The organism is Microbacterium sp. B35-30 (assembly GCF_010634855.1).
Taxonomy (GTDB): Bacteria; Actinomycetota; Actinomycetes; order Actinomycetales; family Microbacteriaceae; genus Microbacterium.
Window position 1 is genome coordinate 1 of record NZ_MWLQ01000036.1, and the last position, 44,149, is coordinate 44,149.

The 44,149-nt window shown below is 69.5% G+C and carries 42 protein-coding genes and 1 pseudogene; 8 read left to right on the top strand and 35 right to left on the bottom strand.

Annotated features, from left to right (window positions below; translation table 11 throughout):
- Positions 1–165: 165 nt before the first annotated feature.
- On the top strand, positions 166–585 hold the full coding sequence (locus tag B2K11_RS17420; RefSeq protein WP_163620198.1) for a rhodanese-like domain-containing protein: 420 nt from the start codon (positions 166–168) through the stop codon (positions 583–585).
- 9 nt (positions 586–594) lie between these two features.
- Here B2K11_RS17420 and B2K11_RS17425 read toward each other — a convergent pair whose 3' ends face one another.
- The 6 genes from B2K11_RS17425 to B2K11_RS17450 form a co-directional block, all read right to left on the bottom strand.
- A complete protein-coding gene (locus B2K11_RS17425) occupies positions 595–1,425 on the bottom strand; it encodes a protein phosphatase 2C domain-containing protein (RefSeq protein WP_163620200.1) in 831 nt (276 codons plus the stop codon).
- Positions 1,426–1,480: 55 nt separating this feature from the next.
- Positions 1,481–1,945: a cytochrome c oxidase subunit 4 gene (locus B2K11_RS17430; RefSeq protein WP_163620202.1), complete on the bottom strand. Its 465-nt coding sequence runs from the start codon at positions 1,943–1,945 to the stop codon at positions 1,481–1,483.
- A gap of 1 nt (position 1,946) precedes the next feature.
- Positions 1,947–3,710: a cytochrome c oxidase subunit I gene (gene ctaD / locus B2K11_RS17435; RefSeq protein WP_163620204.1), complete on the bottom strand. Its 1,764-nt coding sequence runs from the start codon at positions 3,708–3,710 to the stop codon at positions 1,947–1,949.
- A gap of 2 nt (positions 3,711–3,712) precedes the next feature.
- Positions 3,713–4,615 carry a cytochrome c oxidase subunit II gene (coxB, locus tag B2K11_RS17440; RefSeq protein ID WP_163620206.1) on the bottom strand — a complete coding sequence of 301 codons (903 nt, stop codon included), beginning with the start codon at positions 4,613–4,615 and terminating at the stop codon, positions 3,713–3,715.
- A 168-nt stretch (positions 4,616–4,783) separates the two neighbouring features.
- Positions 4,784–5,149, bottom strand: a complete 366-nt coding sequence (erpA, locus tag B2K11_RS17445) for an iron-sulfur cluster insertion protein ErpA (protein ID WP_163620208.1) — start codon at positions 5,147–5,149, stop codon at positions 4,784–4,786.
- Positions 5,150–5,277: 128 nt separating this feature from the next.
- Positions 5,278–6,678 (bottom strand): dipeptidase, encoded by a 1,401-nt coding sequence (locus B2K11_RS17450; protein WP_163620210.1) that lies wholly within the window; start codon positions 6,676–6,678, stop codon positions 5,278–5,280.
- A gap of 47 nt (positions 6,679–6,725) precedes the next feature.
- On the opposite strand from B2K11_RS17450, the gene B2K11_RS17455 reads away from it, so the two are divergent.
- Positions 6,726–7,322, top strand: a complete 597-nt coding sequence (locus B2K11_RS17455) for a DUF3043 domain-containing protein (RefSeq protein WP_163620211.1) — start codon at positions 6,726–6,728, stop codon at positions 7,320–7,322.
- Between the two features lie 45 nt (positions 7,323–7,367).
- Here the strand turns inward: B2K11_RS17455 and B2K11_RS17460 are convergent, their stop codons facing one another.
- From B2K11_RS17460 to B2K11_RS17500, 9 genes are all read right to left on the bottom strand, one after another.
- Positions 7,368–8,393, bottom strand: a complete 1,026-nt coding sequence (locus B2K11_RS17460) for a quinone-dependent dihydroorotate dehydrogenase (RefSeq protein ID WP_163620213.1) — start codon at positions 8,391–8,393, stop codon at positions 7,368–7,370.
- An 18-nt stretch (positions 8,394–8,411) separates the two neighbouring features.
- A complete protein-coding gene (nrdR, locus tag B2K11_RS17465) occupies positions 8,412–8,903 on the bottom strand; it encodes a transcriptional regulator NrdR (RefSeq protein ID WP_163620216.1) in 492 nt (163 codons plus the stop codon).
- Between the two features lie 31 nt (positions 8,904–8,934).
- Positions 8,935–10,236 (bottom strand): histidinol dehydrogenase, encoded by a 1,302-nt coding sequence (gene hisD / locus B2K11_RS17470; RefSeq protein WP_163620218.1) that lies wholly within the window; start codon positions 10,234–10,236, stop codon positions 8,935–8,937.
- A gap of 30 nt (positions 10,237–10,266) precedes the next feature.
- Positions 10,267–11,412: a hypothetical protein gene (locus tag B2K11_RS17475; protein WP_239526209.1), complete on the bottom strand. Its 1,146-nt coding sequence runs from the start codon at positions 11,410–11,412 to the stop codon at positions 10,267–10,269.
- Positions 11,413–11,531: 119 nt separating this feature from the next.
- Positions 11,532–15,050, bottom strand: coding sequence for a DNA polymerase III subunit alpha (dnaE, locus tag B2K11_RS17480; protein ID WP_163620220.1), 3,519 nt, complete (start codon positions 15,048–15,050; stop codon positions 11,532–11,534).
- 182 nt (positions 15,051–15,232) lie between these two features.
- Entirely contained in the window at positions 15,233–16,315 is a 1,083-nt protein-coding gene (locus tag B2K11_RS17485; protein WP_163620222.1) for a hypothetical protein, read from the bottom strand.
- Positions 16,290–16,895, bottom strand: a complete 606-nt coding sequence (locus B2K11_RS17490) for an RNA polymerase sigma factor (protein WP_163620224.1) — start codon at positions 16,893–16,895, stop codon at positions 16,290–16,292. Before B2K11_RS17490 ends, B2K11_RS17485 begins: the two co-directional genes overlap by 26 nt.
- A gap of 72 nt (positions 16,896–16,967) precedes the next feature.
- Positions 16,968–17,417 carry a hypothetical protein gene (locus B2K11_RS17495; protein WP_163620226.1) on the bottom strand — a complete coding sequence of 150 codons (450 nt, stop codon included), beginning with the start codon at positions 17,415–17,417 and terminating at the stop codon, positions 16,968–16,970.
- A gap of 9 nt (positions 17,418–17,426) precedes the next feature.
- Entirely contained in the window at positions 17,427–17,996 is a 570-nt protein-coding gene (locus B2K11_RS17500; RefSeq protein WP_163620228.1) for a GNAT family N-acetyltransferase, read from the bottom strand.
- Positions 17,997–18,090: 94 nt separating this feature from the next.
- On the opposite strand from B2K11_RS17500, the gene B2K11_RS17505 reads away from it, so the two are divergent.
- Complete coding sequence (locus B2K11_RS17505; protein ID WP_163620230.1) at positions 18,091–18,567, top strand: NUDIX domain-containing protein; 477 nt, start codon at positions 18,091–18,093, stop codon at positions 18,565–18,567.
- 41 nt (positions 18,568–18,608) lie between these two features.
- Here the strand turns inward: B2K11_RS17505 and B2K11_RS17510 are convergent, their stop codons facing one another.
- From B2K11_RS17510 to murC, 9 genes and pseudogenes are all read right to left on the bottom strand, one after another.
- Positions 18,609–19,529: an RluA family pseudouridine synthase gene (locus B2K11_RS17510; RefSeq protein WP_163620232.1), complete on the bottom strand. Its 921-nt coding sequence runs from the start codon at positions 19,527–19,529 to the stop codon at positions 18,609–18,611.
- A gap of 256 nt (positions 19,530–19,785) precedes the next feature.
- A pseudogene (gene lspA, locus B2K11_RS17515) lies at positions 19,786–20,316 on the bottom strand (signal peptidase II); the annotation flags it as partial.
- 3 nt (positions 20,317–20,319) lie between these two features.
- Complete coding sequence (locus tag B2K11_RS17520) at positions 20,320–20,892, bottom strand: DivIVA domain-containing protein (RefSeq protein WP_163620234.1); 573 nt, start codon at positions 20,890–20,892, stop codon at positions 20,320–20,322.
- Between the two features lie 138 nt (positions 20,893–21,030).
- Positions 21,031–21,330 carry a YggT family protein gene (locus B2K11_RS17525; RefSeq protein ID WP_163620236.1) on the bottom strand — a complete coding sequence of 100 codons (300 nt, stop codon included), beginning with the start codon at positions 21,328–21,330 and terminating at the stop codon, positions 21,031–21,033.
- A gap of 9 nt (positions 21,331–21,339) precedes the next feature.
- Positions 21,340–21,804: a cell division protein SepF gene (gene sepF / locus B2K11_RS17530; RefSeq protein WP_163620265.1), complete on the bottom strand. Its 465-nt coding sequence runs from the start codon at positions 21,802–21,804 to the stop codon at positions 21,340–21,342.
- A gap of 32 nt (positions 21,805–21,836) precedes the next feature.
- Positions 21,837–22,523 (bottom strand): YggS family pyridoxal phosphate-dependent enzyme, encoded by a 687-nt coding sequence (locus B2K11_RS17535; RefSeq protein ID WP_239526210.1) that lies wholly within the window; start codon positions 22,521–22,523, stop codon positions 21,837–21,839.
- 19 nt (positions 22,524–22,542) lie between these two features.
- Positions 22,543–23,694, bottom strand: a complete 1,152-nt coding sequence (ftsZ, locus tag B2K11_RS17540) for a cell division protein FtsZ (protein WP_163620240.1) — start codon at positions 23,692–23,694, stop codon at positions 22,543–22,545.
- A 169-nt stretch (positions 23,695–23,863) separates the two neighbouring features.
- The gene (locus B2K11_RS17545; RefSeq protein ID WP_163620242.1) at positions 23,864–25,006 is read right to left on the bottom strand and encodes an FtsQ-type POTRA domain-containing protein; all 1,143 of its coding nucleotides are present in this window, start codon (positions 25,004–25,006) and stop codon (positions 23,864–23,866) included.
- Positions 25,007–25,012: 6 nt separating this feature from the next.
- Positions 25,013–26,503 (bottom strand): UDP-N-acetylmuramate--L-alanine ligase, encoded by a 1,491-nt coding sequence (gene murC, locus B2K11_RS17550; RefSeq protein ID WP_239526211.1) that lies wholly within the window; start codon positions 26,501–26,503, stop codon positions 25,013–25,015.
- Between the two features lie 107 nt (positions 26,504–26,610).
- Between murC and B2K11_RS17555 the strand changes: the two genes are divergently transcribed.
- A complete protein-coding gene (locus tag B2K11_RS17555) occupies positions 26,611–27,525 on the top strand; it encodes a hypothetical protein (RefSeq protein WP_163620243.1) in 915 nt (304 codons plus the stop codon).
- Entirely contained in the window at positions 27,522–27,896 is a 375-nt protein-coding gene (locus B2K11_RS17560; RefSeq protein WP_163620245.1) for a GntR family transcriptional regulator, read from the top strand. Before B2K11_RS17555 ends, B2K11_RS17560 begins: the two co-directional genes overlap by 4 nt.
- On the opposite strand, the gene B2K11_RS17565 is transcribed toward B2K11_RS17560, so the two are convergent.
- The 10 genes from B2K11_RS17565 to B2K11_RS17610 all read right to left on the bottom strand — a co-directional run bounded on the left by B2K11_RS17565 (position 27,882) and on the right by B2K11_RS17610 (position 39,010).
- Complete coding sequence (locus B2K11_RS17565; RefSeq protein WP_163620246.1) at positions 27,882–28,979, bottom strand: UDP-N-acetylglucosamine--N-acetylmuramyl-(pentapeptide) pyrophosphoryl-undecaprenol N-acetylglucosamine transferase; 1,098 nt, start codon at positions 28,977–28,979, stop codon at positions 27,882–27,884. The genes B2K11_RS17560 and B2K11_RS17565 overlap by 15 nt on opposite strands.
- Positions 28,980–29,120: 141 nt before the next feature.
- Positions 29,121–30,398: a putative lipid II flippase FtsW gene (gene ftsW / locus B2K11_RS17570; RefSeq protein ID WP_163620249.1), complete on the bottom strand. Its 1,278-nt coding sequence runs from the start codon at positions 30,396–30,398 to the stop codon at positions 29,121–29,123.
- Positions 30,349–31,902 (bottom strand): UDP-N-acetylmuramoyl-L-alanine--D-glutamate ligase, encoded by a 1,554-nt coding sequence (gene murD / locus B2K11_RS17575; protein ID WP_163620267.1) that lies wholly within the window; start codon positions 31,900–31,902, stop codon positions 30,349–30,351. Before murD ends, ftsW begins: the two co-directional genes overlap by 50 nt.
- A complete protein-coding gene (mraY, locus tag B2K11_RS17580; RefSeq protein WP_163620252.1) occupies positions 31,899–33,011 on the bottom strand; it encodes a phospho-N-acetylmuramoyl-pentapeptide-transferase in 1,113 nt (370 codons plus the stop codon). Before mraY ends, murD begins: the two co-directional genes overlap by 4 nt.
- Entirely contained in the window at positions 33,008–34,423 is a 1,416-nt protein-coding gene (gene murF / locus B2K11_RS17585) for a UDP-N-acetylmuramoyl-tripeptide--D-alanyl-D-alanine ligase (protein ID WP_163620254.1), read from the bottom strand. The genes mraY and murF overlap by 4 nt, the downstream gene beginning before the upstream one ends.
- 41 nt (positions 34,424–34,464) lie before the next feature.
- Positions 34,465–36,252 (bottom strand): penicillin-binding protein 2, encoded by a 1,788-nt coding sequence (locus B2K11_RS17590; RefSeq protein WP_163620256.1) that lies wholly within the window; start codon positions 36,250–36,252, stop codon positions 34,465–34,467.
- 48 nt (positions 36,253–36,300) lie between these two features.
- On the bottom strand, positions 36,301–36,927 hold the full coding sequence (locus tag B2K11_RS17595) for a hypothetical protein (protein ID WP_239526212.1): 627 nt from the start codon (positions 36,925–36,927) through the stop codon (positions 36,301–36,303).
- Positions 36,924–37,892, bottom strand: coding sequence for a 16S rRNA (cytosine(1402)-N(4))-methyltransferase RsmH (gene rsmH, locus B2K11_RS17600; RefSeq protein ID WP_163620257.1), 969 nt, complete (start codon positions 37,890–37,892; stop codon positions 36,924–36,926). The genes B2K11_RS17595 and rsmH overlap by 4 nt, the downstream gene beginning before the upstream one ends.
- A gap of 122 nt (positions 37,893–38,014) precedes the next feature.
- Entirely contained in the window at positions 38,015–38,446 is a 432-nt protein-coding gene (gene mraZ / locus B2K11_RS17605; RefSeq protein WP_163620259.1) for a division/cell wall cluster transcriptional repressor MraZ, read from the bottom strand.
- A 198-nt stretch (positions 38,447–38,644) separates the two neighbouring features.
- Positions 38,645–39,010, bottom strand: coding sequence for a DUF3040 domain-containing protein (locus B2K11_RS17610; protein ID WP_163620261.1), 366 nt, complete (start codon positions 39,008–39,010; stop codon positions 38,645–38,647).
- Positions 39,011–39,073: 63 nt separating this feature from the next.
- Between B2K11_RS17610 and B2K11_RS17615 the strand changes: the two genes are divergently transcribed.
- The gene (locus B2K11_RS17615; protein ID WP_239526213.1) at positions 39,074–40,168 is read left to right on the top strand and encodes a polyprenyl synthetase family protein; all 1,095 of its coding nucleotides are present in this window, start codon (positions 39,074–39,076) and stop codon (positions 40,166–40,168) included.
- A gap of 76 nt (positions 40,169–40,244) precedes the next feature.
- Here B2K11_RS17615 and B2K11_RS17620 read toward each other — a convergent pair whose 3' ends face one another.
- A complete protein-coding gene (locus tag B2K11_RS17620; RefSeq protein WP_239526216.1) occupies positions 40,245–40,595 on the bottom strand; it encodes an Rv2175c family DNA-binding protein in 351 nt (116 codons plus the stop codon).
- A 200-nt stretch (positions 40,596–40,795) separates the two neighbouring features.
- On the opposite strand from B2K11_RS17620, the gene B2K11_RS17625 reads away from it, so the two are divergent.
- Both B2K11_RS17625 and pknB read left to right on the top strand, forming a co-directional pair.
- Positions 40,796–42,058: a LysM peptidoglycan-binding domain-containing protein gene (locus B2K11_RS17625; RefSeq protein WP_163620262.1), complete on the top strand. Its 1,263-nt coding sequence runs from the start codon at positions 40,796–40,798 to the stop codon at positions 42,056–42,058.
- A gap of 83 nt (positions 42,059–42,141) precedes the next feature.
- Positions 42,142–44,094 (top strand): Stk1 family PASTA domain-containing Ser/Thr kinase, encoded by a 1,953-nt coding sequence (pknB, locus tag B2K11_RS17630; RefSeq protein WP_163620263.1) that lies wholly within the window; start codon positions 42,142–42,144, stop codon positions 44,092–44,094.
- Positions 44,095–44,149 lie beyond the last annotated feature (55 nt).

The window sequence follows — 44,149 nt, forward strand, 5'->3', positions numbered from 1 at the left end:
CGTGCCGAGGCATCCGTCATTCTCGTGGCGCCCCGCGGGAACGACGCCGATGCGCTGCCGACGACGCCCCGAACCGCAGGGCACTCCCCTGGATCGGCAGGAATCGAACGCGACCTGACCGCGCCCGCAGGGCCGCTGTTTTCTTCGCTGTCGTAGCGTGGAGGCATGACCGATGCACTCTCGTACTTCTCCGCCAAGCTCGCCGTCGAGACCGACGCCTCCGACGTGTACGCCGCACAGAAGGACGGAGAGGCATTCGTGCTGGTGGACGTGCGCGGCGACGAGGCGTGGGAGCAGGGGCGCATCAAGGGCGCCATCCACATGCCGTACCGCAAGATCGCGGAGCGTGCACCGCGCGAGATCGATCCTTCGACCCGCGTCGTGGTCTATTGCTGGAGCCCCGGCTGCAACGCCGGCGCGAAGGGCGCCGTCGAGTTCGCGAAGCTCGGCTACGCCGTCAAAGAGATGATCGGCGGATACGAATACTGGGTGCGCGAGGGCCAGCCTACCGAGAACGACGAGGGTGAACTCCCCCGCGTGTTCGACGCCCAGGTGATGGTCGTCCGCGCGAAGGTCGCGGGCTGATCGGCCCGGTCAGGCCGACTCGAGCCCTTCCATGAAGCGCGTCGCTGCCGCGCCGTAGAACGACGTCGGCGCGAGCTCTGCCCGGCGGGCCGCCAGGCCGCGTGTGCGCCGTAACTCAGGATCGACGACGTCGCACACAACCGCGGTGACATTGTCGCGACTGCCGGCATCGAGGGCGAGGGCGACGCACGCCTCGGCAGCTGCCGCCGCATCCGGGATGTTCATCAGAAGTGCGCGGATCTCGGCATCCGGAACATAGTCGGTGAGCCCGTCGCTGCACAGCAGCCATCGATCCCCCGCCGGCGCATCGAAGGCGATCACCGTGGCGGTGTCACGCTCAGCGCCGCTGAGGGACGCGGTGATGAGGTTGCGACGAGGGTGCGAGGCGGCCTCCGCGATCGACACGAGGCCTTGGTCCACCAGAGCCTGGACGAGCGAGTCGTCGCGGCTCACCTGCACCAGCTGCCCGCCGCGCAGCCGGTACGCGCGGGAGTCGCCGGTGTGAGCGAGCAGGACGCCGCCGTCGCGCGCCACGAAGATGCCGGTGAAGGTCGTGGCCATGCCGCGGAGCGAGGGATCGCGCTCGACGTGGGCGCGCAGATCCCAGTTCGCCGAGCGCACGCTGTCCGCGAGCTGCACGGGCTCGAGCCCGTCCAGCCGACCGGCCGCCAGGCGGTGGATGAAGGTCGCCGAGGCCAGGTCGCCGGCAGGTCCGCCGCCGACCCCATCCGCGACGGCGGCTCCCCAGGACGACGTGAACGCGGCATCCTGGTTGGTCGCGCGGTGCAGACCGATGTCAGAGCACGCGGCCGCACGCAGACGCGCCCGGGTCCCCGTCATGGACGGGCACCCGGGCAGTGTGCGTGGTGAGCCACGCGAAGCGTCAGATCGCCGATCAGCGGGCGAAGTAGCCGCGGTAGTACTCGTACACCCAGCCGACGATGGCGACCACGAAGACGCCGATGCCGATGGGCATGAGCCAGGCGCCGACCGCGAGGCCGATCATGCCGAGCGCCGCCGAGAAGGCGAGCACGATGGGCCACCACGACCAAGGGCTGAACTCACCGAGCTCCGGGTCACCGTCGTCGATGTCGGCCGTCAGGCGGTCCTCGGGGAGCTCGCCGCCCTGGGCATTGTGCACGCGGCCGATGTAGAAGGCGATGAGCGCAGCCATCATGGCGGTGAAGAGCAGCGCGACACTGCCGACCCACTCGATCGAGAGGGTGATCGTCTCCCACATCTGCTGGCCGCCCGTGGCGTTGGTGTCCCAATGCGAGAGCAGGTTCCACGCGGTGTAGATCACCGCCACGACCAGGAAGAACGCGGACAGCAACCACCAGAGTCCGGTGTTCGTGCGCACCTTACTTCACCTCTCCCTCGGCGAGGTCTGCAACCGGGGCTTCGGGGGCGTCCTTCGCCGGTCCGACGCCGACGGGGATGCCCGCCTCGGGGTGGTTCAGGTCGAACGCGGGCCGCTCGCTGCGGATGCGCGGGATCGACGTGAAGTTGTGCCGCGGCGGCGGGCACGAGGTCGCCCATTCGAGCGACGCGCCGTAGCCCCACGGGTCGTTGACCGTCACCCTGGGCGCCTTGCGCGACGTGATCCACACGTTGAAGAGGAAGGGGATCATCGAGGCGCCGAGGAGGATCGCGCCGATCGTCGACACCTGGTTCTGCCAGGTCCAGCCGTCCGCCTCGGAGTAGTCGGCGTAACGGCGGACCATGCCGTCCACGCCCAGCCAGTGCTGGATGAGGAAGGTCATGTGGAAGCCGATGAACAGCATCCAGAAGTGCACGTAGCCGAGGCGCTCGTTGAGCATCCGGCCGGTCCACTTCGGCCACCAGAAGTAGAAGCCGGCGAACATCGCGAAGACGACCGTGCCGAAGACCACGTAGTGGAAGTGCGCCACGACGAAGTACGAGTCCGACAGGGCGAAGTCGAGCGGCGGCGACGCGAGGATCACGCCGGTGAGACCGCCGAAGACGAACGACACCAGGAAGCCGAGAGCGAAGACCATCGGCGTCTCGAACGTCACCGACCCTCGCCAGAGTGTTCCGATCCAGTTGAAGATCTTCACGCCCGTGGGCACGGCGATGAGCATCGTCATCAGGGCGAAGAAGGGCAGCAGCACGGCCCCCGTGACGTACATGTGGTGAGCCCACACCGCGACCGACAGCGCCGCGATGGCGATCGTCGCGTAGACGAGGGTCTTGTAGCCGAAGATCGGCTTTCGGCTGAAGACCGGGAAGATCTCCGAGACGATGCCGAAGAACGGCAGCGCGATGATGTACACCTCGGGGTGACCGAAGAACCAGAACAGGTGCTGCCACAGCAGCACGCCGCCATTGGCGGGGTCGTAGATGTGGGCGCCGAGGACGCGGTCCGCGGCAGCGGCGAGGATCGCGGCGGCCAGCACCGGGAAGGCCATCAGGACCAGGATGCTGGTGATCAGCGTGTTCCACGAGAAGATCGGCATGCGCCACATGGTCATGCCGGGCGCGCGCATCGTGATGATCGTGGTGATGAAGTTCACCGCGCCGAGGATGGTGCCGAAACCGCTCATGCCGAGGCCGAGCATCCAGAGGTTTCCGCCCGCACCCGGAGAGAAGCTGGCGTTCGCGAGCGGCTGATAGGCGAACCATCCGAACGACGCCGCGCCCTGCGGGGTGAGGAATCCGGCGACGGCGATCGTCGATCCGAACAGGAACAGCCAGAAGGCGAACGCGTTCAGACGCGGGAACGCGACATCCGGCGCACCGATCTGCAGCGGCAGGATCGCGTTCGCGAAGCCCGCGAACAGCGGCGTCGCGAACATCAGCAGCATGATCGTGCCGTGCATCGTGAAGAGCTGGTTGTACTGCTCCTTCGTCGGGATGATCTGCATGCCGGGCTCGAAGAGCTCTGCACGGATGATCAGCGCCATCACTCCGCCGAGGAGGAAGAAGATGACGGACGAGATGAGGTACAGGTAGCCGATCGTCTTGTGGTCGGTGGACGTGATCCACTTGACGATGATGTTGCCCTTCTGCTCGACGCGCGAAGCGCTGAGCAGGGCGGCCTGACGCGGCGGCAGGGTGGTCGGGCGACCCTGCGTCGTCTCCTGGAGCGGAAGCGTCGTCGCCATGATCAGTGGTCTCCCTCTTCGTCTGACGCCTCGCCGGTCGCACCCGTTCCCGGGGCGTTCTGCAGGCGGTCGTACGCGTCATTGATGTCACCGGTCTGACCGGCGTCGCGGAGCGACTCGAGGTAGTCCTCGTACTCGTCTTCGCTCACGACCTCCACGTTGAACAGCATCGCGGAGTGGTACTCGCCGCAGAGCTCGGCGCACTTGCCGGCATAGGTGCCCTCGCGGGTCGGCGTGAAGGACCAGAAATTGTCCTTGCCGATGTACATGTCCTTCTTGTAAAGGAAGTCGATGATCCAGAACGAGTGGATGACGTCGCGCGACTGCAGCTTGATCTTGACCGTCTGGTCGACCGGCAGGTACAGCGTCGGCAGTTCCGCTTCGTCGCGGTCGCCGTTGGGAGCGCTCTGCGCCTGGACGCCCATGGTCCAGACGGTGTCGTCGTCGGACTCGCCGTCGTACTGGAAGTCCCAGGCCCACTGCTTGCCGATCGCCGTGATCGACACGTCGGGCTCGTCGTACTGCGTCTCGAGGATCGTCTGATCGCGCGCGGTGAAGGCGAAGAAGCCGATCACCAGGATGAGGGGCACGATCGTGTAGAAGATCTCGATCGGCATGTTGTAGCGCAGCTGGACGGGAAGGCCCATCTGACCCTTGCGACGGCGGTACGCGATCGCGGCCCACCCCATGAGGCCCCATGTGACGACGCCGACGGCGAGGAGGACGATCCAGGAGTTGACCCAGAGACCCGCGACCATGTCGGTGCGGTTCGTGGCCGGCTGGCCGTCTTCGGTGAACCCGGGGAGGAAGCCGTGCAGCTCGGTCGGGGTGCATCCGGCGAGGACTGCTGCCGTTGCGATCCCGAGCGGGAGAACGGCCCAGCGGATACGGCGTTTCGAAGGCACTGTGCACCTTTCCGATCACGAACAGGACTCTTGCCAGTCTAGGGCAAGCGCCCAGGGGATTCAGGCCATCCGCCCAGGTTGAATCGCGTCCCGCAGATCGAAAAAGGCGGGCCCGGCCGCTATTCGAAGCGTGCCGGACCCGCCGGAAAAGTGTCGGAGCGCCGACCGTCAGTGGAAGCTGTCGCCGCAGGCGCAGGAACCGGCCGCGTTGGGGTTGTCGATCGTGAAGCCCTGCTCCGAGATGGTGTCCTTGAAGTCGATCGTGGCGCCGTCGAGGTAGGGGACGCTCATGTCGTCGATGATGACCTCGACGCCGTCGAAGTCGACCGTCTTGTCACCGTCGAGGTAGCGCTCGTCGAAGTAGAGCTGGTAGATCAGGCCGCTGCATCCACCGGGCTGCACGGCGACGCGCAGGCGCAAGTCGTCGCGCCCCTCCTGGTTCAGCAGGTTCTTGACCTTGACGGCGGCGGCGTCGGTCAGCAGCACACCGTGTTCGTTCGCGGTCTGCTCGGTCGTCAGTGCGGTGTCGGTCATGGCACTCCTCCGGAAGGGCCGCCCGGATCGATCATCCACTGCAGGCGGCGGGATGACGTCGATTCTACGCGTGCCCGCCGAGAGGAGGCTCCGAGATCGGCGTGTCCACGCCGATCCCGGAGACTCGCCTACGCCTGCGGGGTGCGCGCGTCGAGCTTCTCGAGCAGCAGCGCCTCGGCCAGCACGGCGTTGCGGAACGTCTCGAGGTGCAGCGATTCATTCGGGCTGTGCGCCTTCGAATGCGGGTCCTCGACGCCCGTGACGAGGATCTGTGCGCCGGGGAACTCCCGGACCAGGTCCGCGATGAACGGGATCGATCCGCCCACACCGATGTCGACGGACTCGACGCCGTAGCCCTCGTGCAGCGCCTCCCGCGCGGCCGCGACAGCCCAGCCCGAGGTGTCGACCAGGAATGCGTCGCCGAAGTCCTGGTCGCTGAACGAGAGCTGCGCGCCGAACGGCGCGTGCTGCCGCAGGTGGGCTTCGATCGCCGCGTACGCGTCGCGTGCACGCTGACCGGGGGCGATGCGGGCGCTGATCACGACCGAGATCTCGGGGCTGAGCGTGTTCGAGGCGTTGACGACACTCGGCGCGTCGATGCCGGTCACCGTGATCGACGGCTTGTTCCAGATGCGGCTGAGGATCGTGCCGCGGCCGATCGGCGAGACGCCGGGGGGCAGCCCCGCCTCGTCGCGCAGTGTCTCCTCGCTGTACGGCGGGGTGTCGGCATCCCGTTCCGAGAGTCCGGCCACGGCGACCGCGCCGTCGTCGTCCCAGAGCGTCGAGAGCAGCTTGACGGTGGCCATCATGGCGTCAGGGACCGCACCGCCGAACATTCCGGAGTGCGACGCGTGCTCGAGCGTGCGCACGCTCAGGGTGAAGCGGGTGTTGCCGCGCAGCGACACCGTGAGCGCAGGAGTCTTCGCGTCCCAGTTTCCCGAGTCGGCGACGACGATCACATCGGCGCGGAGCGCGTCGGCGTTGTCGGAGAGGAACTGTGCGAACGAGCGGGATCCCGCCTCCTCCTCGCCCTCGAAGAACAGCACGACACCGAGGTCGAAGTCGTCGCCGATGCCCTCTTTGAGCGCGCGCAGCGCCGCGACGTGCGCCATGATGCCGGCCTTGTCGTCGGCCGCGCCGCGACCGTACAGGCGACCACTGCGGACCGTCGGCTCGAACGGCGACGACTCCCAGAGCGACTCATCGCCCACCGGCTGCACGTCGTGGTGCGCATACAGCAGGATGGTCGGCCGCCCGTTGCGGGCCGCCCGGGTGGCGAGCACGGCCGGGTTGCCCTGCTCTCCCGTCTCCGGCACCGCCGCGGTGCGGATCTCGACCGTCTCGAAGAGCCCGGTCTCGCGTACGAGGGCGGCGACGGACTCTGCGCTGCGCTGCACCTGCTCGGGGTCGAACCCCGGGAAGGCGACGGACGGGATGCGCACCAGGGTGCCGAGATCGGCGAGGGCGGACGGGATGCCGGATGCCGCGGCATCGCGCACAGCATCCTGTCGGGAGAGCTCAGACGTCATGCGGGTAATCTTAAGTGCACCCCTACTCCGCACATCGAGGATCATCCGTGGCCAAGACACCTGCAGCACCCTCGTCCAACGACGCACCGTCGGAGGGCACCGCGCTGAACGGCGTCCCCCTCGGCGGTCCCTCGCCCAAGGGACGCCCCACTCCTTCCCGCGCCGAGCAGGAGGCCGCCCGCAAGCGCCCCCTCGTCGCCGACACGAAGGAGGCGAGGGCGCGCGCGAAAGCCGACCTCGCCACTCAGCGGGAGAAGGCCCGCATCGGCATGGCCAACGGCGAGCAGCGCTATCTGCCGGCACGTGACCAGGGCCCGCAGCGCAAGTTCGTGCGCGACTGGGTCGACGGCGGCTGGCACCTCGGCGAAGCCGTCATGCCCGCGATGGTGCTCGTCATCCTGGCGACGTTCCTGCCCCTCCCGGCCGTGCAGTACTACGCCTTCGTGGGTCTGTGGATCTTCATCTTCTTCGTGATCGGCGACATGGTCATCACATCCATCACCGTCAAGCGCGCCGCCAAGAAGAAGTTCGGCGAGGGCAAGGTCGAGAAGGGCCTCGGCTGGTACGCGGCGATGCGCACCGTCCAGATGCGCTTCCTGCGTCTGCCCAAGCCGCAGGTCAAGCGCGGCCAGAAGCCGGTCTGAGCCCGCACTGCCGCAAGCCTGCCCGCGCCGGCGTCACCGGGCTGCTCAGCGCCGCTTCGCGAGCCCGCGGTTGATCTGCCGCGCCCACAGCGGGCCGCGGTAGAGGAACGCCGTGTAGCCCTGCACCAAGGTCGCTCCGGCAACCAACCGCTCCCGCACGTCGTCGGCGGTCTCGACGCCGCCGACGGAGATGACGCAGAAGGCGGCAGGAACCGTCTCGCGCAGCAGTCGCAGCACCTCGAGCGCGCGCGCCTTCAGCGGCGCCCCCGACAGACCGCCGTCGCCGGCAGCGGCGACCACTGCGGGGTCGGTGACGAGCCCGTCGCGCGAGATCGTCGTGTTCGTGGCGATGATGCCGGCCAGTCCTGCATCGACGGCGAGCTCTGCGATCGCGACGACCTCGTCGTCGGGCAGGTCGGGCGCGATCTTGACCAGCAGCGGCGTGGTGCCCGCGGCCTGACGCACCGCGTCCAGCAGCGGCCGCAGCGTCTCGGCCGCCTGCAGCCCGCGGAGTCCCGGAGTGTTCGGCGACGACACATTGACGACGAGGTAGTCGGCGAGCGGCGCCAGCAGCGTCGCGCTGCGCACATAGTCGGCGGTCGCGTCCGCGACCTCGACGACCCGGCTCTTGCCGATGTTGACGCCGAGCACCGTGCGCCGCGAGCGGCGGCGCAGCCGGCGGAGCCGCGTCGCGGCAGCCGCGGCGCCGTGGTTGTTGAAGCCCATGCGGTTGACGACGGCGCGGTCCGGGATCAGGCGGAAGAGTCGCGGGCGCGGGTTGCCGTCTTGCGGGATCGCCGTCACGGTGCCGACCTCGACGTGACCGAAACCCAGCGCGTGCAGGCCCGCCGCACCCTTGACGTCCTTGTCGAAGCCCGCGGCGACACCGAACGGCGAGTCGAACGTGAGGCCGAGCGCTGTCGTCGCCAGCTGCGGGGCGGGCCGGGTGATCGCACGCGCGACCCACGAGAAGGGCGGGACCCCCAGCATCCGGATCACGACCATCGCGCTGTGGTGGGCGGACTCAGGATCCATGCGCGACAGCACGGTGCGGAAGAGGAGGGGATACATCCCTCCTAGGCTATCCGGTCACTCCCCCGCGACCGCCGCGCTCTCGTCCGCGGCGCGGGCGCGGCCATGATCGACGCGCAGCTGCTCGATCGCCGTCTCGAAGTCCTCGAGCGAGTCGAAGGCCTGGTAGACACTCGCGAACCGCAGGTAAGCCACCTCGTCCAGTTCGCGCAGCGGCCCGAGGATCGCCAGGCCGATCTCGTTGGCGTCGAGCTGCGAGGCACCGGTCTGGCGGATGCTCTCCTCCACCGTCTGGGCGAGCACCGCAAGATCCGCGTCCGTCACCGGACGCCCCTGGCACGCTTTGCGCACGCCCGACATGACCTTCTCGCGGCTGAAGGGCTCGATCACGCCGGAGCGCTTGATGACGTTGAGGCTGGCGGTCTCGATCGTCGTGAAGCGGCCACCGCATTGGGGGCACTGACGACGGCGACGGATGCTGAGACCGTCGTCGCTGGTGCGCGAATCGATGACGCGCGAATCGGCGTGGCGGCAGAACGGGCAGTGCATGGCAGAGACAGCCTACGCCGGGAATCCGGTCTCAGTCCTGGAACCGGGCTGTGATCGCTTCGCCGTGGGCGGGCAGGGCCTCGGCCTCGGCCAGGGTCACGATCGCGTCGCGGACGACCGAGAGCGCGTCGCGGTCGTACTCGATGACCTGCTGCGTGCGCAGGAACGTCGCGGCCGACAGCCCGGCGGCGTACCGGGCCTGGCCGCCGGTGGGCAGCACGTGGTTGCTGCCGGCGAGGTAGTCGCCGAGGCTGACCGGCGAGTCCGGCCCCACGAACACCGCGCCCGCGTGGACGAAGTCGCCGGGGCGGGGGTCGGCCAGGTGCAGCTCGAGGTGCTCCGGCGCGTAGGCGTTCGAGAACGCCGTGGCCGCGGCGAGGTCGTCGACGAGCACGATCGCGGACTGCGGGCCGGCGAGTGCCGTGGCGACGCGCTCGGCGTGCCGCGTCGCCGCCACCCGCGGGGCGATCACTGCGAGCACATCGTCCGCGAGGCGCTCGGAGGTCGTCACGAGCACGGCGGAGGCCTGCTCGTCGTGCTCGGCCTGGCTGATGAGGTCGACGGCGACCAGGCGCGCGTCGGCGGTCTCGTCGGCGACCACGAGGATCTCGGTGGCGCCGGCTTCGGCATCCGTCCCGACCAGACCCGCGACCGCCCGCTTGGCAGCCGCCACGAAGTTGTTGCCGGGGCCGGTGACGACGTCCACCGGCTCGAGGCCGAGGGATGCGACGCCGTGCGCGAGCGCGCCGATCGCTCCCGCGCCGCCCATCGCGTACACCTCGGTGACGGCGAGGAGCCGTGCGGCGCCGAGGATCACCGGGTGCACCCGGCCGCCGAACTCGCGCTGCGGCGGTGAAGCGAGCGCGATCTCGCTCACGCCGGCGACCTGCGCCGGCACGACGTTCATCACGACGCTCGAGGGGTAGACGGCCTTGCCGCCCGGAACGTACAGACCCACGCGACGCACCGGCTGCCACCGCTGCGTCACCCGGGCGCCGGGTCCGAGGTCGGTGACGGTCGGCGCGGGAACCTGGGCTGCGGACGCCACCCGCACGCGCGCGATGGCCTCTTCGAGCGCCGAGCGCACCGCCGGGTCGAGCGCCGCAAGGGCCTCGTCGAGGTGCGCGGCGGGCACCCGGATGTCGTGGCCGGTTGCACCGTCGAACCTCTCGGCCTGCTCGCGCAGAGCCGCCTCGCCGCGAGAAGCCACGTCGTCGACGATGTGCACTGCCGTCGCGAGGGCCTCTTCCCGGGCCGCTGCGGCACGGGGAACGGTCGCGAGGAGTTCGGCGGGCGAGAGCGTGCGCCCGCGCAGGTCGATCGTTCGGAGCATCCGTCTACGGTACCGCGCGGGCGGACGCGCTCAGCCGCGCGTGACGCCGGAGACGTCGTGCAGGTAGCCGATGCGGCCGTCCTCGTGGCGCACCACGAAGGCGTCGCCGCGATCCTCGATGACGAGCGCCCAGGCGGTCGGCCCGATGCGGAACACGGGGATGCCGATCTCGTCGACGATGTCGCGCTCCTCGGGAACGAGGGCCCAGAACGCCTGGTGCTGCGGCGCGGTCGCCGCAGCGGGTTCGACGGTCGACGACGGGTTCTCGACGTGCTCGAACGACTCGCGTGCGTGGACCGGCTCGGTCGCGGCCTCGGGCCGGTCGGCGGCCACGGTGGTCGCTGTCGCGGCCGCGGCGACGTCGGCACGCGCATCGGCGTCGGCGTCCTGCTCGTCGAGCGGGAGGACCGTGGTCTCTGCGTCGTCGTACGCGCCGCGGGGCGTATCGTCGACGCCCGCGTCGGCCGTGGCCTCCGAGCCGTCGGCAGACGCCGCGTACGGGGTCGCGGGTGCCTGCGCGGCGTGCGCCGGGGCGGCTTCGTACGCGTTCTCGTCGGCGGTGGCGGTGTCCTCCGAGTACGGAGCGTCCTCGTCGGCGGCGGGCTCCGGTCGCACGAACGCCGGGCGCGGCGAGACCGGCAGCACCGGACGGGCGTTGCGATGGGCCGGAACCTCGGGGCGCCCGCGGAAGTCCTGCGCGAACGGCGCGATGAACGGCGCCAGCACGGTCAGGAAGACGCCGGCGAGCATGAGGAAGAACTCCACCCACACGACCCAGGTGCCGAGGAAGGCGCGTCCGCTGGCGAGCTGGATGAACGAGTTCCAGATGATGGTGAGCCACAGCACTGTGGCGACCGAGAACGCGACGGATGCGAACTGGTCGATCCCGAGCGACCCGACCCGGCGGATGCCCTGCGGCGAGAGCCGGCGCAGCACGATGAGGAACACGGCCACGGTGGGCACCCCGACGGTGAGGACCCAGTCGATCCCGCTGCTCCAGACCGAAGGGCCGACGCCCAGGTCTCCGTAGATCGGGAAGAACGACACGACGAATGCGACGAGCCACGTGCCCGCGAGGGCCACCTCACGGATCGAGAACGGCCCCACTCCGTACTGCGGCGGCTCTTCGGTCGCAACCGCCTCGTCGATGTTCCCGTCCTGCTTCTCGTCCGTCACAATCGTCCCTTCCGGCGGACCTGAGGCCCGCGTCGACCCGATATTACCCACGGCGCATGAGACCGCGATGAGACCACGCGAGACACCGCGACATTCGTCGTCGCCTTCGCGTCACCGCGTCATCCCAGGCACTGCGGCCCGAGAAGACCCTTCAGCTCGCCATACAGATCAGGGGTGATCCGCACCGTGTGCGGCACCTCGAAAACCTTCGCCACCGTGCCGCTGTGGAGCTTGAGCGACACTTCGGTGTCACCGGCGTGGCGGGTCAGGGTCTGCAGCAGCTCGCCGATGAGCGCCTCGCTCGCGCGCCGCTCGGGCATGACGAGGATCAGCGAGCTCGAGTCATCCGTCGTCCCCAGGTCGGGGGTGAAGGCCGACTGCGCATGCAGGTTCATGCCGTCGTCGCGTCGCGACACCCGTCCTCGCACCACCAGGATCGAGTCGGCCACCAGCATGTGCTGGAACTCGGTGTAGGTCTTCCCCATGAACATGACGGTGATCTCGCCGTCGAAGTCCTCAACCGTGATCATGCCGTACGGATTGCCGCTCTGCTTGGCGACGCGATGCTGCACGCTGGTCACGAGGCCGGCGATCGTCACCTGGTCGCCGTCGCCGATATCCTCCGACGCCAGCAGGTCGTGGATGCTCGTCGAGGCGTGCTTGGCGAGCGGGATCTCGAGACCAGCGAGCGGGTGGTCCGACACGTAGAGGCCGAGCATCTCGCGCTCGAAGGCCAGCTTGTCCTTCTTGGTCCACTCCGGCCGCGGCGGCACCTTCGGCGGCGCCACCTCTTCGACGGCGTCGTACAGGCTGTCGAAATCGAACCCGATGGCGCCCTGCGCCTCGTTCCGCTTGCGGTCGACGGCCGCTTCGGTCGCATCCTCATGCACCTCGAGCAGAGCACGCCGGGTGTCGCCCATGGAGTCGAACGCTCCGGCCTTGATGAGCGATTCGATGGTGCGCTTGTTGGCCACATGCATCGGGACTTTGACCAGGAAGTCGTGGAACGACGCGAACGTCGCCTCCTTGCGTGCGGTGACGATGCCGTCGACGACGTTGGCGCCGACGTTGCGGACGGCGCCGAGTCCGAATCGGATGTCCTCCCCCACTGCCGCGAAGTAGCGGATCGACTCGCCCACGTCAGGCGGCAGCACCTTGATGCCCATGCGGCGGCACTCGTTGAGGTAGACCGCCATCTTGTCTTTGGAATCGCCCACGCTGGTCAGCAGCGCCGCCATGTACTCGGCGGGATAGTGGGCTTTGAGGTACGCGGTCCAGTACGAGACCAGGCCGTACGCGGCCGAGTGCGCCTTGTTGAACGCGTAGTCCGAGAAGGGCAGCAGAATGTCCCACAGCGCCTTGATGGCGTCATCGCCGAAGCCGCGCTCCTTCATGCCGCCGGAGAAGCCCTCGTACTGCTTGTCGAGCTCGGACTTCTTCTTCTTGCCCATTGCGCGGCGGAGGATGTCTGCTTGTCCGAGCGAGAAGCCCGCCACCTTCTGCGCGATCGCCATGACCTGCTCCTGATAGATGATCAGGCCGTAGCTGGTGTCGAGGATGTCCTTCAGCGGCTCTTCGAGCTCGGGGTGGATCGGCGTGATGTCCTGCTGACCGTTCTTGCGCAGGGCGTAGTTGATGTGCGAGTTGGCACCCATCGGGCCGGGCCGGTACAGCGCGATGACGGCCGAGATGTCCTCGAAGTTATCGGGCTTCAGAAGGCGCAGGAGCGACCGCATCGGGCCGCCGTCGAGCTGGAACACGCCGAGGGTGTCGCCACGGGTGAGCAGGTCGTAGGCGTCCCGATCATCGAGCGCGAGATGCTCGAGGTCGAGCTCCTCGCCCCGGTTCATCCGGATGTTGTCGAGCGCGTCGGAGATGATCGTGAGGTTGCGCAGCCCCAGGAAGTCCATCTTGATGAGCCCGAGGGTCTCGCACGACGGGTAGTCGAACTGCGTGACGATCTGGCCGTCCTGCTCGCGGCGCATGATCGGGATGATGCCGAGCAGCGGTTCGCTGGACATGATGACGCCGGCGGCGTGCACGCCCCACTGACGTTTGAGTCCCTCGAGCCCCAGCGCGCGGTCGAAGACCGTCTTCGCATCGGGGTCGGTGTCGATGAGCGCGCGGAATTCGCTTGCCTCCTTGAACCGCGGATGCTGCGGGTCGAACATGCCGTTCAACGGCATGTCCTTGCCCATCACGGCCGGCGGCATCGCCTTCGTGAGACGCTCTCCCATGCTGAACGGGAAGCCGAGCACACGCCCCGCGTCCTTCAGCGCCTGCTTCGACTTGATCGTCCCGTAGGTCACGATCTGCGCGACGCGCTCAGAGCCGTACTTCTCCGTGACGTAGTCGATCACCTCGCCGCGGCGACGGTCGTCGAAGTCCACGTCGAAGTCGGGCATCGAGACGCGGTCCGGGTTGAGGAACCGCTCGAAGATGAGGCCGTGCTCGAGCGGGTCGAGATCGGTGATGCGCATGGCGTAAGCCACCATCGAGCCGGCGCCGGAGCCACGGCCGGGGCCGACTCGGATGCCGTTGTCCTTCGCCCAGTTGATGAAGTCGGCGACGACCAGGAAGTAGCCGGGGAAACCCATCTGGAGGATGATCCCGGTCTCGTACTCGGCCTGCTTGCGAACCTTGTCGGGGATGCCGTCGGGATAGCGGTAATGCAGCCCCGTCTCGACTTCCTTGACGAGCCAGCTGTCTTCGGTCTCGCCGTCGGGGACCGGGAAGCGCGGCATGTAGTTCGCGCTCGTGTTGAACTCGACCTCGCAGCGCTCGGCGATGAGGAGGGTGTTGTCGCAGGCTTCCGGATGCTCTCGGAAGATCTGGCGCATCTCCTGGGCGGTCTTGATGTAGTAGCCGTCGCCGTCGAACTTGAATCGGTTCGGGTCGTCCAGCGTCGAGCCGGACTGCACGCAGAGGAGGGCCGCGTGCGCGTCGGCCTCGTGCTGGTGGGTGTAATGGGAGTCGTTGGTCGCGACGAGCGGAATGCCGAGATCCTTCGAGAGGCGCACCAGGTCGGTCATGACGCGGCGCTCGATCGAGAGCCCGTGGTCCATGATCTCGGCGAAGTAGTTCTCCTTGCCGAAGATGTCCTGGAACTCGGCGGCCGCCGCGCGCGCGGCGTCGTACTGACCGAGCCGCAGACGCGTCTGCACCTCGCCGGACGGGCAGCCCGTCGTCGCGATGAGACCCTTGCCGTAGGTCTCCAGCAGCTCCCGGTCCATGCGCGGCTTGAAGTAGTACCCCTCCATGCTCGACAGCGAGCTGAGCCGGAAGAGGTTGTGCATGCCCTCCGTGCTCTGACTCCACATCGTCATGTGGGTGTAGGCGCCGGAGCCCGAGACGTCATCGCTCTTCTGCTCGGGCGAACCCCATTGGACGCGCGACTTGTCGCTGCGGTGCGTGCCCGGGGTCACGTACGCCTCGAGGCCGATGATCGGCTTCACACCCGCCGCCTTGGCCGCGTTGTAGAACTCGAACGCCGCGAAGGTGTTGCCGTGGTCGGTGACGGCGATCGCCGGCATGCCGTAGTCCGCCGCCGCCTGGGTCATGGCGCCGATTTTGGCGGCGCCGTCGAGCATCGAGTACTCGCTGTGCACGTGCAGATGAACGAAGGAGTCGGATGCCACGGATCGAGTCTAGGTACGGTCTCGGACACTCTCGCCACGGCCTCCGCGAGTCCGCGGACTCTCCTGGCGAGGTCGCCTCACCTTCGAGTTGAAGGTCACTGTGTTGAAGGTCGTTGCGATGCGCGAGTGCGCCGAGCGGATGCCTCCGCCCGGCGCCCTCGCGGCCGGCTCCCGGTCCGCGATCAGGGCGCCGAATCGACGATCGAGACCGTCGACACCGTACGACTCTGCCAATCGGGGACGCCCTCGAAGGCCACGGGCTCGTCGTACTCGCCCATCCCCCAGTTGGTCGACTGCACGACGTAGCCGCGTGCGGTGTCGAGCACGAACTCCACACGAGCCGGTCCCGCTTCGAAGTCTCGCTCGTATGCGAGCGTGGTCAGGTCACCGTCGGTCGCGACGACTTCTACACCCGGAAGGGACGCGAACGCTCTGAGCATCCCGGCGCGCGCGGTCGCCGGCGCCAGGTTGAACGACATGAGGTCACCGATGGTCTCGATGAAGAAGTGCGCCATGCCGTCGGGCTCCCCCTCCGCGCCATACCGCTCCTCGAACCACGCGACCACCCCGTCGGGATCCGTCGGCATGTCCTCGTACGTCTCGCGGCCGTCCAGGTAGTAGGTCACCACGTCACCATCGCGACCGCCTTCGGCGACGCCGGCGGGGTACCGCGTGATGCCAGCCAATCCCAACCCGGGGTTCAGCTCACGACTCCACGCCTCGGCGGCCTCGGCGGCACGCGGGCCGACCGACTCCGTGACTTGGTAGGGACTCCGCTCGCGCACCCATTCACCCGCGGGGTCCGCGGGCACATAGACGCTCGACTCATCCTCGATGAGGATCACGGCTTCCGCCTCCGAGCGGAAGGCGTTGTTGAACTTCGCACCGGCCGGCATCTGCTCGTCGTACGTCGTGAGCGACGTGAATGCGGTGTTGACCCGTGTGTAGCTGCCGGCCGGCACGACTTCCTCTGCGGCCCGGATGCTCGCCGCCGCCGCCTTCTCCAGCACCTGTGCCGCAGCCGACGCTGTCGGCGCTGTGGCCGGCACCGCGACGAACCCGATCACCAGTGCCGTCGCCGCCAGCCCGCCGGCCAGCGCCGAGCCGCCGATCCAGCGGACGGTGCGGCGGCGGGTGGCCGCGGCATCCGCTCGCACCTCCCGGGCGATCTCGCTGAGCAGCGCCCGTCGTGCGGCGCCGATCCCCTCGTCGGAAAGGGTCGGGGCGTCCCGCCCGAGGTCACGCACTCGTTCCATAAGCTCCATCGGTCTCCTCCTTCGCGATCCACGTGAGTCGGACGGACGCGTGCGACCCCGGCGGCGCGAGCTTGCGCCGCACCCGGTTCAGGCGCGATCGCACGGTGCCGACGGGAACCCCGAGCGCCATGCCGATCTCCTCGTAGGTGAGGTCGCCCCACGCGTACAGGAGCAGCGTCTCGCGGTCTCGCGGGGCCAGCGCCGCGATGCGCGGTGCCAGCGCACGCACGGCGGACGAGGCGTCCGCCCGGTCACCGGCCGCCTCGATCGCGCCGTCACTCGTGTGATCGCCGCGGGAGACGGATGCCTCGAACGAGCGCCACTGCCGGGCTTCTTCGGTGCGATGCTTCTTGATCACGCGCGACGCGATGCCGAGAAGCCAGGGCTTCGCCGATTCCCACGTGGCATCGAAGTCGTGCCGACGCCGGAACGCGACGAGCATCGTCTCGCTCAGCACATCTTCCGCGGCGTGGGATCCGACCCGGCGGGCGGCGAACGCCCCGATCACCCGTGCGTGCCGCTCGAACACTTCCGCGAACGCGGAGGGTGCATCGACGGACCGGCGGATGATCTCGCTGTCTGTACTCACAACGGGTATTGCCGGATACTGCGGGGACGGTTCACGGAATCTCAGAACTCGGTCTCTCAGAAAGTCGGTCGCTCAGAAGTCCTCATCGAGCGCGTACTGCTGCTGCCATGAGTGCGGCCGGTCGATGCCGAGGCCGTAGAGGTACCGAATGAGCTGGCCCTGATGCTGCGTTTCGTGCTCCAGGAGGGCGAGGACGTAGCGGAGCGAGTCCTCGTCGCCGGCGTCGATGCCGGCGACCCACTCATCGATGTCGGCGGCCGTCTGGACGAAGGCGGCACGGAGTGCCGCGGCATCCGTGGTCTCATCCCGCGCGACGGGGCTCGTGAAGCCCTGCCACTCCCCCGCGCGGGCGGCCTTCGGGAAGCTCTCGCGCGCGCCGAGTACGCACCACAGCTGGTGGCCGATCGCGTCGGACGGCAGATCGCGCAGACGCGAGCCCAGGTGCTTGGCCGGGATCGTGTCGACGAAGTCGAGGTAGAGCGTGTTCGCACGTTCGAGGCGGCGCTGCAGGAGGTGGTTCACGCGTCCACGCTAGAGGTCGCGCCGCATGAGCACACGGGGGAATCCCGAGAGCACCGACGTCGTGTCGGCCGCCTTGGCGAAACCGGCCTGCTCGAACAGGCGCCGTGTGCCGACGTAGGCCATCGTGAGGTCCACCCTCGCATCGCCGTTGTCGACCGGGTATCCCTCAATCGCGGGAGCGCCGCTCTGCCGCGCGAAGTCGACGGCTCCGTCGATGAGCGCATGCATCACACCCTTCTTGCGGTGGCCCGGCCGCACCCGGAAGCACCAGAGCGACCACACGTCGAGGTCATCGACGTGCGGGATCTTGCGGAACGTCGCGAAGTGCGTGCGGGTGCGGGGTGCGACGGCCGCCCAGCCGACGGGCTCGTCGCCGTCGTATGCGAGCACGCCGATCGGACCCTCCTCGTCCATGAGCCGGCGCACGCGTTCGGCGCGCTCCGGCCCGCGCAGAGCGGTCGCCTCCTTCGCCGGGATGCGGTAGCTCAGGCAGAAGCACACGTTCGACTGCGGGTTCTTCGGCCCCACCAGAGCCGCCACGTCGTCGAACACCGTGGCCGGCCGCACTTCGATCGCCATGCGACCAGTGTGACCACGGCATCCGACATCCGCCATACGCCGACACCGCCGTGGCGGCACCTGCCGACGCGCCGGCCCGCAATACGGTGAGTGCATGCCGACCCCCGACTTCGTCCTCGATCTGCGCCGATTCGTCGGCACCCGCCCGCTGCCGCTCGTCGGTGTGACCGCTGTCGTGCTCCGCGAGGGACAGGTGCTGCTCGGGCGCCGCAGCGACAACGGGCACCTCACACCGGTGACGGGCATCGTCGACCCGGGCGAGGAGCCCGCCGATGCCGCGGTGCGCGAGACGCTCGAGGAGGCCGATGTCGTGTGCCGCGTCGAACGGCTCGCGTGGGTGCACCAGATCCCGCGGGTCACTTACCCGAACGGCGATCAGTCCGACTACCTCGACCTCACCTTCCGCTGCACGTGGGTGTCAGGAGACCCGTACCCGGCAGACGGCGAGATGACCGAGGTCGGCTGGTACGACGTCGATGCGCTCCCGGAGCTCGAGCTGCCCGACATGCGCCGGCGGATCGAGTTCGCGCTGCGGGACGAGCACGTCGCCCGGTTCGAGGGCGGCCTCTGACCGGTCACCCGCACCGCGCGGAGGCGTGCGGGCGCGCGCGATCAGTCGCCGCGCAGCACCTCGAGCGCGTGGGCGAGGTCGGCGGGGTACGCCGACGTGAAGGTGACCCAGTCCCCCGTGGCCGGGTGGGCGAATGAGAGCTCGTGCGCGTGCAGCCACTGCCGGGTGAGGCCGAGTCTCGCTGACATCGTCGGGTCGGCGCCGTAGAGCGGATCGCCGACGCACGGATGCCGGTGGGCGGCCATGTGCACCCGGATCTGGTGCGTGCGACCGGTCTCGAGATGGATCACGAGCAGCGACGCACCGGGGAAGGCCTCGAGCGTCTCGTAGTGCGTGATCGAATCCTTGCCGTCGGGGGTGACGGCGAACTTCCATGAGTGCGAAGGATGCCGCCCGATGGGCGCGTCGATCGTGCCGGCGAGCGGGTCGGGGTGCCCCTGCACGACGGCGTGGTAGATCTTCTCGACCTCGCGCTCCTTGAAAGCGCGCTTGAGCGCGACGTACGCGGACTCGGTCTTGGCGACGACCATGAGCCCGCTGGTGCCCACGTCGAGGCGGTGTACGACGCCCTGGCGCTCCGCAGCGCCTGTCGTCGCGATGCGGTAGCCGGCGGCGGCGAGGGCGCCCAGCACCGTCGGACCCTCCCATCCCAGCGAGGGGTGTGCGGCGACGCCGGTGGGCTTGTCGACGACCACGATGTCGTCATCGTCGTAGACGATGCCGAGGTCGGGCACCTCGACCGGAATCACGCGCGGCTCTTCCTTGGGGGTCCACGCCACGTCGAGCCAGGCCCCGCCCCGCAGCTTGTCGGATTTCGAGAGCGTGCGCCCGTCCATGGACACGCCGCCGGCATCGGCCACGTCGGCCGCGAAGGTGCGCGAGAAGCCGAGCATCTTCGCGAGCGCCGCATCGACGCGAGCGCCGTCGAGCCCGTCGGGAACGGGGAGGCTGCGGGATTCCATGTCAGATCTCGGCGTCGCGCCCGGGCCGCCGGGTCTCCGGCTCGGCCTCGAACTCATCCGCCTGGCGCTCGGCCGCTTCCTCGACCGCGAGTTGCTCGCTCGCGCTCAGCGGCGGCAGACCGCGCTCGTCGGCCGGGATCCCGGCATCGGCGTCCGCTACGGGGAACGCGTTGCCGGATCCCGCCACTGCACCGCCCGGCGCGGACTGGTCACCCTCTGCGCCCAGCTGCGACTCCTCGTCGTCGCGGCCGCGATCGCGATCGCGCGAGCCGTCCATGTGCACCCCGACGAGGACCAGCAGTGCGATCGCGATCATGTCGCACACGATGAAGATGTCGGCGATGTTGTAGATCGCCGGCGACATGCCGGGGAAGAACCACATCCACGGCGTGTTGATGAAGTCGACGACGTGCCCGACGGCGAACCCGGGGTCACGGAAGAGCCGGTCGGTGAGGTTGCCGAGGACGCCGCCCAGGAGAAGCCCGAGCGTGACGGCCCAGAGCCGCGAACGCACCCGCGTCGCGGCCAGCCAGCCGATGACGCCCGCGACGCCGGCCAGTGCGATCGTGAAGATCCACGTGACCTCCTCGCCGAGCGAGAAGGCGGCGCCGGGGTTGCGCGTGAGGTAGAAGCTCAGAAAGTCGCCGAGGACCTCGACAGGCTCCTGGAACGGCAGGTTCTCGAGCGCGAGGTACTTCGCCAACTGGTCGGCGGCCAGCACCAGCACCGCGAGAATCGCGATGATGGTGCCGGCCGCCGCCTGACGAAGGGGAGGTCGACGCGTCAAGGCCTAGAGGCCCAGCGCCGACACCGGCTGGGCGCCGGACGTCGTCGCCGAGGTCTCGAGGTCGCGCAGCTTGCCCTCGATGTAGCTGCGCAGCTGGGCGCGGTAGTCGCGCTCGAAGTTGCGGAGCTCGGTGATGCGGCCCTCGAGCGTGGTGCGCTCGCGGTCGAGCTTCGCGAGCTCTTCGCGGCCGCGGGTCTCGGCCTGGGAGACGATCGAAGCCGCCTGCGACTTGGCGTCGGAGATGAGCTGGTCGCGCTGCGCGATGCCCTCGGCGACGTGCTCGTCGTGCAGGCGCTGGGCCAGCTCGATGATGCCCGCGCTCGCGGCGGGGGCGGCACCGCCGACCGGTGCGGCCTCAGCGACGGGAGCCGGAGCGGGCTCCGCGGCTCGTGCGGGCGCAGCACCCGACTCGTACGCCGCCAGCTTGGCCTTCAGCTCCTCGTTCTCGGTGAGAGCCTTGCGCCACTCCACGACGATCTCGTCGAGGAAATCGTCCACCTCGTCGGGGTCGAAACCCTCTTTGAATCGGACGTGCTGGAACTGCTTGGTGACGACGTCATCGGGGGACAATGCCATGGTGATTCCTCTTTCGAGCGTCTGGTCGCTGGCCGATGTCGGGGCGACCGCCTGCTGGCGGCCGTTCGTATCAGCAAAGCATAGTCATCGGTTCTGCGAGTGTCGAAGGCGCGGCCCGCGTCACAGTGAGTCGCCGATTCAGCCCGCAAGTGTGCGCGTGATGCTGAGCAGGATGAAGCATCCCAGCATCGTCAGCGCGAACCCGAAGTCGATGGCGACGGCACCCACGCGCAACGGCGGGATGAAGCGCCGGAACAGCCTGATGGGCGGATCCGTGACGGTGTAGATGAGCTCGGCGACCACGAGCCCGGCGCCACGCGGGCGCCACTCGCGGTTGAAGAACGGGATCCAGTCGAGGATCAGCCGCGCGAGCAACACGAAGACATAGAGGAGCAGCGCGAGGTTGAGAATCGCTGCGATGATTTGGACGACTGCCACGTAGCCAGACTACGGCTGCGTGAAGGGGACCGACTCCGGATCCGCCTGCGGGACGGCCCCATCGCCCGACACGGCGACGTTCTCGGGCGAGAGCAGGAAGACTTTGCTCGTGACACGCTCGATGCGCCCGTAGAGCCCCAGCGACAGACCGCTGGCGAAGTCGATCAGACGACGCGCGTCGGCGTCGCTCATCTGAGAGAGGTTGATGATGACGGGGATGCCGTCACGAAAGTTCTCGGCGATGATCTGGGCATCGCGGTACTGCTTGGGATGCACCGTCAGGATCTCGTTGATCGTCGCCGGTGCCGGCTGACGCACCACGGCGGGCCGGTGGATCGGTGTGATCGGAGCGGCCGGCTTGTCGACGACCTGCTCCGACTTGCGAGCACGCGGCTGGGGCGCAGGCTCCTCGTAGACCTCTTCCTCGTCTGCGAGTCCGAGGTACACCATGGTCTTCTTGAGCGGGTTCGACATCTGATCCTCCGTAGTGCTCATCTGTTCCGAGGTTAACCGCGTTGTGGCCTGGGGCCGGTGATTGCCGAACCGATGCGTAGGTGTGTCGCGCCCGCCGCGATCGCCTCGGCGAAGTCCGCCGTCATGCCGGCGGAGATCCAATCCGCCTCGGGCACGACCGCGCGCACGGTGCCGGCGAGGGCGTTCAGCCGGGCGAACGCGTCCGCCGGGTGCTCGTCGAGCGGTGCGACCGCCATCACGCCGCGTACGCGCAGCGAGCGCAGCGCAGCGGCGTGCGACGCGAGCGCCTCGAGCTCGCCGGGGGCAACGCCCCCGCGGCCCGGGTCGTCCGTGAGGTTGACCTGCAGCAGCACGTCGAGCGGGGGCTCCCCCGGCTCGCCGGCCGCGTCGAGCGCGTCGGCGAGCCGGGTGCGGTCGAGCGAATGGACGACGGATGCCGCGGCCCGGATCGCACGAGCCTTGTTGGTCTGCGCCTGCCCGATGAAGTGCCACCGCAGGCCCGCGAGATCGCCCACCTCGACGACCTTGCGGCTGAACTCCTGCTGCCGGTTCTCGCCCACGTCACGCACGCCGAGCGTGTACAGCTCGTCGACGAGCGAAGCGGGGTGGAACTTGGTCACCACGATGCGGGTGAGCTCCGAGGGATCGCGACCGGCCGCGCGTGCGGCATCCGCAATCCGCTCATCGATCGCCGCGAGATGCGCACGGAGGTCTGTCACGGCCGGGCGTGCCGACGGCTTACTTGAGGAAGTCGGGGATGTCGAGATCATCGTCGCCGAACGCCGTGTCATACGACGACTCGGTGACGGCGCCGACCGAGACGGGGACGGGCACCTGCTCGACGACATCGCGATCCTTCGCCGCTTCGTCGGCCGGGGTGGCCGGCACCGCGGGAGTCGAGACCACACGCGCGGCCGCGATCGGCTCGATGCGCTTCTCCGGCTCGCCGCCGTCGAAGCCGGCCGCGATGACGGTGACCCGCACCTCGTCGCCGAGCGTGTCGTCGATGACCGTTCCGAAGATGATGTTCGCCTCGGGGTGCGCGGCCTCCTTGACGAGCTGGGCGGCGTCGTTGATCTCGAAGATGCCGAGGTTCGATCCGCCCTGGATCGACAGCAGCACGCCGTGCGCACCCTCGATCGACGCCTCGAGCAGCGGCGACTCGACGGCGAGCTCGGCGGCCTTGATGGCACGATCTGCGCCGCGGGCCGAGCCGATGCCCATGAGGGCCGATCCGGCCCCCTGCATCACCGACTTGACGTCGGCGAAGTCGAGGTTGATGAGACCCGGCGTCGTGATGAGGTCGGTGATGCCCTGCACACCGGCGAGGAGCACCTGGTCGGCCGTCGCGAACGCCTCGATCATCGAGATGCCGCGGTCGCTGATCTCGAGGAGGCGGTCGTTCGGCACCACGATGAGGGTGTCGACTTCTTCCTTGAGCTTGGCGACGCCGGTCTCGGCCTGCTGCTGACGGCGGCGGCCCTCGAACGAGAAAGGCTTGGTCACCACACCGATGGTGAGGGCGCCGATGGACTTGGCGATCTTCGCGACCACGGGCGCGCCGCCCGTGCCCGTGCCGCCGCCTTCGCCCGCCGTCACGAAGACCATGTCGGCACCGCGGAGCGCCTCTTCGATCTCTTCGGCGTGGTCTTCGGCGGCGCGACGGCCCACTTCCGGATCGGCACCTGCGCCGAGCCCTCGGGTCAGTTCGCGTCCGACGTCGAGCTTGACGTCGGCGTCGCTCATCAGCAGCGCCTGGGCGTCGGTGTTGATGGCGATGAACTCGACCCCGCGCAGGCCGAGCTCGATCATGCGGTTGACCGCGTTGACGCCGCCGCCGCCGACGCCTACGACCTTGATCACGGCGAGGTAGTTCTGGTTCTGGCTCATGCCGGCCTCCGTAGCCCTGGACCTTTTAACCTTCAACCTCTAGTAGAGGTATAAAGAATTGCCCGGTATGCAATTCCTTGACTCGAAAGTAAGCGGACACTGCGCGCTCGGCCGCAACGGAACGGCGTGTCGCCGCATCCGGTCCCGGAAGTGGCCGTCAGGAGAAGGCTCAGCGGACGACGACGACCTCAGGCGACGTCACGTCGTAGGTCGTGACGTCCGCCGGTGGACGCTGGGCCATCATCTTGGCGAGATTCAGCGCCTTGTCCGCCGACCGGTCCGCGCTCCCCCACACCACCTGCGCATTCGACCCGCCGAGGGTGAGCGTCACGTCATCGGGGGTCGACGCGGTCACCTCCGTCACCTGTGCACGGATGTCGTCCGGCAGCGCGCGCATCACCTGTCCGGCCGCCGCGAAGGCGTCGGAGTCGATGCCGCCCGCGATCGCGAGCACGGGCATGCCGGCGCTCGGCGTCGCCGCCGTCGACAGCGCGACGCCCGCGGCGTCCACGAGCGTGTAGCCCGCGCGGGTCTCGATCAGGCCGATCGGCGTGCGCTCGACGATCCGCACCACGAGCTCATGGGGCGGCCGGGCCTCGAGGGCGTACGTCTCGATCAGCGGGAAGGCGACGAGCGCGGCCTTCACGGCGCTCTCGTCGACCAGCGGCAGAGGCGTGCCCAGCTGGGTCGCCAGCGCGTCGGAGATGTCGTCCGCCGCGAGCTGCTGCGCCCCGACGACCGAGATCCTCTCCACGCCGAAGAGCGGGCTGTACGCCGCACCGAGCGTTCCGAGCGCCAGGAGGAGGACGGATGCCGCGGCCCCGAGCCAGATCGCGCGCCGCCGTCGCTGTCGCACGGTGAAGCGGCGGATCTCGGCGCGCAGCGCCTTGCGACGGGCACGCGATGCCCGCCAGACCTCGCGGAAGCCGACGTCCCCGGCATCCGTCTTCGCGGCAGAGCCGGGTGCCCGCCCCGAGTCCGGCGCGGGGGCCGCGCTGGGCAGGGCGGTCGGCGATGACAGCGGGATGACCCGGGCCGTGTCGTTCCCGTCCGTCAGGGCGGAGTTCGTGCTGCCGGCCTGCGTCTCGCGGGCGGATTCAGTCGCGCGAGGCCCAGCCTCACGGAGGGCGGAGAGATCCTCGGTCGGATGGTCCTCAACCGGACGATCCTCGATCGAGTAGTCGTCGGCCGGGGCGACGCCGGCCCAGTCGTCGCCGGCCGTGTGGTCGTCGGCCGGCGGGGTCGGCGCACCCGCACGCGCCTGGCCGCGCGAGGCGACCGGCGGCTGCGGCAACGGCGACGGGCGGCGCATGCGGTCCTACTCCGCGGTACTGGACAGGCCGGCGGGGCCCGACGGGTCGGCCAGGCCAGAAGGCCGGGCGGGAGTGAAGACATCGGGGCTCGTCGTTCCGCCGCGCGCGCGACCGAGCGCCTCGAGCACCTGGGGGATGATCAGGTTCACATTGCCGCAGCCGAGGGTGATGACGTAGTCGCCTGCGCGGGCGACCGACGCGGTGTAGTCGGCGGCCTCCTGCCAGTCGGGCACGAAGTGCACGTGCGACGGGTCGGCGAAGGCATCGCTCACCAGCTCGCCGGTCACTCCCGGCACGGGGTCTTCGCGCGCGCCGTACACGTCGAGCATGACCGTGTGGTCGGCATAGCGCTCGAGCACGTCGGCGAACTCCTGGTACATGTCCTTCGTGCGGGAGTAGGTGTGGGGCTGCTGGATCGCGATGATGCGCCCGTCGCCGACGACCGTGCGCGCCGCGGCAAGGGCGGCGGCGACCTCGGTCGGGTGGTGCGCGTAATCGTCGAAGACGCTCACGCCGCGCTCGACGCCGTGGAGCTCGAAGCGGCGCACGGTGCCCGCGAACCCCTCGACGGCGCGCACGGCCGGCTCGAGTGAATGGCCGAGTGTGAGGAGCACCGCGACGGCGCCGGCCGCATTGATCGCGTTGTGGGCGCCCGGGATGGGAAGCTGCGCGTCGACCGTGACCCCGTCGTGGGTGAGGCGGAACGAGACAGGGCCGTCGGTGACGACGTCGGCGACGCGCACCGTCGCTCCCTCGGCCTCGCCGAAGGTCACGACGCGCGAATGGGTGAGCTGCGCCGTCACGAGCTGGGCGCCGGCGTCGTCGGACGAGATCACGACCGCCTCGCGCGCCTCGTTCGCGAACCGGGCGAACGCGGCGTAGAAGGCGTCCCGCGTGCCCCAGTGGTCGAGGTGGTCGGGGTCCACGTTGGTGATGAGCGCGATCGACGTGTCGTACAGCAGGAATGTGCCGTCCGACTCGTCGGCTTCGATGACGAAGAGGTCGTCCCGCCCGCTGCCACTCGATACGCCGAGCTGCGCGATGACGCCGCCGTTGACGAACGTCGGGTCGACCCCGATGTCGCGCAGCGCCGTGACGATCATGCCCGTCGACGTGGTCTTGCCGTGAGCGCCGGCGACCGACACGAGCCGGCGTCCGCCGATCAGCCAGTACAGCGCCTGCGAGCGGTGGATCACGTGCAGCCCTCGCTGCTTGGCCAGCAGGAACTCGGGATTCTCGGGCCAGATGGCGCCCGTGTGCACGACCGTGTCGACGTCGTCGGAGAGATTCGCTGCGTCATGGCCGACGTGGACCGTCGCACCGAGCTCGGCGAGCTCGCGCAGCCCCTTGCTGTCGGCGCGGTCGGACCCCGACACGCGGATGCCGCGCTCGAGGAACATGCGGGCGAGCCCCGACATGCCGGATCCGCCGATTCCGATGAAGTGGGCGGCGGTGATGTCGTCGGGGATGGGAAGACTGAGATCGGGTCTGATCATGGCCCGTCAATCCTAAGTTGGGTGACGGTCTCCGCGGCCCCGGCGCGCTGAGCAGGCGCCTCGGAACTGTATTGACACATTGATACAAAACGTGACACGATCGCCTCATGCTCGATTGGGTCACCACATTCAACGGGGGCGTTCTCGCCGGAATCGCCGCGGTGGCCGTCATCGCCTTGATCGCTTCACGCGGTGCGGACTTCGGCGCGACGCCGGCCTACCGGACCGCGTTGCGTGCGCGTCTGCCGTTCGGTTCGGAGGCGATGGCCCTCAGCGTTCGCCACCGCACCAGATCCCTGCTCAGGGCGAATATGTGGGGTCTTCTCGCGACCGTCATCGCAGCGTCCGTGGTGTTCGCGGCTACCCCACTGTCGTCGAGCCCACAGTTCCTGTGGCTCGTCACGCTGTCGATCTTCCTCGTCGTCCTGACGGCGACGGCGGTGGTTGTCAACCTCCGCGAACGGCTCTTCCATCCGGCGCCCACGGCCGTCCGTGTCGCTCGCCCGCGCGCGCTCCGTGTCCGCGACTACGTCGGGCGCGGGCGCCGACTGACGCCGCCCGTCCTCCTGGTCGCCGCCACGGCGAGCTGTGCGATCCTCGCGGTCACTGCCGCGCTCCGCCCCGTCGATCGCGTTGAGCTGGTGCTCGCCTACACCGCGCTGGGTTTCGCCGTCCTCACCGCGGTCGGCGGCAGGTTCGCCGAGCGCCTCGTGCTCGCGCAGCCGCAGCCCGCCTCCGACACCCTCGAACTCGCATGGGACGATCTGTTCCGCGCGGACGCGCTCAGCGTGCTCCGGATGGGCGCGGCGACCGCGGCTTGGCTCCCGCTCGGATGCGCCCTCACGCTCAGCGCAGATGCCTGGCTGCTTCCAGGATCCAGCGACGTTTCGGCACTGTTCCCGTGGTGGGGTATCCCCGCGATCCAAGTGCTCTACACCCTCGGTCAGGGCAAGTTGCCTGCTTCGATCTACCCTGACTTCCTTCATCCGGCGACGCCCGCTTCAGAGGAGCAGTTCGCATGATCGTCATCGACCCGTCCTCGCCCGTCCCGCCGTTCGAGCAGCTCCGCGCCGGGCTGGTCGACTCCGTCGCATCCGGGGAGCTGGGTGCCGGCGAACGGCTTCCCACGGTCCGGCGCCTCGCCGAAGAGCTGGGCATCGCGCCGGGCACCGTGGCACGCGCGTACCGAGAGCTCGAGGCATCCGGCGTCATCGAGACCCGCGGCCGCAACGGCACGTTCGTGGCGTTCGACGCCGACCCTGCGCGTCAGCAGCTGCAGCGGGCCGCCGCCGCCTTCGCGGCCCAGGTGCGCGACCTGCGCCTCGACGCCGACGAGGCTCTCGCCATCGTCACCGCCGCGCTGCGCGGGGGCGAGACCTCACCCGCGTCCTGACTCCCGGAGCGCTTCGTCGATCATCTCGACAACGTTCTCGGTGCCGGTCCGGGTGCCGACGGATGCCGCAGCCGCCGCCATCGCGGCACGCCGAGCGTCGTCGGACAGCAGCGGGATGACCTCTGCGCGCACGCGGTCGCCGGTGAACTCGGCGTCCGGAATCAGCACCGCCGCGCCGGCGCGGATCGCAGACGAGGCGTTGAGCGCCTGTTCGCCGTTCCCGACCGCGTAGGGCACGTAGACGGTCGGGATGCCGAGCGCGCTGAGCTCGCTGACGGTCGCCGCTCCTGCCCGCGACACGACGAAGTCCGCCAGCGCGAAGGCGAGGTCCATGCGGTCGACGTAGCGGCGCACGGCGTAGCCTGCGGCGCCCGGGTCGGGCAGCTCCGAACGCTCACCGGTCACGTGCAGCAGCTGCCAGCCGGCATCGAGCACATCGCGCCAGCCGGCGCCGTGACCCTCACCGAACGCCGCGTTCAGGCGCTGTGCGCCGAGGGAGCCGCCGAAAACCAGCAGCACCGGCTTCGCCGGGCCGAGGCCGAAGTGCGCGGCGGCCTCGGCATGGAGCGCGTCGCGGTCGAGCGTGACGATCTCGCGGCGCAGCGGCATCCCGACGACACGAGAGCCCCTCAGCGGTGTGCCCTCGAAAGCGACTCCGACGCCGGCAGCCGACCGTGCGCCCAGCACGTTCGCGAGCCCGGGACGCGCGTTCGCCTCGTGCACGACGAACGGAACGCGCTCGCGGCGTGCCGCCATGTACGCGGGGGCCGACGCGTAGCCGCCGAAGCCGACGACGACGTCGACGCGGCGTGCGGAGATGTGCGCGCGCACCTGCGCGATCGCACGGCGGAACCGCGCCGGGAAGGCGGCCGCGGCCGGGTTCGGCCGACGCGGGAACGGCACCTTGTCGACGAAGAGCAGCTCGTAGCCGCGCTCGGGCACCAGCCGTGCCTCGAGCCCTTCGCGGGTGCCGAGCACGAGCACCTCGGCCTCGGGGTCGCGGGCCCGCAGGGCATCGGCGACAGCCAGGAGCGGGTTGACGTGTCCGGCGGTACCGCCGCCGGCCAGGAGGTACGTCGTCACTCCCCGAGCCTACCCGGCCAGGCCGACAGGGTTTGGGGCGCACGGCGGACGCTTGGGGCGCGCGTCACGCGCCCCAAGCGGTCGCGCCGCGCCCCGAACCCGCACACACCGCACGACATGGACCCCGACGGATGCCTCGGCTCAGCGCACGGCGCGGAGCTTGGCGCGCTCGCGGGCCGCTCGGGCCTCGGCGATCGCCGCCTCGCGCCGGGCGACGGAGGCGGGCAGCGACCGCGCGAACGCCAGCAGGACGCCCGAGGCCAGCAGCACCGACACCAGCGAGGTGCCGCCCTGCGACATGAAGGGCAGCGGCACGCCCAGCACGGGGAAGACGCGCAGGACGACGCCGATGTTGATCAGCGCCTGGCCCACGATCCACACCGTGATGCCACCCGCGGCGATGCGCACGAACGGGTCGTCCGTCTTGCGGATGACGTGGAACGCGCCGACGGCGAAGAGCGCGAACAGCGTCAGCACGACGGCGCAGCCGATGAGCCCGAGCTCCTCCCCGACGATCGCGAAGATGTAGTCGTTCGCCGCGGCCGGCAGCCAGTCGTACTTCTCACGGGAGTTGCCGAGGCCCAGACCGAAGATCCCGCCGCTGGCGAGTCCCCAGATGCCGTGCAGCGGCTGATAGCAGTCGTTGTAGTAGTCCGCCAGGCAGTTCGGGTTCAGGAAGCTCCAGAACCGCCGCATGCGGTCGGCGCTGGTGAGGAAGTAGAACGCGACGAAGCCGGCGGCCGCCAGCATCGGCAGGATGAACACGCGCAGCTTCACCCCGGAGAAGAACAGCCCGCCGAGCACGATCAGGGCGAGGATCATCGCCGTGCCGAGGTCGCTGCCCGCGATCACCGTCGCCAGCGCGAGGCCCGCAACCGGCACCAGCGGGATGTAGACGTGACGCCAGTCGGCGAGGAGCGTGCGCTTGCGGAAGAGCACGAACGCGACCCAGATCGCCAGCGCGAGCTTGAGGAACTCCGACGGCTGCGCCTGGACGCCGCCGACGTTGATCCAGTTGCGGTTGCCGTCCATGTCGATGCCGAGCCCGGGAATGAACACCAGCAGCTGGAAGGCGATGCCGAAGATCAGCGCCGGCCACGCGATCTTCTTCCAGAAGGCGACGGGCAGACGGCTGGCGACGAACATCAGCGGGATGCCGATCACGGCGAACATGACCTGCTTGATCACCATCTCCCACGGCGCCTCGCCGGCGGCCGTCGCAGTGGCGGACGTCGCCGACAGCACCATGACGAGCCCGAAGACCGTCAGCAGGAGCGCCGTCGAGGCGATGAGCAGGAACTCGCTGGGCACCGGCGCGAAGACGCGGCCGAGCGACACCCGCGCGGCGAGTCCGCGGCGGGCGGGCGGTTCAGGCGGCGTCGGGGTCTGCCGGGTCCGCGGCGGCTGCGTCGTGGTCACGCTGCTCCCCCGTTCCGATCCGATCCCTCACCGCGGCAGCGAATCTGCGACCGCGGTCCGCGTAGGAGGCGAACTGGTCGAAGGATGCCGCAGCGGGAGCGAGCAGAACCACGTCCCCGTCACGCGCCACCCCTGCCGCCAGTTCGACGACCTGCGCCATGACCTCTTCAGTCTCAACGGCCTCGACCTCGAACACCGGCACCGCGGGCGCGTGTCGCTCGAACGCGGCGAGCACCGCCGCCCGGTCGACGCCGATCACGATGGCCGCCTTGGTGCCTGCGCCCCGGCCCGAGACGAGCTCCGACACGTCGACGCCCTTGAGCAGGCCGCCGACGACCCACACGGCACCGGGGTACGCCGCGAGCGACGAAGCCGCGGCGTGCGGGTTGGTGGCCTTGGAGTCGTCGACCCAGGTGATGCCCTCGTGCTGCGCGACGACCTCGATGCGGTGCGGGTCGAGCCGGAAGTCGCGCAGGGCATCGCGGATCGCCGCGGGTGCGACATCCATCGACCGCGCCAGCGCGGCGGCGGCCAGGATGTTCGCGACGATGTGGGGCGCGGCGAGGCCCTTCGCGGCCAGCTCCTCCACCGTGGTGAGCTCCAGCGCGCTGGTGCGCCGGTCGTCCAGGAAGGCGCGATCGACCACGATGCCCTCGACGACCCCGAGGTCGCTCGGACCGGGCACGCCCAGATCGAAGCCGATCGCGCGCGCCCCCTCGACCACCTCGGCGTCTTCGACCATGCGCTGGGTCGCGGCATCCGCCTTGTTGTACACGCACGCGACGCGCGTGTTGTCGTACACCTGCGCCTTCGCGGCGCGGTAGGCGTCGAACGAGCCGTGCCACTCGAGGTGGTCGTCGGCGAGGTTGAGACACACCGCCGCCCACGGCGACAACGGATCAGGCGAGTCCTGCAGCCCGAGGTACCAGAGCTGGTGGCTCGAGAGCTCGACCACCAGCGCGTCGAACCCGGAGGGGTCGCGCACCGCGTCGAGCACGGGAGTGCCGATGTTACCCACGGGGGCAGCCCTGAGGCCGCCGGCGACGAGCATGGTCGCGGTGAGTCGGGTGGTCGTGGTCTTGCCGTTGGTGCCGGTGATCAGGATCCAGTCCGCGGGCGTGCCGTCCGATCGCACCACCTTGTCGCGCACCCGCCACGCGAGCTCGACGTCTCCCCAAAGTGCGATGTCGTTCTCACGAGCCCACGAGATGAGCGGATGCCGAGGCGCGAAGCCCGGCGACGCCACGACGACCTCCGGCGCGAAGTCCGCGAGCTCGGCCGGCACGGCGTCGAGGCTCCCGGTCCAGAGCCGCACCCCGATGACCGGCAGCAGGCGCTCGTACTCCTCGTCGGCGCTCTCGGTCACGACGAGCACCTCGGCGCCGAGCTCGGCGAGCGTGTCGGCGACGGAGAAGCCGGTGACCGACATCCCGAGCACCGCGACCCGCAGCCCCTTCCAGTCGGCGTTCCAGCTGGTGAGAGTGGACAGGCGTTCCGAGGTCATGTGCGCGAGAGCCATTCGACGTAGAAGAAGCCGACGCCCGACACCGCGAGGAGGCCCGCGATGATCCACATGCGCACGACGATGGTGACCTCCGACCAGCCGCGGAGTTCGAGATGGTGGTGGAACGGGCTCATCAGGAAGAGCCGCTTGCCGCGCGTGATCTTGAAGTAGAGGCGCTGCAGGATCACCGAGCCCGGGCCGATGATGAAGACACCGGCGACGAGCACGGCGAGCAGTTCGGTGCGCGTGAGGATCGCCATCGCGGCGATGACGCCGCCGATCGCCATCGACCCGACGTCACCCATGAAGACCTTGGCCTTCGGCGCGTTCCACCAGAGGAATCCGACCAGCGCGCCGACGAACGAGGCCGAGATGATCGCCAGGTCGAACGGGTCCCGGGTCGGATAGCACGCGGCTTTGGCGGCCGCCGAGAGTCCCTCGCCACCCCAGCACGCCTGGTTGAACTGCCAGAACGCGATGAGGCTGTAGGCGCCGATGACGAAGATGCCGGCGCCCGCCGCCATGCCGTCGAGGCCGTCCGTCACGTTCGTGCTGTTCGAGAAGGCCACTCCGATGAAGGTGACCCACGCCAGGTAGAGGATCCAGCCGACGATGAGGCCGAGGGTCATGAATCCGAGCACCGGCACATCGCGGAACACCGACACATACGGCGAGGCCGGCGTCTGGTCGAACTCGTTCGGGAAGGCCAGGGCGACGATGCCGAACGGCACCGTCACGATGACCTGGCCGACGATCTTGCGCCAGCCGCTCAGTCCCATGAACTTCTGCTGGCGCACCTTCATGTAGTCGTCGATGAAGCCGACCGTGCCAAGGCCCACCATCATCCAGATGACGAGCAGGCCCGAGATCGTCGGCGGGTTGTTCCCCACGTAGCAGCCGACCAGGTAGCCGACGATCGTGCCGACGATGAAGATGGTGCCGCCCATGGTGGGCGTGCCGCGCTTCGTCTGGTGGTTCGGGTTGCGGATGTCCTCCGGCGTGCGGATCACCTGACCCCAGCCCCACTTGCGGAAGAGCCGCAGGAATACGGGGGTGAGGAAGAGCGTGAATGCCAGCGAGATCGCCGCCGCGGTCAGGAGAGATCTCACGAGAACGATTCTCCCAGACGATCGCCGAGGAACCGCAGTCCCGCCGAGTTCGACGACTTCACGAGCACACGGTCACCGTCGCGCAGCTCACCCTGCAGGTAGTCGAAGGCCTCATCGGCCGTCGCGAAGAAGACGGCCTCGTTGTCCCACGAGCCCTGGGCGACGGCTTCGAGGTACATCCGGCGCGCGGCGTCGCCCACGACGACGATGCGCTGGATGCCGAGCCGCACCGCGAGCAGACCGACGCGGTCGTGCTCCTCCTCCGCGTATTCGCCGAGCTCGCTCATCGCCCCCAGGACCGCGACGGTGCGCTCGCCCGGACCGGTGATCTGGGCGAGGGTGCGCAGGGCGGCCGACATCGAGTCGGGGCTCGCGTTGTAGGCGTCGTTGATGATGCGGACGCGATCCGACCCGAGCGGCTGCATGCGCCACCGCTCGGCGATCTCCACGGTCTCGAGACGCGCGACGGCGTCGGCGAGCGAGACACCGAGGGTGGTCGCCGCGGCGATGGCGGCGAGGGCGTTCATGACGTGGTGCTCGCCCAGCACGCGCAGGCGGAGCGGCAGCGAGATCCCGTCGGCGGTCACCGTGAAGGACGTTCCGGATGCCGTCACCACGACATCGTCGGCGCGGACATCTGCGGCGGCGGCGCCGCGGCCGAACCAGCGCACGGCAGCGCCCTGCTCGGCGGCGATCGGGGCCATCGCGGCGACGCGGGCGTCGTCCGCGTTGAGCACCGCCACTCCCCCGGCGCTCAGCGCCCGGACGAGCTCGGACTTGGCGTGGAAGGTCGCCTCGATGCCGCCGAACCCGCCGGCGTGCGCCATGCCCACCATGAGGACGACGCCGACATCGGGGTCGACGAGCCCTGCGAGCCGCGCGATCTCACCCGGCGCGCTCGCACCGAACTCGCTCACGAGGAACTCCGTGGTCTCGGTGACGCGCAGCATCGTCAGCGGCGCGCCGACCTCGTTGTTGAACGAGGCCTTCGGAGAGACGGCTTCGCCCTCGCCCTCGAGGATGCGGGCGAGCAGGTTCTTCGTCGTGGTCTTGCCGTTCGACCCGGTGATGCCGACGACGCGCAGGTCACCGGCATCCCGGACGCGCTGCACGACCTCGCGCGCGAGGTCTGCGAGGGCGGCGACCGCGTCGGGCACGACCACCTGCGTGACGTCGGCGCCGACCCGGCGCTCGACGATCGCCAGCGCCGCGCCCTTCTCGACCGCCGAGTCGACGAACAGGTGCCCGTCGGTCTCGTCGCCGGGCTTCGCGACGAACACGCCGCCCGGAGCGATGAGCCGGGAATCGGTGTCGACCGCTCCCGAGATGAGCGTGTCGGGCGTGTCGCCGTCGGCGAAGTGCACCTCGCCCGCGAGGGCACGGGCGATCTGGGCGATGGTGAGCGCGATCATCTTGGGGGTACTCCGGCCCTCAGCAGTAATCCGGCACAGGACTACCCGAACTTGGGCAGCAGCTCCGGCGACGTCGTCGAGGGCATGACGCGGTAGGTCTTGAGAACCTGGGTCATGGCCTTCTGGAACGCCGTCGCGTTGGCCGCAGACGATGTTACCTTCGTCGGCTCGTCCAGAGTGACGACCACCACGTACTGCGGGTCGTCGGCCGGCGCGAAGCCCACCATCGTCGTGTAGTAGACGCCCTGCTTGTAGCCGCCGTTGACCAGGTCGGCCTTCTCGCCGGTGCCGGTCTTGCCGCCGATGCGATAGCCGGGGATCTCGACGGTCTTGGCGTAGGGGGCCTGCAGGAACACGTTCTCGAGCATCTCGCGCATCTGGGCCGACGTGCTCTCGCTGACGACCCGCTCGGGCTCGGCGAGATCCGGCTCGATCACCGTGCCGTCGGGCTTGGTGCAGGACTCGATGATCTGCAGCGGCATCTTGACGCCGCCGTTGACGATCGCCCCGTACGCGCGGGCCAGTTCGGGCATCGTGGTGGTGACACCCTGACCGAACGAGGTGTTGTACGCCGTCTGCGCACCCCACTCCTCGACGGGATGGATCAGGCCGTTCGCTTCGAGAGGATAGCCGGTCGACGCGCCTTGACCGATGCCGAAGCGCTGGAAATAGTCGTAGCGCGTCTGGTTGTCGACCTTCTCGCTGAACTTCGAGATTCCGGCGTTCGACGAGTCGATCAGCACGCCGGTGAGCGTGTAGGTGTGCGCCGGGTGCTGGAAGGAGTCGCGCACGCGCGCGCCGTTGGGAAAGTTCTCCAGCCCGGACGCCACGACGGTGGAATCCGGCGACTGTCCGCCCGCGTCGATGACGGTCGCCGCGGTCAGGCCTTTGAAAGTCGACCCGGGTTCGAACGTCCCACGAAGGATCTGGCTGGTGCGGTCGTCCGCTGCGGTCGCGTCCACGTCGTTGGGGTCGACGGTCGGGTACTCGGCCGCCGCCCGCACCTTTCCGGTCTTGACCTCGTACACGAGGATCGAGCCGTGCTGCGCGGCCATGTTCTGCGTCTGCTCGGCGATGAGCTGCTGCAGGTACCACTGCAGATCCCGATTGATCGTCAGCTCCAGCGTGCCGCCGTCCGTTGCCGGGGTCTCGGTCTCGGTGCCGGGGATGACGACGCCGTCCTTGCCGCGCTCGTAGCGGCGCTCGCCGTTGGTCGCAGCCAGACAGTCGTTCTGCGACTGCTCGAGCCCTTCCAGCGCCTCGCCGTCCGTTCCCATGAAGCCGACCAGGTTGCCCGCGACGGCCCCGTCCGGATAGGCGCGTGCGGGGTGGGAGTTGCAGGTGATGTAGGGCATCTTGAGGTCGGCCAGGGCGCGGAACTGCTCGGTCGACACGCCGTTCCGGAGCTTGGCGTACCGCGTCTCCGGGTCCTCGGCGAGGGCGGTGCCCACGATCGTGCGCACCTCTTCAGGGGTCTGGCCGGTGATCTCGGCCACGTCGTTCGACACGTCCGCCCAGAGGCGCGATTCCGACTTCTCCGCGAGGACGTCCGCATCGGTCTGCGTGAGGAGGAGCGGATCGAGCTGGCAGTCGTAGCGCAGGATGCTTCCTGCCAGGGTCTGACCCGTCTCGTCGATGATCGTGCCGCGTGCGCCGTACAGCTTCTGCTGGCCGGCGAAGGCGGTGTCGAGCGAATCCTTGACGTGGTCGTCGGCGTTCACGACCTGGATGTCGACGAGTCGCACGATGAAGCCCGCGAGGACGGCCAGGACGACGGCGAGAGCGACGACCGTGCGGCGGCGGGGACTTCTCGTGCTTCGTGTCGTCATGTCCGTCTCGTGCTCTGATCTCGCGTTCTCGTATCGGCTGCCGTCGGTTCAGTGTGTGCTCGGGGTGGGCAGTCCGTCGGTGAGGGGCGGCGGAGTGTTGCCGACTCCGCCGTCGGGCGTCCCACCAACGTCGACGGGGACGCCGTCGATCGTGGCGTCGGGCACCGTGACCAGCGGGGTGTCCGTGATGAGCGCGTTGGCCACCGCACCTCGGCCGATCGCGTCGACCGACGACGATCCCATCGCCACCTCCGACGGACCGAGGATCGAGCCGTCGCTCAGCCGCAGGTAACTCGGCGCCTCGTTGATCACCATGCCGAGCGCGGCGGCGTTCGCGGCGAGGTACTGCGGCGAGCTCAGCCCGGCGACGTCGTCGTAGAGGATCTGCTTCTCGTACGTCAGGTCGCGCTGCTCCTTGGTCAGGGCTGCGAGCTCGTACGTCCCCTGCGTCGTCATGATCGACAGCGACATCTGCGCCGCTGCGATGAGGAACGCCCCCATCACCGCGACGATCCCGTAGAAGAGCTTGGGCCGACGCCGGCGAGCCGGCGCATCGACGACCTGCAGACGCCGGCGCGGGGCATCCGCTCGATCCGGTGCGGCGCTGCCGACGGGTCGGCGCACAGCGGACCCCGAAAGGCTGGCCGCCGTCGTGGCGTTCGCGATCGTGCTCATGACGCACCTCCCGCGTGCTCGGACCGGACGCGCTCGGCGGCGCGCAGGCGTACCGGTGTCGCGCGCGGGTTCACCGCGCGCTCCTCGTCGGTGGCGAGCTCGGCACCTTTGACGAGCAGTCGGAACTTGGCAGCATGTTCGGGAAGCTCGACGGGCAGGCCCGCGGGCGCGGTGGAAGCGGATGCCTCGGCGAAGGCGCGCTTGATCAGCCGGTCCTCGAGGGACTGGTACGACAGCACGACCATGCGTCCGCCGACCGGGAGGATGTCCAGGGCCGCGGGAATGGCGCGCTCGAGCACCGACAGCTCGCGGTTGACCTCGATGCGCAGCGCCTGGAACACGCGCTTGGCCGGGTGACCCGCGCGCTGCACGGCCGCGGGGGTCGCAGCCTGCAGGATCTCGACGAGCCGCCCCGACCGCTCGATCGGCGCCTGCGAGCGGGCCGCGATGATGGCCCGCGCGTAGCGTCCGGCGAGCTTCTCCTCGCCGTAGCGCTCGAAGATGCGGCGGAGGTCGCCCTCGCCGTAGGTGGCGAGGATGTCGGCCGCGGTCGTGCCCGCCGACTGGTCCATGCGCATGTCGAGGGGGGCATCCTGGGCGTAGGCGAAGCCGCGGTCGGCGACGTCGAGCTGCAGCGACGAGACGCCCAGATCGAACAGGATGCCGTCTGCCGCGGCGAAACCGCTGGAGGTGACGGCATCCGCGATCCCGTCGTAGACGGTGTGCACGAGAGTGATGCGATCGCCGAAGCGCGCCAGGCGCTCCCCCGCGATGCGCAGCGCATCGGTGTCGCGGTCGAGACCGACCAGGTGCAGGTTCGGGAAGCGCTCGAGGAACGCCTCGGAGTGACCGCCCATGCCGAGCGTGGCATCGACGAAGACCGCGCCCTCGCGCTGGAGCGCGGGGGCGAGCAGCTCGATGCAGCGCTCGAGCAGGACCGGGGTGTGGATGTCGCGCAGGTTCATGGTCGTCGGGGCCTCCGGGGTCTTGTCTCCTGGGTCCTGATCCCCATCCGCTCTGACCTGGCACCGGGGAAGTGGCGACAGGGCGGGAGCGGCTGGGAGTCAGGGCTCAGGCGACAGGAGCCTCAGAACAGGCCCGGAATCACCTCCTGCTCCAGCTCGGCGTATGTCTCTTCGTTGGCCTCGGCATAGGTGTTCCATGCCGTGGCGTCCCAGATCTCGGCATGGGCGCCGACGCCGGTGACGACGAGGTCGCGCTCCAGGCCGGCGTATGCGCGCAGCGGAGGGGGGATCGTGATGCGGTTCTGACTGTCGGGCTTCTCGGCACTGGCACCCGAGAGGAACATGCGCAGGAAGTCGCGTGCCTGTTTGTTGGCGAGCGGTGCCTCGCGGATGCGGTCGTGCACCCGTTCGAACTCCTTCTCGCTGAACACGTACAGGCAGCGATCCTGCCCGCGCGTCACGACGACACCCCCACCGAGATCGTCGCGGAACTTCGCCGGGAGGATGACGCGACCTTTGTCATCGAGCTTGGGTGTGTGCGTGCCCAAAAGCATCGGTACATCACACCCCCTTCGTCCGGCCCCCCCGGGTTGTACGCCACTTTACTCCACTCTCCTCCACTTTGCTATCGATTCGATGACAATCCACTCCCGCGCAGCGTCGCGCATGGGAATCGAGGGGGTTTTCGGGCAACAAAAAAGCACCGACCCGAAGGTCGGTGCTTCTCGTGCGGACTCAGCCGGCGGCGATGCTCAGCGCTCGCCCTGCCGCTTGTCCCACCGGTCGTTCATGCGATCCATGAACGACGAGGCATTCTGCGGTTTTGCCGGTCGGTCGGGTTCGACGCGCATCTTGCCGGGACCGCGGCCCGGTGTAACGGCAAGGAGGACTCCGCCCAGCATCACGACGAAGCCGATGACGCCGACGACGATCAGCTGCTGCGAGACCCCGACGATGAGACCGCCGAGCCCCAGCAGCACGAGGATCGTGCCGTAGACGATGTTGCGATAGCTCAGAGTGCGTCCGTCGCGGGGCGCGCTGACGACATCCGCGTCGTTGCGCATGAGATGGCGCTCCATCTCGTCCAGCAGGCGCTGCTCCTGTTCGGAGAGTGGCATGCATCCCCCTCTGTACTTCGGTGGCTCGATTGTACGCGTGCCGTTCCTCACTAGGCTAGGCCCGTGTCCGCCCCCGCAGAACCGATCGAAGCCATTTCCCAGCGAGTGGACATGTTCATCTCGGCTCAGCGCGAGGACGTGATGGATGCCGGCGCCGAGGCGGACCGGTTCGTCTCCGCAGCAGCCGATGCGGCGACAGGCGGCAAACGACTCCGAGGGCGATTCTGCATCGCCGGGTGGAGGGCTGTGGAGGAGGCGTCGGCGCCGGCCGGCGACGCTCCGCATCCCGTGCTGGCAGCAGCCGCGGCGCTCGAGGTGTTCCATGCCGCCGCGCTCGTCCACGACGACCTCATCGACAACTCCGATACCCGCCGCGGCCGTCCCGCGGCGCACCGCGCGCTCGAAACCGGGCACCGCGTGTCCGGCTGGCTCGGCGATGCCGACGCCTTCGGTCGGTCGGGTGCGATCCTGGTCGGCGATCTCCTCGTGGCCTGGAGCGACGACCTCCTCGAGGAAGGGCTCGCCGAGACCACGCCCGACCGCGCAGCCGCGGCGCGCCGCGAGTACGCCCTGATGCGCCGCGAGGTCACGCTCGGCCAGTTCCTCGACATCGCGGAGGAATCGGCGTTCGCGACCGAGCCCGACGAGCGGCACGCCGAGCGGGCGCTGCGCGTGGCATCCTTCAAATCCGCGCGGTACAGCGTGCAGCAGCCTCTCGCGATCGGTGCGGCCCTTGCGGGAGCGGATGCCGCCCAAGCGGCCGCGCTGGCCGCGTTCGGGCATCCGCTCGGCATGGCGTTCCAGCTGCGCGACGACGTGCTCGGCGTCTTCGGCGACGAGTCGGCCACCGGCAAGCCCTCAGGGGACGATCTTCGCGAGGGAAAGCGCACCGTTCTCATCGCGTACGCCCGCGAGGCGCTCGCCCCGGGATCACGCCGCATCGTCGACGAGCTGATCGGACAGCCCGACCTCGACGCCGAGCAGATCGCGTCACTGCAGCAGACGATCGTCGACACCGGAGCGCTCGACCGCATCGAACGCCTCATCGTCGATTACGCCCGCGAAGCCGACCGCGCGCTGTCCGGTGCACGCCTCGGCAATGCCGCGGTGGGCGAGCTCCGCGATCTGGCGCGCGCCGCGACCGTTCGCACGACCTGAGCACCGGCCGTCGCGTGGCGACCGATCCTCGGGCGTCAGCTGGACCGCGCGCGCTGACCCGCTCGGCTACCCCGGCTCAGACCACCGTGCGTGCGACCCGGCGCACCTCGCTCTTGCGACCGGCGAGGAGCGCCTCGATCGGCGGCATGCCGATGGACTCCTCGGGGCTGAGCAGCCAGTCGATCGCCTCGTCGTCCGAGAAGCCGGCGTCGTGGAGCACGAACACGGTGCCGCGCAGCGACGGCAGCGGATGCCCGTCGACGATGAAGACGGACGGGACTTTCAGCACGCCGTCGCGCTTGGACCCGACGAGCTGGAACTCGTCGAGCATGCGGCGCACCCGGCCGAGCGGTTCGCCGAGCACATCCACGAGGTCCGGAAGAGTGAGCCAGTCGGTCTCGAAGCGGGGAGCGTCGTCAGAGGTCACGGAGACAACTATCTCAGATGACGTGGGACCGAATGTGCTCGCACTCTGGCCACTCCAGTCACACAGGCCTCTTCTTATAGCAGGCGTTGACACCAATCGACTTCCGTGACACGGTCTTTCGAAGTCGACTGAGGGGGGAACTCGTGCGACAGGTGCGGAGTACCAGGAATACCGTCCATCGGAGCGCCGGCCCTTCGCGGGTGCTCTTCGCCGGGGTCCCGGTGGCCGTCGCCGGCTCGATCGCGCTGACGCTCTCAGCCGCTCCCGCGCAGGCCGCGACGGGGGACGCCGCCGCTGCAGCGGGCACGCGAGCGGTGGACGCGGTCCGGCCGGCCGACCCGCCGACCGGCATTCGCGGGGCGGCGCCCGAGATGGCGACCACGTCCGCATCCCACACGCTGACCCCCGCGCCGGCCGCCGCTTCCGCCGCGCCGGCCGCCGCCCGGATGGCCGCCGAGGCGGCACCTGCGACCTACACCGTCCAGCGCGGCGACACCGTGAGCCGCATCGCCGCGCGCTTCGGGCTGCGCACCGGCGACGTGCTCGCGCTCAACGGACTCGGCTGGTCGTCGACCATCTACCCGGGGCAGGTGCTGAAGCTCGGCGCCGCAGCCGCCGCACCCGCACCCGCGAGCCCCGCCCCGGCCCCCGCCCCCGCCCCGGCCCCGGCCGGCGGTGCCTACACGGTCCAGCGTGGGGACACGATCAGCGTCATCGCCCAGCGTCACGGCGTCAGCGTCAACGCGGTGCTGTCGGCCAACGGTCTCGGCTGGTCATCGATCATCTACCCCGGCCAGACGCTCACGGTCCCCGGCGGGGGCGCGCCCGCCGCATCTGCTCCTGCTCCGGCGGCGCCCGCGCCTGCCCCTGCTCCCGACCCGAGCGCGCCGGTCGCCGGCACGCATACGATCGCTGCAGGCGACACGATCAGCGGGATCGCGAAGCGCTACGGTGTCAGCGTCAACGCGGTGCTGTCGGCCAACGGGCTCGGCTGGTCATCGATCATCTACCCCGGCCAGGCGCTCAAGATCCCGGCATCCGTCCCCTCCGTTCCCGGGCTGACCGCCGAGCAGGTCGGCAACGCGCAGCTGATCGTGCGCATCGGTCGCGAGCTGGGCGTGTCGGACCGCGCCATCGCGATCGCCCTCGGAACCGCGATGCAGGAGTCTTCGCTGCGCAACGTGACGTGGGGCGACCGCGATTCGCTCGGCCTGTTCCAGCAGCGCCCGAGCTACGGGTGGGGCACCGAGGCGGAGGTTCAGGATGCCGCACGCGCGACCCGCGCCTTCTTCGGAGGGTCCGGCGACCCGAACGGCGACCGCACCCGCGGCCTGCGCGACATCCCCGGCTGGGAGGCCCTCACGTTCACCCAGGCGGCGCAGGCGGTGCAGATCTCTGCATACCCCGACGCGTACGCGAAGTGGGAGGCACCGGCGCATGCGTGGCTCGCGGCGCTCGGGTGAACGCGATCCGGAACCGTCACATTACGATCTCGCGGGGTGAGCCGCTCCGCATCCTCGCAGGCCCGCGTCCGTAGACTCTCAGCGTGAGCACGAGTCAGCAGACGGACCCGCTGATCGGCCGTCTCGTCGACGGCCGGTACCGGGTGCGTGCTCGCATCGCCCGAGGGGGCATGGCGACCGTGTACGTCGCGACCGATCTGCGCCTCGAGCGCCGTGTGGCGCTCAAGGTGATGCACGGCCATCTGAGCGACGACACCGTGTTCCAGAGCCGGTTCATCCAGGAGGCCCGCGCGGCCGCCCGGCTGGCCGACCCGAACGTGGTCAACGTGTTCGACCAGGGCCAGGACGGCGACATGGCCTACCTCGTCATGGAGTACCTCCCCGGCATCACGCTGCGCGAACTCCTGCGCGAGCAGCGCCGGCTGACCGTGCCGCAGGCGGTGTCGATCCTGGACGCCGTGCTGTCGGGCCTCGCCGCCGCGCACCGGGCCGGCATCGTGCACCGCGACGTCAAGCCCGAGAACGTACTCCTCGCCGAGGACGGGCGCATCAAGATCGGCGACTTCGGGCTGGCGCGGGCGACCACGGCGAACACCGCGTCGGGTGCGCAGCTGCTGGGCACGATCGCGTACCTGGCGCCCGAGCTCGTCACCCGCGGCACCGCAGACGCGCGCAGTGACATCTATGCCATCGGCATCATGCTCTACGAGATGCTCACCGGGGAGCAGCCCTACAAGGGCGAGCAGCCGATGCAGATCGCCTTCCAGCACGCGACCGACTCCGTCCCTCGCCCGAGCGTGAAGAACCCGGGCGTACCCGAGCAGCTCGACGAGCTGGTGCTCTGGGCGACCGAGAAGTCGCCCGACGAGCGGCCCCTCGACGCACGCGAGATGCTGCAGCGTCTGCGCGACATCGAGCGCGAGCTGGGCGTCTCCCCCGTGGTGGCACGCACCGGTCCGATCGGGATCGTCCGCGACGACACCGCGCCGACCGGCGAGCTCACCGCCGTGCTCCCCAGCACCGCCACCGGACCCACGACCGCGATGGAAGAGGTCGACAACGCCGGCCGGCTCCGTCGCGCCACCCAGCGCCGCCGCTCACGGGGCGCGTGGCTCATCGTGCTCGCACTGCTGCTCGCGACGCTTGCGGGCGGCCTCGGGTGGTGGTTCGGCGCGGGACCAGGGTCTCTGGTCGCGGTCGCTGATGTCACGGGGAAGACCTTCGAAGAGGCATCCGAGATCCTCCGCGCGGACTCGCTGGTGGCCGTGCAGCAGGGTGAGAACAGCCTCGAGGTCGCCGCGGGACAGGTCATCCGCACGAACCCCCCGCAGGGCACACGCGTCGACAAGGACACCGAGGTGAACGTCTTCGTCTCGCTCGGGCCGGCCGAGGCGACCTTCGCGTCGTTCGCCGGCATGTCCGAGGCCGACGCGCGCGCCGTGCTGAGCGAGAAGTCCGTTCAGACCGTCGAGGAGAACAGCGAGTTCTTCAGCGACCAGGCACCCGACACGGTCCTCGGCGTGGCGATCCGACCCGCCGGCGGGGCCGACGACGGGTCGCAGGACGTCGCCTGCCTGGACGGGTGCGTCGTTCACGAGGGCGACACCGCGCGCCTGTCGGTGTCTGTGGGGCCGGTGCCCGATGTCGTCGACCAGAGCGAAGGCTCGGCCCGCAGCGAACTGGAGGGCGTCGGCCTCCTCGTCGCCGAAGACAGCGCGACCGACACGAGCGAGACGATCGAAGAGGGACGCGTCATCGGTGTGAGCGGGCCGGAGGATCGGCCGTGGGCACCCGGTGACACCGTGACCCTCGTCGTGTCGACCGGTCCCCCGCTGTTCGAGGTTCCCGACGTGGTCGGGGACAGCCGCGACGAGGCGATCGAGAAGCTCGAAGCAGCCGGATTCCAGGTCGACTACGCCGCGTTCTTCGGCGTCGTTCCCAACGACATCACCGAGGTGACGGCATCCGACCCGGCCGCGGGAGAGCTGCGAGTGCGCGGCACGCGCGTTTACATCCAGCTCACCGTGACCGGCTGACCGGTCGTCCGGCGAGGTCAGCCACCCAGAGACAGCGAAGATCCCTGGATGCCTC

Bases quoted from the DNA above. Each gene is read 5' to 3' on its own strand.
- B2K11_RS17510 (WP_163620232.1), bottom strand. From the start codon at position 19,529: ATGGAATCCCGCAGCCTCCCCGTTCCCGACGGGCTCGACGGCGCTCGC.
- murF (WP_163620254.1), bottom strand. From the start codon at position 34,423: ATGATCGCGCTCACCATCGCCCAGATCGCCCGTGCCCTCGCGGGCGAG.
- nrdR (WP_163620216.1), bottom strand. From the start codon at position 8,903: ATGCACTGCCCGTTCTGCCGCCACGCCGATTCGCGCGTCATCGATTCG.
- ctaD (WP_163620204.1), bottom strand. From the start codon at position 3,710: ATGGCGACGACGCTTCCGCTCCAGGAGACGACGCAGGGTCGCCCGACC.
- erpA (WP_163620208.1), bottom strand. From the start codon at position 5,149: ATGACCGACACCGCACTGACGACCGAGCAGACCGCGAACGAACACGGT.
- B2K11_RS17485 (WP_163620222.1), bottom strand. From the start codon at position 16,315: ATGGAGCTTATGGAACGAGTGCGTGACCTCGGGCGGGACGCCCCGACC.
- B2K11_RS17460 (WP_163620213.1), bottom strand. From the start codon at position 8,393: ATGTATCCCCTCCTCTTCCGCACCGTGCTGTCGCGCATGGATCCTGAG.
- hisD (WP_163620218.1), bottom strand. From the start codon at position 10,236: ATGCTCCGAACGATCGACCTGCGCGGGCGCACGCTCTCGCCCGCCGAA.
- B2K11_RS17500 (WP_163620228.1), bottom strand. From the start codon at position 17,996: ATGGCGATCGAAGTGCGGCCGGCCACGGTGTTCGACGACGTGGCGGCT.
- mraZ (WP_163620259.1), bottom strand. From the start codon at position 38,446: ATGCTTTTGGGCACGCACACACCCAAGCTCGATGACAAAGGTCGCGTC.
- B2K11_RS17520 (WP_163620234.1), bottom strand. From the start codon at position 20,892: ATGGCATTGTCCCCCGATGACGTCGTCACCAAGCAGTTCCAGCACGTC.
- ftsZ (WP_163620240.1), bottom strand. From the start codon at position 23,694: ATGAGCCAGAACCAGAACTACCTCGCCGTGATCAAGGTCGTAGGCGTC.
- B2K11_RS17610 (WP_163620261.1), bottom strand. From the start codon at position 39,010: ATGCCACTCTCCGAACAGGAGCAGCGCCTGCTGGACGAGATGGAGCGC.
- B2K11_RS17545 (WP_163620242.1), bottom strand. From the start codon at position 25,006: ATGCGCCGCCCGTCGCCGTTGCCGCAGCCGCCGGTCGCCTCGCGCGGC.
- B2K11_RS17560 (WP_163620245.1), top strand. From the start codon at position 27,522: ATGATCGTCATCGACCCGTCCTCGCCCGTCCCGCCGTTCGAGCAGCTC.
- B2K11_RS17595 (WP_239526212.1), bottom strand. From the start codon at position 36,927: ATGAGCACGATCGCGAACGCCACGACGGCGGCCAGCCTTTCGGGGTCC.
- murC (WP_239526211.1), bottom strand. From the start codon at position 26,503: ATGATCAGACCCGATCTCAGTCTTCCCATCCCCGACGACATCACCGCC.
- rsmH (WP_163620257.1), bottom strand. From the start codon at position 37,892: ATGAACCTGCGCGACATCCACACCCCGGTCCTGCTCGAGCGCTGCATC.
- B2K11_RS17555 (WP_163620243.1), top strand. From the start codon at position 26,611: ATGCTCGATTGGGTCACCACATTCAACGGGGGCGTTCTCGCCGGAATC.
- B2K11_RS17505 (WP_163620230.1), top strand. From the start codon at position 18,091: ATGCCGACCCCCGACTTCGTCCTCGATCTGCGCCGATTCGTCGGCACC.
- B2K11_RS17450 (WP_163620210.1), bottom strand. From the start codon at position 6,678: ATGACGTCTGAGCTCTCCCGACAGGATGCTGTGCGCGATGCCGCGGCA.
- murD (WP_163620267.1), bottom strand. From the start codon at position 31,902: ATGACCTCGGAACGCCTGTCCACTCTCACCAGCTGGAACGCCGACTGG.
- B2K11_RS17425 (WP_163620200.1), bottom strand. From the start codon at position 1,425: ATGACGGGGACCCGGGCGCGTCTGCGTGCGGCCGCGTGCTCTGACATC.
- sepF (WP_163620265.1), bottom strand. From the start codon at position 21,804: ATGTCGAACCCGCTCAAGAAGACCATGGTGTACCTCGGACTCGCAGAC.
- B2K11_RS17420 (WP_163620198.1), top strand. From the start codon at position 166: ATGACCGATGCACTCTCGTACTTCTCCGCCAAGCTCGCCGTCGAGACC.
- B2K11_RS17590 (WP_163620256.1), bottom strand. From the start codon at position 36,252: ATGACGACACGAAGCACGAGAAGTCCCCGCCGCCGCACGGTCGTCGCT.